The following is a 55873-nucleotide window of genomic DNA, read 5'->3' on the forward strand; positions in this document are numbered from 1 at the left end:
GCGAGCGTGGCGGTGGCCCGCACAGGTGCCGATGACGGTGCTGGGTAATGCGGCGCTCGTCTGCGTCGCCTGGTTCGTCATCCCGCGCAGCTGGCTGTTCGACTTCACCGGCGCGTGGGGCCTCCCGATCGCCCTGGCCGGATGGATGTACGCGGACGTGTCCGCGACCAATGTGCTGGGACAGGACCCGGCCGACGCGCTGACCGTGCTGTCCGACGGTGCCGCGCTCGAACGGCTGCTGCGGGCCAAGACCATCGTGCTGTGGCTGATGGTGGCACCGGCCTGCACGGCGGTCGCCCTCGCCCTCGGGGTCCTCGAACACGACCTGACGCTCGCCTTGCTGATGATGGTCGGGCTGTGCGTGATCCCGCTCGGTCCGCTGGCGCTGTCCGGCTGGGTCGGCGTCGTCTTCCCCTATCATCAGCGTTCCCTGCGTTGGCGGTGGGCGAACCGGCACCGGTTCCGGTCGGTCGTCGCGCGCTGGCTGATCCTGGTGGTGCTGCCGTATGGGGTGTTCCCGGCCGCGATCGTGGTGGTCCTCGCGGTGCCCCTGTTGATGTTCCACCTGCTGCCGCCGTTCGACGTCGGGGCGGTGCTGACTGCGGACGGACGGGTCGGGTTCGTGGTGTCGGCGAGCGTGGTGTCGGTGCTCGCCTGGTTCGCGGCGATCCGGGGCACGGCCTTCCTGGCGGGTCGACGGGCGGGCCGCCTGACCGACTACCTCGGCGACGCCGAGCGGGGCTGAGGTCGGCTCCACTCGGGGTTTCTCGGGGTGCGAATCTGGGTGCCTTCCTGGATGTGTCGGCACGGCGGACCGGCGAGCATCGGTGGCATGGAGAAAACACGCGTTCGGTGGCTGCGGGTGATCGGTGGCCTGTTCGCCGCCGCCGCCATCGTGATCGGTGTCGTGGCGGGCGGTGTCGTCTACGCGTGGCAGAGCGCCCGGGTTGACACCGCCGGTCAGGTGCGGTTCGACCGCCCGCTCGCGATCCCGCCGCTCGCCGCGTCCACGACCGCCGCGGACGGGACCAGGGAGTTCGATCTCGAACTGCGCAGCGGCACCACCGACCTCGGGCACGGCCGCGGCACCGAGACCTGGGGCGTGAACGGCTCCTACCTCGGCCCGACGGTGCGCGCGGAGCGTGGCGAGCCGGTCCGGATGAACGTGCGAAACGGCCTGGACGAGGCCAGCACGCTGCACTGGCACGGCATGCACCTGCCCGCGGCCATGGACGGCGGGCCGCATCAGATGGTCGAGCCCGGCACCACCTGGTCACCGCAGTGGACGGTCGATCAGCCCGCGGCCACGCTCTGGTACCACCCGCACCTGCACGGGGCGACCACCGAGCACGTCTACCGCGGCGTCGCGGGCATGTTCCTCATCGACGACCCGGCCGGGCCCGTACTGCCGGACCGATACGGCATCGACGACGTCCCGGTGATCGTGCAGGACAAGAAGTTCGACGGGGACCGACTCGACGACGGTGCGGCGATGTTCAGCGACACCGGGGTGCTCGGCGACGAGGTGCTCGTCAACGGCACCCCAGGACCCTACCTCGACGTCACCACCGAGCGGGTGCGGCTGCGGTTGCTCAACGCGTCCAACGCGCGGGTGTACCGGTTCGGGTTCGACACCGGTCTCGGGTTCTCGCTCATCGGCACCGACGGCGGTCTGTTGCCGAAACCCGTTGAGATGACCAGCCTTCAGCTCTCGCCCGGTGAACGAGCGGAGATCGTGGTCGCCGTTCCGGCGGGCACCTCGCCGGTGTTGCGCAGTACCCCGCCCGACCTCGGCGCCGACTTCTGGGGCACCCGGTTCGCAGGCGGGTCGGACACCATGGACATCCTGCAACTGCGCGCGGCCGACCGGCTCGAGTCGAATGCCGACGTCCCGAGTTCGCTTGCCGCGCAAGCCGATCTGGGGGTGCCGAGCGTGACCCGAAAGTTCGACCTGACCAGCTCGACGCAGATCAACGGGAAGTCGATGGACATGGGACGGATCGACGAGGTGGTCACCATCGGGACGACGGAGGTCTGGGAGGTGCGCAACGTGAGCGGGGGAGTGCACAACTTCCACGTCCACGACGTGCAGTTCCAGGTTCTTGACACCGACGATCCCGCGCTGACCGGGCCGAAGGACACCGTCTATCTGCCGCCAGGGCGGACCCTGCGGCTGTTGATGCGGTTCACCGACTTCTCCGATCCGTCGACCCCGTACATGTTCCATTGCCACCTGCTCCGGCACGAGGACAACGGGCTGATGGGGCAGTTCGTGGTGGTCGAACCGGGTCAGCTGCCGGTGCAACCGCCATCGCCGCCATCGGACGCCGCGCGTGGTCACCACTGAACATTTGCGAAACGCCCGGGTCGAAAACGAATGAGGACCGTTCCTGACCGCGATTCGCGCGACACTCGATGGGTCGCTCAGTCAATTCGAAACGAAGGACAGGTCATGGACATCAAGCTCGAACTGGTCGCGATCCCCGTCACCGACATCGACCGCGCCAAGGAGTTCTACGTCCGGCTCGGCTTCAACGCGGACCACGATCACACCGTCAACGAGGACCTCCGCTTCGTCCAGCTCACGCCGCCCGGGTCGGCCTGCTCGATCTGCATCGGCAAGGGCGTCACCGATGCCGAGCCCGGCTCGGTCGTCGGCATGCAGGTGGTGGTCAAGGACATCGAGGAAGCCGAGCGCGAGTTCAAGAGCCGCGGCATCGACATCAGCCCGATCGACCGCCAGCCGTGGGGCAACTTCGTGTACTTCAGCGATCCCGACGGGAACAAATGGGCGGTCCAGGAAATCGTGATCCCGTCGGCCGGGTGACCAGCGCAACAGCGATCGGTCCGCAAGAGTGACCTTCGACCCTGACAGGGCGCAGGCAAATTCAGGACAATGGTCCGGGCAGACCAATCGTGATCGTGAAGGGAGAACCATGAGCGCAGGAAAGCCCATCGTGGTGGGTGTGGACGGATCGGAATCCTCGACGGCGGCGGTGGCATGGGCTGCACGCACCGCGGCGATGAGGAAGACGCCGCTGGTCCTCGTGTCGGTGGTGCACGTCCCTGCGTACTACTACTCCGAGCCGTACCTCGCAAGGGGCTACGGAGACGACCTCATGAACGCGGGCCGCGCCCACCTGGACTCCGCTGCGGTGCTCGCCGCGCAGGCCGTGGACGGTCTCGCGTCCGTCGACATCAGCACAAAGCTGCACGAGGGGCAGATCGCGGACACGCTGCTGCAGTACTCGGACGGCGCGACCATGATCGTGCTCGGGTCGCGTGGTCTCGGGGAGTTCACCGGAGCGCTGATGGGGTCGGTCACCGTCGCGGTGTCCTCGCACTCGACGGCCCCGGTCGCGGTCGTCCGCGGCCGCACCCTCGACGGCAGGCCGCCGACCGAGGGCCCCGTCGTCGTCGGGGTCGACGGCTCGGCGGTGAGTGAGGCGGCCGTCGCGGTCGCGTTCGAGGAGGCCGCGGCCCGGCACGCCACGCTGGTCGCGGTGCACGTCTGGAGCGATGTGTCGGTCCAGCCCTCGCTGGGCGCGACCGCCGACGACCCGCACTGGAGCGGGATCCAGTCGTTCGAGGAGGCGGTGTTGTCCGAGCGGCTCGCCGGCTGGACCGAGCGCTACCCCGACGTCTCCGTGCAGCGGGTCGTGGCGAGGGATCGCCCGGTGCGGGTGCTCAGCGAGTACGCCGAGCGCGCGCAGTTGCTGGTGGTCGGCAGCCACGGCCGCGGCGGTTTCAAGGGCATGCTGCTCGGCTCGACCAGCAACGCGCTGATGCGCACCGCGGACTGCCCGGTGCTCATCGTCCGCCCGACGGACAAGGCCTAGCCGCCGGCCGCGGGCGGTCGGGGCTTCAGCCGAAGTCCGCCAGACCGCCCGCGCGCAGCTGGGCCCACGCGTCGGCGGGGTGCACCCCGCGACGGACGGCGTCGTTCTCGATGAGCACGCCGAGCAGCACCGAGTTCATGAACGCGAGACCCTCCGACTGGTGCTGGGTGGTCTTCGCCTCCGTCCACCGCATGATGTTGCCGCGCTTGGCGGCCGCGGCCATCTCCAGCACCGCATCGAACATCGCCGACGTCTCGCTCATCGCACGGACTCCTTCCCCTCGTCGCGGGCGGCCGCGCGCGCGAGCGCACGATCGCGGGCATCCTCGAATCGCTCCGCGTCGGCCTGCAGACCGACGAGGAACCGCTCCAGCTGTTCGCGCTGTTCCTCGCCCTCCGCGGTGAAGTCGTTGCGCTCGAAGATCTTCCAGGTGCGGAGCACGGGCATGACCACGTCGTCGAGGTGCTGGCGGAGGTCGTAGATGCCGCCCTTCGCGATCAGCACCGCATTGCGGCGGAAGCCGGGCATGCCGGATCCGGGCATCTGGAAGTTGGTCAGCACCTTGGTGATCGCGCGGATGGTCTGATCGGGGGACACATCGAGCGCGGCCCCGCAGATGTTGCGATAGAACATCATGTGCAGGTTCTCGTCGGCCGCGACGCGGGCGAGCATGCGGTCCGCGATCGGGTCACCGCAGGCCTTGCCGGTGTTGCGGTGCGAGACCCGGGTCGCCAGCTCCTGGAATGTCACGTACGAAACCGAATCGAGCAGTCCTGCGTTCCCGCCTGGCGCGAATCCGTTGGTCATGTGGGCCATCCGGGCGTTCTCCAGCGCCACCGGGTCGACGCCCCTTGTGACCACCAGGTAGTCCCGCATGACGATCGAGTGCTTGTTCTCCTCCGCCGTCCACCGGCCCACCCAGGTGCCCCAGGCCCCGTCGAGGGAGAAGTGCTCGGCGATCTCGCGGTGGTACGAGGGCAGGTTGTCCTCGGTGAGCAGGTTCGTGATCATCGCCGCCTTGGCGGTGTCGCTGAGGGTGGACTGGCCGGGGTCCCAGTCGATCCCACCCAGCGCGGCGAAGTTCCGCCCGTCGTCCCACGGCACGTAGTCGTGCGGGTGCCAGTCCTTGGTCATCGACAGGTGTCGATGCATGTTCTCCTCGGCCACGGCCTCCAATTCGTGCAGCAATTCGAGCTCGGTCAGTTCGCGGGTCACGGTCGATCCCCATTCGCAGTGCCGGTGGTCCGCGTCAAGGATTCCCGGGGCCGGGCGGACCGGGCTAGGGCCGAAGGTCCCCGATGTGCTGGGATCGGTGCCATGAGCATGCGGATCTTCCTGGTCGACGACCACGAGATCGTCCGCCGCGGTCTGGTCGACCTGCTCGCGGGTGTCCCCGACTTCACCGTCGTCGGCGAGGCGGCCTCGGTGGGTGAGGCGCTGGTGGCGGTGCCGAAGGCGGAGGTCGACGTCGCGGTCCTCGACGTGCGGTTGCCCGACGGCAGCGGCGTCGAGCTGTGCCGGGACCTGCGCTCGGCGCAGCCGGACCTGCGCTGCCTGATGCTCACCTCCTACTCGGACGACGAGGCGCTGTTCGACGCGGTGATGGCGGGTGCCTCGGGGTACCTGCTCAAGCAGATCCTCGGCACGGATCTGGTCGCGGCCATCCGGACGGTCGGGGCGGGCGTCTCCCTGATCGACGCCGACGCCACAGCGGCGGTGCTGGGCCGGATCCGCGCCCAACGCGATCAGGGCGCCGCGGTGTCCGGGCTGTCGGAGCAGGAGCGGGCCGTGTTCGAGCTCATCGGTGAGGGGCTGACGAACCGGGAGATCGGCGGGCGCCTGTTCCTGGCCGAGAAGACGGTGAAGAACTACGTGTCCAGGATTCTCGCGAAGCTCGGTATGCAGCGCCGGACCCAGGCCGCGGTGCTGGCCACCGAGCTGCGGGGCCGGCCGGGACGGGACCGCTAGCCCGCCGCGCCCATCGGTACCCGCCAGGTCAGGACGGTTCCGCCGCCGACGGCCGCGGTCACCTCACACCGCCCGGCGCAGGTGGCCGCGCGACGGTCCAGGTTGGCAAGTCCACTGCGTGGCTCGTCGCCGGACATGCCGACCCCGTCATCGGTGATCGCGATCGTGAATTCTTCTGCGGCGGTGATGGATACGGCTATCGACGAGGCACTCGCATGCCGCCGGGCGTTGCTCAGTCCCTCCCGCAGCACCGCCTCGGCGTGTGGGTGGACCGGCGCCGGGACCAGGGTGTCGATCGGCCCCGAGAACTGGACCGTGGGGGTGATCGCGGACTGCGGGGTGACCTCGCCGATCACATCGAGCAGCCGCCTGCGCAGACTCGCAGGGGTGGCGGTGTCGCCGGTCTGTAGGTCGAAGATGGTGGTGCGGATCTCCCGCACGGTCCGGTCGAGCTGCTCGACCGACCTGGCCAGCACCTCGCCGTCGGGCGCGGGCAGGGCGATGCTCTGCAGGCTCATGCCGGTGGCGAACAGGCGCTGGATGACGTTGTCGTGCAGGTCCCTGGCGATGCGGTCGCGGTCGGCGAGTACGTCGAGCAGTCGTTGCTGACGCTGCCGGTGCGCGAACTCCAGCGCGACCGCGGCCAGGTCCGCCATCGAGGCCAGCCTGCTGAGCTCGTCGGGCTTCCAGGGGTGCGCGCCCGCTCCAAGGGCCACCACCAGCGCGCCCTCGATGTGCTGCGGCCCGGACACGGGGAGGACCGCCGCCGGGCCCGAGCCCGAGCCGGGCTCGGTGAGCTGGGCCCGGCCGGTCCGGAGCGCCTCCTCGACCGGCGAGCCCGCGAGGTCCGCCACCAGGTTGTCGCGCGGGTGGTCGGTGGTGGCCGCGACGATCGCCATGCCGGACGAGGCATCGAGCAGCGTGACCGACTCCGCCGAGGTCAGCTCCCGGACCCGCCGCACCAGCAGGTCGAGGGTCTCCGGGACGGATCCGCCGATCAGCAGGCTCGAGTTGATTGCCGCCACCGCGCGCAGCCAGCGTTCCCTGGTGCGGGACTCCTCGAACAGCCGCGCGTTGTCGACGGCGAGCGCGGCGGACTCGGCGAGCACGGTGAGGATCACCTCGTCCTCGTCGGTGAACTCCGGCGCGTCCCGTTTCTCTGTGAGGTAGATGCTGCCGAACGCCCGGCCCCTGACGATGATCGGGACGCCGAGGAAGCTGCTCATCGGCGGGTGGTTCGGCGGGAACCCGACCGAGGCCGCGTGCCGGTCGAGTTCGCGGATGCGAACGGGCCGGGGGTCGTCGATGAGCAGTCCGAGTAGCCCACGGCCCTCGGGCAGATGTCCCATCGTCGCGCGTTCGCCCGCGTCGATCCCCTCGTAGACGAACTCCGACAGCCCGCCGCCGGGTGCCCGGACCCCGAGTGCGCCGTACCGGGCGCCGAGGAGCTGAGTGGCCGCCTGCACGATCCGCTGCAGGGTGGGGTCGAGCTCGAGCCCCGCCCCCACCACGAGGGTCGCGCGGAGCAGATCGCGCAGTTTCTCGGGCGACGTGACGACCTCACTCAGTCGTTCGTGGACGTCGCTGAGCAGGGCATTCAGGCCGTCGGCTGGAAGTTCGACCATGAGCGGCAGCGTAGTCGCTGTAACGGAAACAGACCGGTTCCGATGCTTTTGATAGCTAACCCTTCGGTAAAGGAGCCTCAATGAAGCAGCGATTCACCGTCCGCCGCCGGATTGCCGTGGCCCTCACGTCCGCAGCAGCCGCGACCGCTCTGTTCACCGGGACGGCCACCGCCGCACCCACAGCCCAGCCCGCCGACCCCGGCGCGGCCGCCTCCGGGCTGCGCGCCGCCGCCGCGGGCAACGCCGACGCGGAGGCGGCGATCGAGCGGCTCATCGCCTCGCCGCAGGACGTGGCGAAGGGGCTCGGCAAGCCCGTCCTCACCCTGCCAGGGCAGATCTTCCCGGTGCCCGCCTACTCCGACACCGGACAGGGCGGCGAGGTCCTCGGCCAGCTCTACGGCTCGGGGGTGGCCACCAACACGAACAACGAGTTCCGCTTCGGCTTCTTCGGCGGACCGGGGAACATCGCCGACAACCAGACGGGCGCCGAGCTGAACGTGGTCTGGTACAGCCTGGCCAACGGAACGAGCGGTATCACCCGGCTCGATCAGAACAACAAGGTCGTCCCCACCGTCATCTCCACCGCCCCGCTGAACGTCGGCAAGGGCATGGTCGTCGGCGCGGTCTACGGTTCGCTCTGGCACAAGGTCGGCCCGAAGCCGGAGGACGTCGTCAAGAGCACCATCTGGATGCCGAGCATGGGCATGGTGATGGGCTAGCAGCAGGTCCCGGGACTCTCCCTGGTGTCCCACCAGTGGGTCCACCGGTCCGCGAGGGACTCGAACTCCTCGGCGCCCCGGCCGTAGCCGCTCAGGATGATCTGGGCGCCGCCGCCGGGGCGCTGCTCGTTCTGCGGCTGGATCGCGAGGATCAGGAGCCCAGGGCCGAGGGCGTCGACGGTCAGCCCGAGCTGCTTGGGCGAGCGGAACCACACCGTGCCGCTGAGGGCATCGCCGGTCGCGACGAGGGCGGTGTACGCGGAGCCGGGCGGTCCGGTGATCCCCGCCACGCCCAGCAGTTCCATCGCGGTGGCCCCCGAGGTCGGGCCGTCGAGGTACAGGGTGTGCCGTTCGGCGAGATCGTGCCGCTCCAGCCCGAACTTCAGTTGCTGGAGGAACGTCGTCCACCCCTCGGTGACGTCCTCGTACCAGTCGTCCCACTCCGGGTGGGAACCCTTGGCGGGGCGGGTGATCCGTACGACGGTGCCCTCGACGGCGGGCCTCAGGGCAAACCGGTCGCCGCCCTGGAACGTCAGCGTCAACGCCTCGGCATCCGCGTCGGCGCCGTCGATGTAGATCTCGCGGATCTCGTCATCGAGGCCGCCTGGACCTTCGTACTCCCAGCCGTGCCAGCGCCGGATGAGGGCGGGATCGCGCAACGCCCGCCACACGCGTTCCGGCTCGGCCGCGATGGTGGTCTCGATGACGATCTCGGGTTCGGTCATGGTGTCGATTTTGCTGCATCGAGCGCGCCGGGACCAGGCCGAACCGACAGAAGATGTTGAAGATCAAATGATTTCGTGGACCGGCTGTGCGACCCGGACGATCGGGTCCCGTGCGATAGGTGTGCGATCGGCGAAACTCTGAAATAGGGTCGTGCCAGGCCGTTGGTGAGTCGGCCGCCTGTCGGGGGTGTGGGCAGGCAGTTAGTGAGCACATGCGTACTGAAGGAAATGTGAGAACACTTCGATTCAGGGGGCGTTGCCGTGACCACCAGTTCTGTTCTGTCCGGAGCGCTCCTACGAGACCGGGATTCGAGGCTGGGCCGCTGAGGTGGCCGTCGTCGGCTTGTCGGCCGGCGCGTCGGCGCTAGCCCGGGACACCGCGGTGGATGCGGGTGATCTCGGTGCATGGCCGTTGCTCGCGAAGCTCACCGGTCCCGCTGACATCCGGGGCCTCGATCCCGATGAGGTCGCCGAGCTCTGCACGCAGATCCGGGACTTCCTGATCCAGAGGGTGTGCGCCACCGGCGGGCATCTCGGTGGGAACCTCGGGGTCGTCGAGCTGACGGTCGCCCTGCACCGGGCCTTCGACTCGCCGCGCGACGTCCTGATCTTCGACACCGGACACCAGACCTACGTCCACAAGATCCTGACCGGCCGCGGTGCCGACTTCGGCGGGCTGCGCCAGGCGGGCGGACTGTCCGGCTACCCGAGCCGGGGTGAGTCCCCGCACGACACGGTGGAGAACTCCCACGCGTCGACCGCGCTCTCCTACGCCGACGGACTGGCCAAGGCGTTCTAGCTGCGGGGCGAGGAGGGGCGCCGGGTCGTCGCGGTGATCGGGGACGGCGGGATGACCGGCGGACTCGCCTGGGAAGGACTCAACAACCTGTCCGTCCCGGGATCGGGAAGGCCCGTGGTGGTGGTGCTCAACGACAACGGCCGCTCCTATGACGCCACGATCGGGGGCCTGGCGGCGCACCTGGCCGCATTGCGGAGAACCCGCCCCGAGGACGCCTCCGCCGCCGGGCCGTCGCCTGCTCCCCGGTGGGTCGCGAACACCGTGTTCGAGCACCTCGGTCTCGCCTACATCGGGCCCGTCGACGGCCACGACGTCGCGGCCCTCGAGTCCGCGTTCGACCACGCCTGCTCGCTGGGTCGACCGGTCCTCGTGCACGTTGTCACGGCCAAGGGCAAAGGCTATGGTCCCGCGGAAACCGACGCCGCCGATCGGATGCACGGCATCGGGGTGCTCGACCCCGCGACGGGTGCCGCGGCGCCGGGGAAGCCGACGTGGACAGATGTTTCGGCGACGAGATCGTGCGGATCGGCGAGCGCCGTCCCGACGTGGTCTGCGTGACCGCTGCGATGACGAACCCGGTCGGCCTCGGCCCCTTCGCCCGGACGTTCCCCGATCGGGTCTTCGACGTGGGAATCGCCGAACAGCATGCCGTGTGCTCGGCCGCGGGCCTGGCGATTGGAGGACTGCACCCCGTGGTGTGCCTCTACGCCACCTTCCTCAACCGGGCCTTCGACCAGGTGCTGATGGACGTCGCGCTGCAGCGGCAGCCGGTCACCTTCGTGCTGGACCGGGCAGGCATCACCGGTCCCGACGGCGCCTCCCACCACGGCATGTGGGACACCGGGATCCTGAGCGTGGTGCCGGGGCTGCGCGTCGCGGCGCCGCGTGATCCCGCCTCCCTGCGCGAGCTCCTCGACGAGGCCGTCGCCGACGATGGTGGGCCGACGGTGATCCGCTATCCGAAAGCGACTGCGGGGAGCGATATCCCGGCGATCGCCCGGGTGGACGGTCTGGACATCGTGTACTCGTCCGGGACCACATCGCCGGAGGTGCTGCTGGTCGCCGCCGGAGCTATGGCCGGACCGTGCCTCGCCGCCGCGGCACTCCTGCACGGCTCCGGGATCGAAACCACGGTGGTGGATCCGCGCTGGATCACCCCGATCAGCCAGGCCCTGATCGAGCTGGCCGCGCGTCACCGCGTCGTCGTCACGGTCGAGGATGCCGCCCGCTCCGGGGGGGATGGGGGCACTTCTCGTGGAGGCCTGCGCCGACGTAGACGTGCCGACGCCCGTTCTGTCACTCGGCCTCCCGCGCGCCTTCATCGATCACGGCGGGCGCGGGGACCTGCTGGCCCAGCACGGGCTCACGGCGGAGCGGATCGCGGCCGCCGCGGCGCGACTGCTCGCCCGGCCCTCGGCCGAGGCGGGTGATCCCGCGCATGAGTGAGCGCACCGAACTGCGGTCCAGGGACGAGGAGCTGGCGATCTTCGACGACGCGGGCCGCGAGATCGGTACCGCGCCCAGGTCAAAGGTGTTCGCGGAAGGACTGTGGCTGGCCAGCGCGGGGTCCTGCTGAGGTCCCTCGACGGCAGGTGGATCTACGTGCACCGCCGCTCGCACAGCAAGGAGGTGTTCGCGGGATTGCACGACTGCATCGCGGGCGGTGGGGTCGACCCGGGGGAGAGTCCCGAGCAGACCGCCCGCCGCGAGCTGGGGGAGGAGCTTGGGGTCACCGGCGTCAGGCCATCGCCGATGGCGCGCATCTCCTGGGACGGGAGCTGGGCGGGGCGACCGCTGCGGTGCCACCTCCACGCGTTCGAGGGGCAGTACGACGGGCCGATTCGGCAACAGGACAAGGAGATTGCCGACGGCGGGTGGTGGACCGAGGCGAGCCTGCGGCGACGCCTCGCGGACCCGGCGTGGCCGTTCGCGCCGCACAGCCGGGCCCTGCTCGGTGCCTCGCTCGGGTGGGCGATGGGTCGCTAGGTCAGCTCAGAAGCAGAACAGGTCGGCGGCGGCCTCGACCGCAAGCGGAGCAGCCGCGCTCTTGTCAGGGGCGAGGTCGTGGCCGGTGCCCTCGACCAGCACCAGTCGCGTCGGCGTCGGCACCAGCTCGAGGGCGGCGCGCATCTCCTCCGGGGTCCCGAACGGGTCCCGGGTGCCGTGCACGAAAACGCACGGAACGCGCAGGTCCGGCAGGTGGGCGGTCCTCGCCTTCTCCGGCTTTCCCGGCGGGTGCAGCGGATACGAGAACAGCATCAGTCCGTCGCAGGATTCGGGATGCTCCGCCGCCAACATCGTGGACTGCCGGCCACCGTAGGAGTGTCCGCCGAGAATGATTGGGCCCGAGCAGAGTTCGCGCACCGCGGCCGCGGCTGCCGCGATGCCCTCGCGATCGCCGCCCGCGGTGGACGGGCTCGGCGGTCCTTTCGGCCTGCGCTGGCGGAACGGCAGGTCGTAGCGGAGCACGAGCAGTCCGTGCCCCGCGAATTCCGTTGCCGCCCGCTGCAGCATCTTGGCGTCGCGGTTACCACCTGCGCCGTGTGCGAGCAGAAGGGCACCGACCGGATCCCCGGCGGGCCGATGGAGAACGCCGCTCACGCCCTCGCGTTCGAACAGATCGGTCATGACCTCGACGCTATCGCGTACCGGACCAGAGTGTTTAGGAGCCCGAACCAACGCTGACATCCGTACCCCATCGGAGGACGATGAAACGGACCGGTCTCGCTTCTGACCTCCCGGAGACCTGTCACGACAGCTCCCGCGGGTTTCCGACGGAAGGTGGGGTGGCCGAGATGGTCGAAGCTGCGGCAGGCGCGGTGGACGCCGAGAGTTCTGTCGAGAGTGGTGGCTACCACCAGGAACTGAAGCGGACGCTCGGTTCCTTTCAGGTGTTCGCTATCTCGTTCGCCTTCATCTCGGTGGCGGTCGGCATCTTCGGGACCTACGACGACGTGCTGCAGAATTCGGGGCCGGTCGGGATCTGGCTCTGGGTGCTGGCGGTGGTCGGGCAGATCCTGGTGGCCTTGGTGTATGCGCAGTTCGCGGCCCGAATCCCGCTCAGTGGCTCCACCTATCAATGGGCCTCCCGCCTGGCCAACCCGAAGATCGGCTGGGGGTTCGGGTGGCTGACCGTCTGCTATCTGTCGTTCGGTGTCGTGGCCACCGACAATGCCCTTGCCAGCCAGGCCTTCATGCCGCTCTTCGGCATGGCGCCGGACGAAGACACCGCGCGCGTGATCACGCTGGTGATGATGCTCATCCAGGCATTGCTCGTCGTGTTCTCGACGCGAATCGTCGCCATGATCAACGCGAGCGCGGTGGGGCTCGAGCTGGTGATCGTCGTGGTGCTGGCGATTGCGCTCATCGTCGCCGTCCTGATCACGGGCGACGGCGGGGCGAGCAACCTCACCTCGCGCGGAGTCACCGAGAACGCACCCGACTATTTCGCTGTCGGCGGCGGGTTGATGGCCGCGATGATCATGGGCCTGGCCACGCTCGTCGGCTTCGATGCCGCGGCGAACCTGGCCGAGGAGGCCAAGGACCCGTTTCGTAGCGTCCCGCGCGCGATCGTGGGATCGGTCGTGGCAGCGGGGGCGCTGGGATTGGTGTTCGTGATCGCACTCACCGTCGCGATCGACGACATCCCCCGGATCAGCAGGAGCGAGTCGCCGGTCGCCGCGATCATGCGCGATCAGCTCGGTCCCGTGGTGGAGCGAACACTCCTGGTCGCGATCATGTTCGCCTTCTTCGCCGCCGGGATGGTGACGATGGCCGCGTGTTCGCGGATCGTCTTCGCGATGGCGCGCGACTCCCGGTTCCCCGCGTACCGGCAGATGCGGCGAATCAACCCGCGGACGAAGACTCCGGTCCAGGCGACGATCCTGATCCTCGTCATCGGGGTCGTCCTGATGGTCGCGCTGCCGGGCGATGCGCTGCTGAAGCTGATCGTGGCGGGGACGCTCCTCACGGCCATCGTCTACACGGCGACGGTTGTCCTCTACCTTGCGGTGCGCAGGCGGTTGGACCGCAAGGAGGGCGGATTCAACCTCGGGCGGTTCGAACTACCCGTCGCGGTCGGGGCGCTGGTGTGGATGGCTGTCGTGCTGTTCGTGCTGATATCCCCGGGGGAGGCGTTCGTCCCCGTCCTGATCGTGGGGGGCCTGCTCGTCCTGGGCGGGCTGTTCTTCCTCGCCATGTGGTTCTTCGACCGCGAGGTGCTCGAGACCGAGCCGGGGGACATCAGCGTCTACGAGCATTGACCGGAGGTGACCGAGTGGGTGCTATCGCCAGGCTGACGGGTGAGGTGGTGCGTCCGGGCGATCCGGGCTACGAGGCGGCGCGGATCGGCTGGAACCGCCTGTACTCCCGCTATCCCGAGGCGATCGTGTTCTGCTGCGACGCGCACGAGGTGGCCAATGCGGTCGAGTGGGCCAGGGAGGAGGGTATCGCCCTGCGCGCCCGCAGCGGGCGCCACAGCCTCGAGGGATGGTCCTCGCTCGACGGCGGCCTGGTCGTCGACGTCAGCCGGATGAAGGACGTCGAGATCGACGAGGCCGCGCGCACGGCGACCGTCGGGACGGGGCTCACCCAGGCGGAGGCGGTCGCGGCGCTCGGGCAGCGAGGGTATGTCATCCCGACCGGCTCCGAGGGCGGTGTCGGCCTCGGCGGCGTGATCCTCGGCGGCGGCTTCGGATTGCTCACCCGCAGAATGGGAATGGCCAGCGACAGCCTGCTCGCCGCCGAGATCGTGGTGGCCGACGGCGCGCGCTCGGCGAAGATTGTCGAGGCCACCGCGAGCACCAATTCCGACCTGCTCTGGGCGTGCCGCGGCGGGGGTGGCGGCAACTTCGGGATCGCCACGTCCTACACGTTGAGGCTGCGCGAGCTGTCCGATGTCACCTTCCTGATCGCCAGGTGGACCGGGCACGGCGAGCTGGGCGCGCTGCTGCGCACGTGGCAGCGGGACGCGCCGGTCGCCGACGAGCGGCTGACCAGCGCGCTCGAGGTGGATTCCACCGCGATCGAGCTCTCCGCGTTGCTCTACGACGGCTCGCGCCGGGAGCTGACCGACCAGCTGAGCTCGCTGCTGACGATCGGCGACCCCGAGGTGACCGTCATGGAGGACGCGTGGCCCGCGGTGTACGGCAGCGTCGACCGGGGTCCGGACGACGTGCCCAACTGGAAGTTCTACTCCCACTTCGTCACCCGTCCGTTCCCCGACGAGGCGATCGATCTGGTCATCCGTTACATGGCCGACACCCCCAGCGCGCCGAGCAATTTCTTCTGCTCGAGCTTCGGTGGTGCCGTGCGGCACGCCCCGGCGGGCGGGTCGGCGTTCCCGCACCGCGACGCATTGTTCTACTGCGAGCCGGGCGCGGCCTGGCACGATCCCGAGCTGAACTCGAAGGCACTGGGCTGGGCGGCCGGCTTCTGGCGCGCGCTGCGCCCGTACAGCGACGGCGCATACGTCAACGTGCCCAACGCCGCCGCATCGGACTGGGAGCGCGACTACTACGGGCCCAACCGCGACCGCCTGCGGCAGATCAAGGCCGCCTATGACCCGGAGAACGTGTTCCGCTTCGAGCAGAGCGTGCCCCCCGCGCCCTGCTGAGGACGGACCTCCACGACCTCGACCGGCTCGAGCGGGAACGGGGGAGCACCGACTCCGGTGATCCGGTAGTTGCCCCATGGGTCCTGTTCGTCCAGCGTCGCGGCCGTCTCGGGTCCGCCGGGGATGGTGAGGTGCATCGCGGATCGGCCCCGCTGCTTGAGCTCGGTCAGTCCGTCGCCCGCGATCCGGCCGTACCAGTGGTAGTTCCCGTCAAGGGGTTCGAAATGCCCGCTCAGATGCACCTGCACCGACAGGGTCACCTCGTCGGTCGTCAGCGCCGCAGACCCGGCGTAGGCGTTGTCCTCCTCGCGTTCGTCGATATTGCTGAGTTCGAAGGCGCTCCGCTGGGGTCCGCGCGCGGCCGCCGGTCTCGGCCTCCACAGCGACCGGGCGGGCGTGCGGTGGAGGATCCGGTTGAACTCGCGCTGGGCCCCCGCGCGCACCTCGATCCGGGTCGCCTCCTCGGCCGTCATCATCGTCAGGCAGGTGCGGATGTGACCGCCCTCGTCCGCGGCGTGCGTGCCGGTGACGAGGAAGAGGTTGGGGAAGCCGGTGTGCGCAATGCCGAGATAGGCCGCCTGCTCACCGCGCAGGGCGTCCTCGAGGCTCGCCCCGCCCCGGCCGGCGATCGGGGCTGTGGTCCCTGGACCGGCCACCAGGATCCGCGGGCGATGGACCTCGCCCGACTCGGTCCGCACCCGCCACCGGTCGGTCGCCTCGTCGAAGTCGCAGGAGACCGGCTCCGGCAGGCCGGACAGGTCGAGGACGACGTGGCCGTGTCGCCCGGAGTCCTCGAGCGTGCGTGCGATGCCCCGTCCCGCGGATCCGGCGCCGACGATCAGGACCCCGGTCTCGGGCATCACAGGAAACCGCCGCGCCGCCACATCGCCCGGGAACTCGCCCGCATCAGGCCGTTCTCCTCCAGGAACGCGGCCAGCGATTCGAAGCCGCGGCGCTGGTTCTCCCGGAAGTAGGGGTTCACCAGCGCCTGCCTGCGGGCCTCCTTGGGGTCGAGCCCAGCCCGCGAGTACATCACCGGGTTGGTGAACAACCGCTGGAACAGCGGACCGCCGATGCCCTGCACCGTGCCGACCCACAGCTGCTCGATCCGATGACTCTGCGCCACCCGGCGGCGCACGCCCTCGCGGGCGAAGCGGATGTGCCGCGATTCCTCGGTGACGTGAATCTTCATCAGTCGCGAGATCATCGGCTGCAGTTGCGGGTCATCGAGTACGCGGCGCTGGGTTGCGTCGAAGATCTCCTCGCCGATCAGGGCGGCCACCCACAGCATGGTGCCGCGGAACGTCTTGGGCAGGAGGTTCACCACCAGGGCCTGGTGTCGTCGGAGCTGATACGGCTTGGCGCCCATCCGCTCGATCGCCCGGCCGAACATGGTCATGTGCCTGCACTCGTCGCCCATCTCGGTGAGCACGTACCGGGTGTGCAGCGAGGCCGGGTCGTTGTGCAGCAACGCCCGCAGCAGGGCCTGGTTGAGGATGTTCTCGAACCAGATTCCGACGCTGAGGATGTTCGCGGATTCTTGCCGGGAGAGCTCGATCCGCTGCGCCTCGGTCATCGATTCCCACAGTGGCGTCCCGTACAGGGACAGCACGTGCGGGGGCAGGAAGTACTTGTCCTCCTCGAGCGGTGCGTCCCAGTCGATGTCCACGACGGGTGCGTAGGAGCGCTTGACCGAGCCCTTGAGCAGTCGATCCGCGACCGTCTCCCGGTCGAGCGGTGTGGCGGCCTGCGACATGGCTGTCCTCCGTGACTGATCACTGTGTGGTGCCGGGGATTTCGCGTGCATGTTTCCGTTCTCTGTAAAAACGTAAACCGCTCGACGGGTGAGGTCAATAGATACCTGTGAACCGAATTAACATTCTTTTGGGGTTCCGGGCGTCGGCGTCGACCGGGGCGGCCGCGCCATAGAATCGGCCGGTGAGGCCTTCAGTGAGACCAGTGGATCCGGACGCTATCCGGGAGCAGATCCTGGACGCGGCCAAGGAGTGCGTCATCGAACTGGGGTTCACCTCCCGGCTGCACGCGGCCATCGCGCAACGCGCGGGGCTGTCGCGGCCCACCGTCTACAAGTACGTCGGCGACCAGGACGCGATCTTCGGCGCCTTGTTCCAGCGGGAGATCACCCAATTCTTCGTCGTGCTCGATCCCGTGTTGCGTGGGCAAGAGCGGGACCTGCGGGTCGGGTTCGTCGACGCGATCGTGTTCGCCGTGCAGTACGCGCGTGCGCACCCGCTACTGCAGAAGGGCCTGCGCGACGATCCGCAGGTGGTGCTGCCGTGGTTCACGGTGCAGGCCAAGCCGTTCGTCGAGCTCGGTGCGAACCTGCTCACCCCGCACTTTCAGCGCCTGTTCACCCCCGAGCAGCTCGCGGAGGTCAGCCCGAAGGCGATCTCCGAGTGGGCCTTTCGGATCATCGGGTCGCTGATCGTCACCGAGGGCATCGTGGACACCGCGAAGGAGCAGTCGCTGCGCGAGTTCGTCAGCTCGCTGCTGTCGATCGCGTTCATCCCCGCGCCGGATCCGGAGTTGGTGCGCGGCGCGGGGTGATTCCCGCTCGGCCTTGCCGCTACTTGGGCACGGCCACCGTCAGCAGGAACGCGACGTCCTCGAGTGCCTCGACGCTGTGCCGGGCCGCCGGGATGACCAGCATGTCGCCGGTCGAGCCCTTCCAGGAGTCCTCGCCGCTGATCAGGGCGAGCTTGCCGCTGAGTACCAGCAGGGTGGCCTCGCCGGGGCTGTCGTGCTCGGCCATCACTTCGCCCGCGCTCAGTCCGACGACCGTCTGCCGGAGACTGCGCTGATGGCCCCCGTAGATGGTCTGCGAGCTGCGCCCGCTGGTGGCCGCGGCGGCGAGCTTGAGCTGCTGCCGGGCGACGGCTGTCAATGACTTCTTGTCCATGAAGCGCCTCTCCTCGGGCTTGGAGAATGACCTGCCCTTGGATTATGACGCACCACCGCACCCATAGGGCGTTAGTGACGGAACCGATCAGCCACGGATGTAGGTGCGGAACCGGAACCGCAGTCCGTCCCGCTCCGAGGCCAGCCAGTCGCCGGTCGTCGCGGGCGTCCATTCCTCGCCGATCCTCGGCGCGTAGGCGTCGCCCTCGGTGTCCAGGTCTACCTCGGTCACGAACAGTCGGTCGGCGAACGGCATTGCCGCGGTGTAGATCTCACCGCCGCCCATCACCCAGGTCTCGCCGGGTCCGGCCAGGGCGATGGCGGACTCGACCGAGTGCGCGGCCTCGGCGCCCTCGGCCCGCCAGTCCGGGTCGCGTGTCACCACGATGTTGCGCCTGTCCGTGAGCGGCCGGAACCTGGGTGGCAACGAGTCCCAGGTCTTTCGGCCCATCACCACGGGGTGTCCCGAGGTGACGTCCTTGAAGTAGGCCATGTCCTCGGGAATCCGCCACGGGATCGCGCCGTCGCGGCCGATGACGCCTGCCGGGTTCTGCGCCCAGATCAGTCCGAGCACTAGATCGCCACCGGTGCCTTGATGGCGGGGTGATGGCGGTAGCCGACGATCTCGACGTCCTCGAACTCGTAGTCGAAGATGGAATCGCGGGGCGCGAGCACGAGCTTGGGGTACTCGTACGGCTCGCGGCCGAGCTGCTCGGTCACCTGGTCCACGTGGTTGTCGTAGATGTGGCAGTCGCCGCCGGTCCAGATGAACTCGCCCACCTCGAGCCCGGTCTGCGCGGCGACCATGTGGGTGAGCAACGCATAGCTGGCGATGTTGAACGGCACGCCGAGGAACAGGTCCGCGCTGCGCTGGTACAGCTGGCAGCTGAGCCTGCCGTCGGCGACGTAGAACTGGAAGAAGGCGTGGCACGGCGCGAGCGCCATCTGCGGGATCTCGCCCACGTTCCACGCCGAGACGATCATCCGCCGTGAGTCGGGATCGGTCGTGAGGGTCTCGATGACCTGGGCGATCTGGTCGATGTGCTCGCCGCTGGGCGTGGGCCAGTTCCGCCACTGCACGCCGTACACCGGGCCGAGCTCGCCCTCGGGGGAGGCCCACTCGTCCCAGATCGTGACGCCGCGGTCCTGCAGCCACTTCACGTTCGACTCGCCGCGCAGGAACCAGAGCAGCTCGTAGACGATGGACTTGAGGTGCACCTTCTTGGTGGTGATCAGCGGGAAGCCCTCGGACAGGTCGAACCGCATCTGGTGCCCGAACACGCTGCGGGTGCCGGTGCCGGTGCGGTCCGCCTTCGGGGTACCGGTCTCCATGACGAGTCGCAGCAGGTCTTCGTAGGGCGTGTGCACGGCCGCCAGTTTAGGCGGCTCCGCCACCCGTGAGTCCTTTCGGCCCGCGGGGGGACCGGAAAGACTCACGGGCGATAGCCTGCCGTCATGCGTGAACTCCTCGTGATCGGCATCGGCGCCGGCGACCCCGACCAGGTGACCGTGCAGGCGATCAAGGCGATGAACCGCGCCGAGGTGTTCTTCGTCATCGGCAAGGGTGCCGAGAAGCAGGACCTCGTCGACCTGCGCACCGGGATCCTGGACGAGCACATGCGCGGCGAATACCGGATCGTCGACATCGTGGACCCGCCCCGGGACCGGACCCCCGCGGACTACGGCACCGTGGTCGACGACTGGCACGACCGGCGGGCCGCGATCTTCGAGGAGCAGTTCGGCGCCGTCGAGGGCGTCGGCGCGATCCTGGTGTGGGGCGATCCGTCGCTCTACGACAGCACCCTGCGGATTGTCGAGCGGGTGCTCGCGCGGGGCATCGAGACGTTCGAGTACTCGGTGATCCCCGGCGTCACGAGCGTGCAGTCGCTGGCGGCGCAGCACCGCATCGTGCTGAACCGGATCGGCGAGCCCGTCCACATCACGACCGGCCGACGCCTGCGCGACGGCCTGCCCGAGGGCGTGCGGGACGCGGTGGTGATGCTCGACGCCGACTGCAGCTTCACCGAGGTGCCCGGCGACGACGTGCAGATCTGGTGGGGCGCGTACCTGGGCACCGAGGACGAGGTGCTGATCTCCGGGAATCTGCGCGAGGTCGAGGCCGAGATCGTCCGGGTGCGGGCCGAGCTGCGCGAGCGCAAGGGCTGGATCATGGACACCTACCTGCTGCGACTGTGAGCGATTTTCACCCCCGCCGGGGTTAATCGCGCGCACGGGCGGCGTACCCGCCTACCCTGGTCTCATGCCCGAACTGCCCGAGGTAGAGGCCCTGGCACAGTTCCTGCGCACGCATGCCGTCGGCTCCGTGGTGGGCCGGATCGACATCGCGGCGCTGAGCGTGCTCAAGACGTTCGACCCGCCGATCACCGACCTGCAGGGCAAGGACGTGGTCGGAGCCGCCCGGTTCGGCAAGCACCTGGGGATCCGGTGCGGCGACGAGGACGGGCTGTGGCTGATCACCCACCTGTCCCGAGCAGGCTGGCTGCGCTGGGCCGACAACCCGAGCGCGACGCCGCCGAAGCCAGGCGGCAAGAGCCCGCTGGCGTTGCGGGTGCACCTGTTCACCCCCGACGGCGGGACGCCCGCCTTCGACCTCACCGAGGCGGGCACCAAGAAGCGGCTCGCGGTCTGGGTGGTGCGCACCCCCGCCGAGGTGCCGGGGATCGCGAAGCTCGGACCCGACGCGCTCGACATCACCGAGCCGGCCTTCGTCGAGCTGCTGGGCAAGAGCTCGCAGCGGATCAAGACCGTGCTCACCGACCAGTCCGTGCTGGCCGGGATCGGCAACGCGTATTCCGACGAGATCCTGCACCTGGCCAAGCTGTCGCCGTTCGCCACCGCGAACAAGCTGACCGCGGAGGAGGTGGCCACCCTGCACGCGGCGATGCGGGCGGAGCTGACCGACGCCGTTGACCGCTCGGTGGGCCAGGACGCCGCGCGGCTCAAGGGTGAGAAGCGCTCCGGGTTGCGGGTGCACGCCAGGACCGGGATGCCCTGCCCGGTGTGCGGCGACACCGTCCGGGAGGTGTCCTTCGCGGAGCGGTCATTTCAGTACTGCGCGACCTGCCAGACCGGCGGCAAGATCCTCGCCGACCGGCGACTGTCGAGGTTGCTGAAATAGGTTCGCGGCCCCCTCAGCGCCGGTGCCGGTACCCGATCCAGGCCCGGCGCAGGTCGCCCTGCGGGTCGTTCTCGATCCGCGCGGTGGTGTCGACGATCAGCGTCTCGCGCCGCGCCAGGGTGTAGGCGGGCCAGGTGGACCGGGGCGCCCCGTACCGCGCGAAATGCAACCAGTGCGACTGCATGATGGCCGTGGCCTCCCGCAGCCCACGGCGCCCGCCCAGCGCGGTGGCCGCCCGGCCGAGCATCGCCTCGCCTGCCCCGAACACCGCGAGCAGTTCGGTCGCGTGGGTGGCGCCGAAGCCGGCGACGTTCAGCAGCCGCGGGGCGAAGTCGTAGCGATAGCCGAAGGTCGGTGCGGTGGCCGTGTGGGCCTGCGCGACCAGGATCGACGGCTCCCAGAAGGTGGCGTCACCGCCGATCCGCACGGCGGCCCGGCGATCCGGGTAGCCCGGGTAGGCAGCCAGGATGCGGGCCTTGAGCTCGGGGTCCGTCTCGGAGAACATCTTCTCGATCCGGACCGGGTCGGTGGGGATGATGTCGAGGAACCGCGGGAACATCGTGCCCTCACGGGCATTGGTGCCGATGATCAGCGGGACGGCATGCGCGAGGCCCTCGGCGAATGCATCGAGTGGGTGTCGCGGCAGGAGGTCGCCGTCGACGAGCGGGGCGAACGCCCTGGTGCCGGGCGCCTCGTCGGCGCCGCGCGCTGTGAGGGCGTCGCCCGCGCGGACCAGGGCGTCGGGGTCGGCGGTGGCGAGCGCGAGGGCCGGGTCGTCGGCGGCGCCCAGGATCTCGAGAAACTCGGCCGCCCAGGCCTTGGCGCGGCCGGGTCCGTACGCGGAGGCGGCGGGCGGGCTCTGCGCGATGGCGCGGGCGAACAGGCCCTCGGCCGCGGGCACGCACATCAGGGTGGTCACCGCGTTGGCTCCGGAGGATTCCCCGAACAGCGTGACGTTGTCCGGATCGCCGCCGAACGCGGCGATGTTGCTGCGCACCCACCGCAGCGCCGCGAGTTGATCGCGCAGACCGAGGTTGGAATCGAAAGTTCGCTCGGGGGTGGAGTATTCGCTGAAGTCGAGATAGCCGAGCGTGCCGAGCCGGTAGTTCAGCGACACGTACACGATGTCGCCACGCCGGACCAGCGTGTCGCCCCGGTAGAGCCCGGTGGCCGTGGATCCGCCGCTGTACGCGCCGCCGTGGATGAACACCATCACGGGCCGCGGGGCGGAACTCCGCGCGGCGGGCGCGAGCACGTTCATGGTCAGGCAGTCCTCGTCGGTGCGGGTCCCGAGCCGCTCGGCTCGCCCGGACTGGGGAGCGGCCGGGCCGAAGTCCAGCGCGTCGCGCACCCCTGGCCACGGCGCGACAGGCCGCGGGGCCCGCAGCCGGAGGTCGCCCACCGGTGGTGCGGCGTAGGGGATCGCGCGCCAGGACCTGAGCCCGTCGTGTTCCCGGCCGCGGACCGGACCCGCGTCGGTGGAGACGGTCAACGGGTCAGCCACGCCGGGCCTCGAGCAGCCGCAGCCATACCTCGCTGACCGTCGGGTACGACGGCACTGCGTGCCACAGTGACTCCATCGGCACCGCGCCGACCACCGCGACGGTGGCCGCGTGGACCAACTCCGCCACCTCTGTTCCCACGAACGTCGCGCCAACAAGGATGTCGGTGCCGCGATCGATCACCAGCTTCGCCCGACCGGCGAAATCGTCTCGCGCCAGCGATGATCCGGCCACCGCGATGTCGACCTCGACGGTCTCGACATCGATGCCGTCCGCGCGGGCTGCGCGTTCGGTGCGGCCGACGGACGCGACCTCGGGGGAGGTGAACACCACCTGTGGCACCTGGGCGTGGTCCGCGCTCGCGGTGAACCTCGCCCCGTCCAGCGCCCGGCCCTCCGCCCGCGCGGAGATCACGTCGCCGCACACCCGGCCCTGGTACTTGCCCATGTGCGTGAGCGCAGCGCGGCCGTTGACGTCGCCGACCGCGTAGAGCCATCCGCCGGGCACGCCCACGACGGCGAGATGGTCGTCGGTGGGCGTGCGCCCGTCCGTCAGCCCCACCGAGGCGAGGCCGAGACCGGAGGTGGCGGGGTGCCGTCCGGCCGCGACGATCACCTCGTCGACGGTGATCTCGCCCCGTTCCCGGCCGTCGAGGGTGATGGTCACCTGTCCGCCGTGGATCCGGCCGACGCCGGTGTCGCGCGGCTGCTCGCGGCGCACGGCGCCGGGGCTGGTGCCGAACAGCACGCTGGCACCCGACGCCCGCAGGGACTCGGCGACGAGGTCGCCCGCGAACGGCTCGGCGGACGCGAGCAGCGCCGATCCGCGGACGATCACGGTCAGCTCGCGTACCCCGAGGGCCAGCAGCCACGTCGCGCATTCGGTGGCGACCACCCCGCCACCGATGATGGCGACCCGCTCGGGCACCTCCCGAAGGTTGGTGGCGTCCCGGGAGATCCACGGCAGCGCCTCGCGCAGCCCGGGCACGGGCGGTATCGAGGCGAGGGTGCCGGTGGCGAGCACCACCGCGTGCCGCGCCCGCAACGTCCGGGTCGGGGGATCGCCGTGGCCGCCGGTCGAGAGTTCGACGGTGCGTTCGCCGGTGAGGGCGGCGGACCCGTGGATCACGTCGACGCCCACCGACGCGGCCCACTTCCGCTGGCCGGAATCGTCGTGGTGACTGGTGAATTCGTCGCGACGGGCGAACACAGCGCGGCGGTCCAGCGTCGCCTCGCCGATGGTCTCGCGGACGCCGGGCATGGCGCGGGCCGCCCCCAGCACCTCGGCCGGCCGCAGCAGGGCCTTGCTGGGCATGCAGGCCCAGTAGGAGCATTCGCCGCCCAGCAGTTCGTGTTCGATGATCGCGGCGCTCCGATCCGAACCTGCGATGGCATAGGCGGCGGCGTTCTCGCCCGCCGGCCCACCGCCGATCACGATGACGTCGTATTCGTCCGTCGATGTGGCCATGGTTCCCACCGTAGAGCGGTCAGCGGCGGCGGGCGAGACATTCGCGGGGCGGCGCATCACGGTTCCGCAATGCTTGCGCTGCGCATTTCGACCGGCCGATACTCCAAGGTGGGATTTTTCGTTCGAGAGACACCCTCGGGCAGGAGGGGCGCTATGAGCACCGAACCCGGCGCCGCCGCCGCTGACCATGCGGCGACGGTCGGCGCCCTCTACGCCGCGTTCGCGCGTGGCGACATCCGTGCGGTCCTCGGCATGCTCGCCGAGGACGTGCGCTGGGAGGACTGGGCCGACAACTTCGCGCAACGCGCCGACGTGCCGTGGCTGCGTCGGCGGGGCGGCCGCGAGGGCGCGGCCGAGTTCTTCGGGATCGTGGGCGGATTCGACATCGGCGAGTTCGCGGTCCTGTCGATCATGGCGGGCGAGAGCCAGGTGGCCGCGGAGATCAGCATCGACGCCGTGGTTCCTGGTGGGGGCCACTACCGCGACGAGGAGTTGCATCTGTGGTCCTTCGACGGGACGGGGAAGATCTCGCGGATGCGGCACTACGTGGACACCGCGAAGCACATCGCGGCCGCGGGCGGCGTCGACACCACGTCGCGTGTGGTGAACGGATCGTCAACCGAGGGTTGACGACCGAAGGTTGTCAACCTAGGGTTGACGCATGGCGAATCCGACGAAGATGACGAACCCCGTCCGCCTCGACGACCTGATCGAGGGAATCAAGAAGGCGCACACCGATGCGCTCGACCAGCTGTCCGACGCGGTCATCGCGGCCGACCACCTCGGGGAGGTGGCCGACCACCTGATCGGTCACTTCGTCGACCAGGCTCGCCGGTCCGGGGCGTCCTGGAAGGACATCGGCGCCAGCATGGGCGTCAGCAAGCAGGCCGCGCAGAAGCGCTTCGTGCCGAAGGGCGAATCGCCGGACCTGGATCCGAGTCAGGGCTTCAGCCGGTTCACCCCCCGGGCCAAGAACGTGGTGATGGCGGCGCAGAACGAGGCCCGCGCCGCGGGAAACGGCCAGATCTGTCCCGCGCACCTGGTGCTCGGTCTGCTCACCGAGCCCGAGGGCATCGGTGCGGCGCAGATCGTCGCGCAGGGCGTCACGCTCGATGCGGCCCGTGCCGCCGCGACGGCGTCCCTGCCCGCGCCTGCCGGGGAGTTGCCTGAACTCATCCCGTTCGACGCGCAGGCCAAGAAGGCGCTCGAGCTCACCTTTCGGGCGGCACTCCGATTGGGGCACAACTACATCGGCACCGAGCACATCCTGCTCGCCCTACTCGAACTCGAGGACGGCTCGGGTGTGCTCACCGGCCTCGGCCTCGACAGGGCGACCATCGAGGCCGAGGTCGGTGCAGCGGTGGCCGCGATGGCCGCCGCAGCTGAGCGGGAGTGACCGCCGGATAGTGGCCCGGTGGGCGACGGGTCAGGGGCGCCTGCGGGCGCGCAGGACCGCGTCGTGGATGGTGACCTCGCGGCCGTCGGGATCCGTCGTCGTGCGTGCCCTGGCCTCGGCCGCGACGATGTCCCACTTGTCGGGGTCGAGCGAGCCAGCGAGCTCCTCCGCGGTGAAGAACAGCTCCGGCACCGGCGGCCGCGGCACGGTGGTCTGCAGGTCGGACGGGTGGTGCCCGACGATGAGCAGGCTCCCGCCCGGCGCGACGGCCGCCGCCAGCCGGGCGTACAGGACCGTGCGCTGCGGCTCCGGCAGGTGCATGAAGTGTGCGGTGACGAGGTCGAAGCGGCCCTCGACCGGCTCGGCGGTCAGATCGGCGTGCACCCAGTTCAGCCGGTGCACCACGTCCGCGCCGAGGGCCTCGGCGCGTGCGGCCGCCCGCTCCAGCGCCGTGGTCGAGAAGTCCACCGCGGTCACCCGCCAGCCGCGTTCGGCCAGCCAATGTGCGTCGGCCCCCTCGCCCGCGCCGACGTCGAGTGCGGTACCCGGCGTCAGCTCGGCGGCCTCGGTGACGAGGTGGGGGTTCGGGCTACCGCTCCAGACCCCGGACCTCGAGCGGTATCGCTCCTCCCAGGCCCGCTCGTCGAATCCGTTCATCGGGCCACCCGGCGCCGGGTCCTCCGAGTGCGCGTGGGCGGTCACCGCGAGACGGGTGTCCTCCGCGATGAGATCGGCATTGATGGCCGCGCCCGCGTTCAGCCCCGCAGCGGCCGCCACGATCACCTGGGCCTTGAGGTCGGAGACGTTGCCCGCCGCCCAGACCCCCTTGACCGCGGTGGCGCCCATCGGATCGGCGGCGATGTAGCTGCCGATCACGTGCCCGGCCATCTCCTGCTCGGTGGGCTCGAGGCCGAGTTCGCCCAGGAATCCGGCACGGGCCTCGAAGCGCGGGGCGACCACGATCGCGTCGCGCGACACGAGCTCGCCGGTGCGCATGCGGACCCCGGTGAACCGGTCGTCGTCGACCTCCAGGCAGGCGACCTCGCCGCGGACGACCACGATGCCGCGGGCGTCGAACTGCTCGAGCTCCTCGGCGCCGGGCTCGGCCGCGGTGTGCAGGAACACGGTGATGTCCGCGCTCCACTGCCGCCACATCAGCGCCTGGTGCGCGGCCATCGGGCCGGTGGCCAGGATCCCGATCGCCCGGTCGCGGACCTCCCAGCCGTGGCAGTACGGGCAGTGCAGCACCTCGCGACCCCAGCGCTCGGCGACGCCAGGCACGTCCGGCAGTTCGTCCACCAGGCCCGTGGCCACCAGCAGCCTGCGGGCCGACACGCCCGCGCCGTCGGCGAGTTCCACGCGGAAGCCCTCTCCGTCCGCCGCCCGGGCCGAGGACACGGTGCCGCTGACGAAATCGGCGCCGTACCCCTGGGCCTCGGCCCGGCCGGCCGCCAGCAGCTCGGCGGGCGGAGTGCCCTCGCGGGTCAGGTAGTTGTGCGCGTGTGCCGCGGGAGCGTTGCGGGGCTCGCCCGCATCGATCACCAGTACCGAGCGCCGCGCGCGGGCCAGCGCCACCGCCCCGCTGAGCCCGGCCGCACCGCCGCCGACGATCACCACGTCGTACTTCTTCTCCACCGTCGTCTCCTCCGTTTCGTTCGCCTCGTCCTCGCACTCTCCGTCCCGAGGGACGAATCCCGCAAGCTGTGTTGCGAAAGTGGCAAAATGGGTGCATGGCCGACGACCCGCACGCCCTCGACGACGTCCTCGACGCGGTCGGACCGCGGCTGCGGTCGATTCGCAAGCAGCGGGGCGCGACGCTGGCGCAGCTCGCCGAGAGCACCGGGATCTCGGTGAGCACCCTCTCGCGGCTCGAATCCGGGCAGCGCAGGCCGACCCTCGAATTGCTGCTCCCGCTGGCCCGCGCGCACCAGTTGCCCCTCGACGAACTCGTCGACGCGCCCGCGACCGGCGACCCGCGGATCCACCCCCGCCCGATCAGCCGCAACGGCGTCACGATCATCCCGCTGACCCGCAGGCCGGGCGGGATCCAGGCCTTCAAACACGTCTTCCCGCCGGGCACTCCGTCCGTGGAGCCCCGGCTGCTGACGCACGAGGGCTACGAGTGGCTCTACGTCCTGTCCGGTCGGGTGCGGATGGTGCTCGGCGAGCACGACGTGACCCTGATGCCGGGCGAGGTGGCGGAGTTCGACACCCGCGTCCCGCACTGGTTCGGCAACCCCGGTCCCGAGCCCGCTGAGATCCTGAGCCTGTTCGGGCCGCAGGGGGAGCGGGCGCACGTGCGCACCCGGCGATGACCCCGACGCGGCGCTAGGCTCGTCCGCTGTGACCTCCACGGCGAAGACGCGAACCACGATCCTGATCACCGGCGCCAGTTCCGGGCTGGGCGCGGAGATGGCGCGCCAGTTCGCTTCCAAGGGGCGCGTTCTCGCGCTGTGTGCCCGCCGCCTCGATCGGCTCGAGGAACTGCGCGCGGAACTGCTCGCCGCGCACCCGTCGATCAGGGTCGCGGCCCGGACCCTCGACGTCAACGATCACCGCGCGGTGTCCCGCGTGTTCGGCGAACTCGACGAGGAGCTCGGCGGGCTCGATCGGATCGTCGTCAACGCCGGGCTCGGCAAGGGTGCGCCGATCGGCACCGGCAAGCCCGAGGCGAATCTGGAGACCGCGCAGACGAACTTCCTCGGTGCGCTCGCCCAGGCGGAGGCCGCGATGGAGTTGTTCCGCGCCCGCGGCGCAGGCCATCTGGTGCTGGTGTCCTCGATGAGCGCGGTGCGCGGCCTGCCGAAGGCGCAGACCGCCTACTCGGCGAGCAAGGCGGCGGTGTCCGCGATCGGGGAGGGGCTCGCCGCGGAACTCTCGCGCAGCCCGATCGCCGTCACCACCATCCTGCCCGGCTACATCCGGACCCCGATCAACGAGAAGGTGGCCAAGACACCGCTGATGGCGGACACCGTCACCGGCGTGCGTTCGATGGTGAAGGCGATCGAGCGGGAGCCGCGGCGGGCCGTCGTCCCCGGCTGGCCGTGGCGTCCGATCGACCTGGCGTTGCGCGTCCTGCCGCAGCGGCTGACCGGCCGGTTCCTGTGATCGCTGCGGGGCCGGTGGCTACTGCAGGTAGCCCTCGACCTGGCCTGCGGGGCTGACCGGCACCTCGTCCGGCGGGAGGCCGGCGTCTATGCGGGCCCGGCGCTGGCGCAACAGGTCCCAGCACTGGTCGAGGGTCTCCTCGATGGCGGCGAGCTGCTTCTGCTCCTGCTCGGGATCGAGGTCGCCCGCCTCGGTCTTCGCGCGCAGTTGGTGCTCGGTGTCGACGAGTCGGCGGATGCTCGCGAGGATGTCCTGTTCGCTCATCAGTGAACTCCACTCCTAGGGGACTGCGGGTTCCGCGATCCACCATAGGCCGGTTCCGTGTCCACTGTCCGGGCCCGGAGACTAGCGGCGCCGACGGAGCCGCCCGAGCACGGACGTCTCGGTGCCCCGTCCCGCCGCCCCTGCGATGAGCGCGAGCTCGGCCTGGTCGGTGATCTTCTCGCGGATGCGGCCCCGTTCGGTGCCGCGGCTGCGTTCGGCTTCGTCGATCAGCTTCCAGCCCTCGCGGTCGATCACCGCAGACTGCCGCTCCCGCACCAGTCGGTTCAGCGCGGTCGCGTTCGACCTGGGCTCGCGCAGCCGACCCGAGTTGAAATCGTCGACGAGCCGGGTCACGGTCTCCTGTGCGCAGGACTTGTTCGTGCCGATGAACCCGGTCGGCCCGCGCTTGATCCAGCCGGTGGCGTACGCGCCCGCGAGCACGGATCCGCCCGGGCCGTCGAGGACACGTCCGTCGGTATTGGGGATCACTCCGGCCGAATGATCGAACGGCACCCCCGCGATCGGCACCCCGCGATAGCCGATCGAGGTGAGGAGGAGTCCGGCCTCGAGTCGTTCCGTCTCGCCGGTCGGTTCGACCCGCACGCTGCCGTCCTCCCCGACGGTCAGCGCGTTGCGGGCGAACTCGACGCCGGTGACCCGGTCGTCGCCGCTGATCGCGGTCGGGGACAACAGGTACCGCAGCGAGATCCGCCGCCGATCCTGACCCGGCTCGCCCTCGCGGCGGGCGGACCGGAGCAGCGCCAGCTTCTGCGCCACTGCGTGCGAGAGCTCGCCGTCGCTGGCGAGGCGCTCGGTGATCGGGTCGAGCACCATCTCGTCGGGGCGGACAACCACGTCGGCGGCGGGGGCGTCGAGAAGGCCGGTGAACTCGGGAACCGTGAAGGCGGACTGGGCGATTCCGCGGCGCGCGACGATCACGACCTCCTCGATCCGGCTGCCGCGCAGCGCCTCGAGGGCGGTGGGGGCGATGTCGGTGGCGGCCAGGCGGTCGGGGTCCGCGGTCAGTATCCGCGCGACATCGAGCGCGACATTGCCGTTTCCGATGATCACGGCCCGTCGGTGGGACAGGTCGAAGCGATCGTCGGCGTGGTCGGGATGGCCGTTGTACCAGGCCACCAGGTTCGTCGCGGAGGTCGAGCCGGGAAGGTCCTCGCCGGGGATCTCGAGGCCGCGGTCGGTCGAGGCGCCGACCGCGTAGATCACGGCGTGGTGATGCGCGAGCAGTTCGTCGTGGGTCAGGTGTTCGCCGATCTCCACGTTCAGGAAGTACTCGAATCCCGGCTGGGCGGCGATCTTGTCGTACAACCGGGAGACCTGCTTGGTCTTCTGGTGATCGGGTGCGACACCCGCGCGGACCAGGCCGTGCGGCACAGGAAGTCGGTCGAAGACGTTGACCTGCACCCCGGGCTGGGTGAGCAGCTCGTCGGCGGCGTACATCGCGGCCGGGCCCGCCCCGACGATCGCCACCCGCAGCGGACCCCGGTCGCGGCGGACTTCGGGCGCGGGCACCACGGGCGCCAGGACCGGCCGGGGGCGCGGCTCCTTGTAGAAGTCCGCGTTGATCGTCAGGAACGGCTGCTGGGACTCCGTGAGCTTCGAGTGCGGGACGATCGCGTCCACCGGGCACGCGGAGATGCAGGCACCGCAGTCGACGCACGAGGCCGGGTCGATGTGCAGCATCTCCGCTGTCAGGAAGTCGGGCTCGTCCGGCGTCGGGTGGATGCAGTTGACGGGGCAGGCGTACACGCAGGACGCGTCGCTGCAGCAGGATTGGGTGACGACATGGGGCATCGCGAAACGGCTTCCGATCTGGGGGTCTGGTCAGGCGGCGCTGCGGACCGGCTCGCTGCGGTAGCGCGAGCTCTTGCCGTCGATCTTCAGGCCCTTCCAGACCAGGCGCGACGCGGGATTCATCAGCCCGCTGTCGGTGGCCAGCATCCGCACGTCCGCGAAGTAGTCACGCAGGGTCTGGCGCGCCTCGGGGGTGCCCCAGAACAGGTCCTTCTTGACCTGCTTCGGGATGTCGAACTCGCGCCAGAACTGCTTCGGCGGGATGACGATGACGTCGCACAGGATGCGCATGATGATCGGCATCGCGAGCGAGGCGAAGAACCGCCCCACCTTCGACATCTTCGGGACGCGCCGACGCAGGAACTGGTGTGCGAAGGAGATGTGCCTGGCCTCCTCGGCGACATGAATCGCCATGACACCCTTCATGATCGGGTGGATGACGCCGTCCTCGCGCAGCACGGCCTTCTGGATGTGGTCGATCGGCTCCTCGCCCGCGAGGACGCCCATGAAGAAGATCACCGGCAGCGTCGAGCCGGCCAGCGGGAGGAACGGCGAGACGAAGCGCATCAGCGGCCCCATGCCGGGGGTGTCCTTGCCGATCCGGTTGACCATCTCCTGGAACATCAGGGTGTGGTTGCACTCCTCGATGGTCTCGTGGGTGCAGTAGCGGGCCTCCGGGGAGCCGTTCTCCAGCGAGAACACGTACTGCATCATCCCGCGGATCAGGATGTTCTCGAACTGCAGGCCGACCTTGGCGACATTGGCCTGCCGCCACATGCCGATCTCGATCTGCTTCTCCAGGGGCAGCGCCTGGTACCACGGATGGCTGCCGAGGGGGTCGCTCTCCTTCTGGAGGACCCACCGGGGATCGTTCGGGATCACCGCGAACTCGGGGGAATCCCAGTCGATGTCCTCGAAGGGATCGAAGTGCTTGTGCACCGAGGCTTCCGACAGCATCGTCAGGGACTCGTCGTACCGGGCCTGATCGGATCGATCGGTCGCTGTCGTCAGTGTCATGGCTACTCCCGCTGTCGCTGTCGTTGCTGAGGCGATCGCGCACGGCATCGTCTCTTCGGTGCGGCGTTCCGGCCGCGGTGTCTCGATGTTCAGGTAACTGTAACCGCGAGTCGCATGCAAATCCAGGACTTGGGCCAATTCGATCGCGGCGGCAGGAAAAATCGCTCAATCCCAGCTCAGAAACCTGGCGCATACTGGTTTCAGCAGACCCGCCACATCGGCGGCCCATCCGTGGAGCACCATCATGGTTCCGAGCATGCAGTGGCACACCTGGGGTAGTGAGGTGGAAATCCAGGTGACCGAGGGGGCCGCGCTCGGCGCTGCGGCCGACATCGCCGCGGCCACGCTCGATGAGGTCCGCGCGGCCTGCGACCTCACCCGTGGCGATGCCGAGATCCATGCCGTCAACCTCTCCCAGGGCATGCCGGTCAAGATCAGCCGACGCCTCACCGCGCTGATCCGGGCGGCGCTGTGGGCGGCCCGGATGACCGGTGGCGCCGTCGACCCGGTCTCCCGTGACGCGGCGGACCCGTGCCGGGTGCCTCCCATTCATCCCGAGAGCACGTTCGAGGACATTCGACTGGACGGTGACACGGTTTTCGCCCCGTTCGGGGTCTACCTCGACCTCACCGACACCGCGAAGGCGGGCATCGCGGATCGGGTGGCCCAAACCGCCGCGGGCACACTCGAGTGCGGAGTCCTGGTCCGGATCGGTGACACCATCTCGACCGCAGGGCACTGCCCCATCGGCGGATGGCAGGTGGAGATCGGGGCGGGCGCGCCGATCGAGGTGCTCACCGGGAAGGCGCTGTCCTCAGCACGTTCCGCGGTCCTGGCGGAGTGGGACGCCGACGGCGGACTGGACGGTGTCACCGTGATCACCGAGGACAGTCTGTGGGCCTACGCGGCGGCCGCCGCTGCCGTGAGCCGGGGAGTGGCCGCGCTGCGCTGGCTCGACGAGAACGAACTCGCCGCCCGCGTCGCGTACCGACGGGGCACGGTGCGCATCACCGACGCGTGGACGCACCTGCTGCCCCACGGTCACGTCGCCTAGGTGAGGCCGGGCGAAACTCAGACCGCGCGTCCCCTCCTGCTGCGGTACCACCGCACCAGGGTGTCGGTGGACGAATCGGCTTGCTCCGCAGGGGCTTCGGGGTTGGTGAGGATCGGGCCGAGTTCGAGTGCCTGGGTCTTGCCCAGTTCGACGCCCCACTGGTCGAAGGAATCGATGCCGAACACGACACCCTCGACGAAGACCTGGTGCTCGTACAGCGCGATCAGCTGGCCGAGCACCGAGGGGGTGATCCGGGGCGCGAGGATCGTCGTCGACGGCCGGTTGCCGGGCATCACCTTGTGCGGCACCAGTTCCGGTGCGGTGCCCTCCGCCGCGATCTCCTCCGCGGTCTTTCCGAACGCCAGGACCTTGGTCTGCGCGAACAGATTGCTCATCAGGATGTCGTGCATGCTGCCGGTGCCGTCGAGCGTCGGCAGATCATCGGTTGGCTCGGCGAATCCGATGAAGTCGGCGGGGGAGAGCCTCGTGCCCTGGTGCAGCAACTGGTAGAACGCGTGCTGGCCGTTGGTGCCCGGCTCGCCCCAGAAGATCTCCCCGGTCGGGGTGGTCACGGGGGACCCGTCGGCGCGCACCGACTTGCCGTTCGACTCCATGGTGAGCTGCTGCAGGTAGGCCGCGAACCGGCCGAGATCGTTCGAGTAGGGCAGCACCGCACGTGAATCCGAGTCGAAGAAGCTCGAGTACCAGAGTCCGATGAGGCCGAGTAGCACCGGCGCGTTGCTCTCGAGCGGGGCGGTCGCGAAATGCCGGTCGATGGTGTGGAAGCCCTCGAGGAACTCGCCGAATCCTTCCTTGCCGATCACACACATCAGCGACAGCCCGATGGCCGAGTCCACGGAATAGCGTCCGCCGACCCAGTCCCAGAAGCCGAACATGTTGTCGGTGTCGATGCCGAACTCGGACACCCGCTCGGCGTGGGTGGACACGGCGACGAAATGCTTGGCGACGGCGTCCTCGCCGAGCGCCGCGGTGAGCCAGCGCCTGGCCGCCGTTGCGTTGGTGAGGGTCTCGAGGGTGGAGAAGGTCTTCGAGGCGACGATGAACAGCGTGGTCGCCGGGTCGAGACCGGCCAGCTTGCTCACCAGATCGGCGGGATCGATGTTGGAGACGAACCGGGCCGCGATGCCGGCCTCCGCGTAGTGCCGCAGCGCCCGGTACGCCATCACCGGGCCCAGATCGGATCCGCCGATGCCGATGTTGACCACGGTGGTGATGCGCTCGCCGGTTGCCCCACGCCATTCGCCCGAGCGCAGCCGATCGGTGAAGCGCCCCATCCGTTCGAGCACCTCGTGGACGTCGGCGACCACGTCCTGGCCGTCGACCACAAGGGCCGCGTCGGCGGGCAGTCGCAGCGCCGTGTGCAGTACGGCGCGGTCCTCGGAGGTGTTGATGTGCTCGCCCCGGAACATCGCGTCCCTGCGCTCCTCGACCCCGGCCGCGCGGGCCAGTTCGATCAGCAATCGCAGGGTCTCGCGTTCGACCCGGTGCTTGCTGTAGTCGATGTAGAGATCGCCTGCCGTCACCGTGAGCTCGCTGCCGCGCTTGGGGTCCTCGGCGAAGATCTCGCGCAGGTGCCGCGTCCCGACCTCGTCGTGGTGCGCGCGAAGCTCCTGCCAGGCGGCCGTGGCGGTGATGTCGAGACTCATACGTCGAGACTAGTGGGGGAGAACCTGCGGCGCTCAGCGCTTCCCGGTGCGGGTGCTCCTTGATCGATCGTGTCCGGCGGTTCGCCGAGTGTGCACCTACGGTCGGGACCACTCGGCCGACGCAACGGGATCTGCACACTCGACGGGGCCTTCCAATAGTCGCGCGGGCGGGCAGTATGGAGCCATGGACGAGCGAACTCTGATCGAGTCGATTCCCACGAAGCTCTGGATCGGCGGCAAACAGGTGGACGCGGCCGGCGGCGCGACGTTCACGGTGGTCAACCCCGCGACCGGCGAGCCCCTCACCGAGGTTGCGGACGCCAGCCCAGCCGACGGCCTGCTTGCTCTCGACGCGGCGGCGGCCGCCCAGCGCGAGTGGGCGGCCACCCCGGCGCGCAAGCGCGGCGAGATCCTGCGGGCCGTGTTCGAGGCGATCACCGCCCGCGCCGACGACTTCGCCCTGTTGATGACGCTGGAGATGGGCAAGGTGCTGGCCGAGAGCAAGGGCGAGGTGGCCTACGGCGCCGAATTCTTCCGTTGGTTCAGCGAGGAGGCGGTGCGGATCGCCGGCCGCTACACCCACGCGCCCGCGGGCACCGGCCGGATCCTGGTAGGCAAGGCCCCGGTCGGGCCGTGCCTGGCGATCACCCCGTGGAACTTCCCGCTGGCGATGGGGACCCGCAAGATCGGGCCCGCCCTCGCCGCAGGCTGCACGATGATCGCCAAGCCCGCCGCCGAGACGCCGCTGACCATGCTGTTGCTCGGACAGCTCATCGCCGACGCCGGGCTGCCCGACGGCGTGCTGTCGGTGCTGCCGACCTCGAACGCGGGCGCGCTGACCGGGCCGCTGATCGACGATCCGCGGCTGCGCAAGCTCACCTTCACCGGGTCCACCGGAGTCGGGCGCAAGCTGATCGAGCAGTCCGCGAAGGGGCTGCTGCGCACCTCGATGGAGCTCGGCGGGAACGCGCCCTTCGTCGTGTTCGAGGACGCCGATCTGGACGCCGCGGTGGACGGGGCGATGCTGGCCAAGCTGCGCAACGGCGGCGAGGCCTGCACCGCGGCGAACCGGTTCCACGTGCAGAACTCCGTCCGCGAGGAGTTCAGTGCCAGGCTGACCGAGCGGATGCGATCGATGACCCTCGGGCCGGGCACCGACCCGGATTCGAAGCTCGGACCCCTGATCAACCCCGCCCAGCTCGACACCGTCAGCGAGCTGGTGCGGGACGCGATCGCGGTGGGGGCGCAGGTGCGACTCGGCGGTCAGGCGCCGGCCGGGCCCGGCTACTTCTACCCGGCGACGGTGCTGGCGGACGTGCCCGTCGAGGCCCGAATCCTGCGCGAAGAGGTGTTCGGTCCGGTCGCCGCGATCGCCGGGTTCGACACCGAGGAGGAGGGCATCGCCGCCGCCAACGACACCGAATACGGGCTGGCCGCCTACATCTACACGCAGAGCCTGGATCGGGCGCTGCGGGTGGCGGAGGCGCTCGAGACCGGGATGGTCGGCGTGAACAGGGGAGTGATCTCCGACGCCGCCGCGCCGTTCGGGGGCGTCAAGTCCTCCGGGTTCGGACGCGAGGGCGGCAGCGAGGGCATCGAGGAGTACCTGGAGACCAAGTACATCGCCCTGCAGTAGCGGTGGGCTCCGGTCCTACCGGCAGAGCCGGCCGGGTCCTACTGGCCGAGCCGGCCGCGGCCGAGGCGCAGCAGCAGCATCGCCAGGGTGTGACCCTCCTGGCCGAGGTCGCTGAAGCGCTCGAGGACCTTCATCTCGCGGCTGTGCACGAGGCGCGGGCCGCCGGAGGCCATCCTGGTGCGGCCGATGATCTGGGAGACCTCGCTACGGCGCTTGATCGCGGCGAGGATCTCGGCGTCCAGTCGGTCGATCTCCAGTCGGAGCTCCTCGATCTCGGCCTCGCTGGTGGGGAGGTCGGGGTCGGTGGCATCCGATGGAACTGAGCCGCCCATGTGTATTTCTCCTCGTGTCAGATCAGGAATCACAGTTTGCCACGGGCGTGAGGGGCTGACCATCGGCGGGGGCGCGGGCCGGTCCGGGGGCGCCGCTGTCGGTGCGCGGCGGTAGCGTTGACAGACGATGAACACTTTCTCAGCAGCAGCTCAAGCGGGTACCCGCACCCCTTCGGCGGCCCTCCTCGAGGGGCTCAACCCGCAGCAGCGCGAGGCAGTGGTGCACGCCGGTTCGCCGCTGCTGATCGTGGCGGGCGCGGGCTCGGGGAAGACCGCGGTGCTGACGCGTCGGATCGCGTACCTGCTCGCCGAGCGGGACGTCGCGCCCGGTCAGGTCCTTGCCATCACGTTCACCAACAAGGCCGCCGCGGAGATGCGCGAGCGCGTGGCGCACCTCGTCGGGCCCAGGGCCAACAACATGTGGGTCTCGACGTTCCATTCGAGCTGCGTGCGGATCCTGCGGATGCAGGCCGCGCTGCTGCCGGGACTGAACTCCAACTTCACCATCTACGACGCGGACGATTCGCGCCGGCTGCTGACGATGATCTCGAAGGACCTGGAGATCGACGCGAAGCGGTACTCCGCGCGGCTGCTGGCCACGCACATCTCGAACCTCAAGAACGAGCTGATCGACCCGGAGCGGGCCGCGGCGGACGCCGACAAGGATCCGAACGAGCTGGTCCGGCTGGTCGCGAAGGTGTACGGCCACTACCAGGCTCGACTGCGCGCGGCCAACGCGATGGACTTCGACGACCTGATCGGCGAGACCGTCGCGCTGTTGCAGAACTTCCCGCAGGTGGCCGAGTACTACCGGCGCCGGTTCCGGCACGTGCTGGTCGACGAGTACCAGGACACCAACCATGCGCAGTACGTGCTGGTGCGCGAGCTGGTCGGAGGGATCGCGGACAACGGGTCCCTGGTCCCGCCAGCCGAGCTGTGCGTGGTCGGCGACGCGGACCAGTCGATCTATGCGTTCCGCGGCGCCACCATCCGCAACATCGAGGAGTTCGAGCGCGACTACCCCGACGCCAGGACCATCCTGCTCGAACAGAACTACCGATCCACCCAGAACATCCTGTCGGCAGCGAACGCGGTGATCTCCCGCAACACGGGCAGGCGCGAGAAGCGGCTGTGGACCGAGTCCGGCGAGGGCGAGCTGATCACCGGCTACGTTGCCGACAACGAGCATGACGAGGCCTACTTCGTCGCCTCCGAGATCGACAAGCTGGTGGACGCGGGCGACGCGAAGTTCGGTGAGGTCGCGGTGTTCTACCGCACCAACAACTCGTCCCGGGCGCTGGAGGAGATCTTCATCCGCCTCGGCCTGCCGTACAAGGTGGTCGGCGGCGTCCGGTTCTACGAGCGCAAGGAGGTTCGCGACGTGGTCGCGTACCTGCGGGTGCTGCAGAACCCCGACGACACGGTCAGCCTGCGCCGGATCCTCAACACCCCGCGCCGCGGCATCGGCGACCGGGCCGAGGCCTGCGTGGCCGTGCACTCGGAGCAGCGCGGCGTCGGCTTCGCGCAGGCACTGCGGGACGCGGCGGACGGCGTGGTGCCGCTGCTGAACACCCGCTCGCAGAAGGCGATCTCGGCGTTCCTCGAGATGATGGACGACATCCGCGAGACGTTGCAGCCCGACGACACCGGGCTGATCGACATCGGCGAGGTGGTCGAGGCCGTGCTCGACCGGACCCGCTACCGGGCGGAGCTCGAGGCGAGCAGCGATCCGCAGGACGGCGCGCGACTGGACAACCTCAACGAGTTGGTCAGCGTGGCGCAGGAATTCAGCTCCGACGCGCGCAACGCCGCGGGCGTGGAGACGGAGATCGACGAGAGCCTCGAGGGCGCGCTTGCGGCCGCGGCCGACGGGGATCTCGATCCCACCGAGGGCGAGCCGGACCCGGGCTCGCTCGCCGCGTTCCTCGAACGGGTGTCGCTGGTGGCCGATTCCGACCAGCTGCCCGACAACGGCGACGGCGTGGTGACCCTGATGACCCTGCATACCGCGAAGGGCCTCGAATTCCCGGTGGTCTTCGTGACCGGCTGGGAGGACGGCCAGTTTCCGCACATGCGCGCGCTCGGCGACCCCGCGGAGCTGTCCGAGGAACGCAGGCTGGCCTACGTCGGCATCACCAGGGCCCGCCATCGGCTGTACCTCACCCGCGCGATCATGCGCTCGGCGTGGGGGCAGCCGATCACCAACCCGGAATCACGATTCCTGCAGGAGATCCCGTCCGACCTGCTGCACTGGCGGCGGGAGGATCCGGGTACCGGCGCAGGCGGCGCGATCGGGGGCGGGCGTCCCCGCGGCGGTCAGGGCTACGGCGGTGGCGGCGGCTTCGGTGGCGGTCAGGGTTACGGCGGGTCGGGCAACGCCACACCGAGCTTCGGTGCCGCCCGGTCGCGCAACAACCATCTGGTGCTCGCCGTCGGCGATCGCGTCAGCCACGACAAGTACGGTCTCGGAACGGTTTTGGAGACCAAGGGCAGCGGGCCGACGGCGACGGTCACCGTCGACTTCGGCTCCGCGGGCAAGGTGCGCCTGATGCTCATCGGAGGCGTCCCGATGGTCAAGCTCTAGTCCCAAGGGGCAAGCCCCGAGCGGACAGCGGCGCTAGGAGGAACTCCCCAACGGCGACGGGATGGCGTCGAACTGCAGTGTGGTCGTGGCCAGGTCGCCGCCGGGCGCGTCGAAGGTGAAGACCGCGACGTACCGTCCGGGTTCGTTGACCCGGGTGGCCACGGTCGCCCCGCCGAGGGTCAGGGGGACGGTGAGGGTCCGGTCGTCGCCGTCCGGTTCGGTGATGTAGACCAGGACCGGGGTTGTCGCGTCCGCGCCTGCCGGGACGGGGCTGACGGCCATGGCGAGCGTCACCAGGTTGTCCGAGTACACGGTTCCGATCGGTGGCATGGCGGTGATCTGATAGGTGGCGGCCGCTGCGGTGGGCGCCAGTGCGAGCGAGACTGCGCCGGTGAGAGCGGCGGCGGCGACGGATCCTCGGATGTAGTTCACGCGAACCCCTTGCTACGTAGACGTCAACGGAGTCTGGCGCACCGAAGGCTAATGCAGGCAGCGCCGTTCCGCCGGACGAATGCCGGGGTGAGGGTCGTTCCTAGTCGCGCTCGACGCCGAGGCTGATGCCGCGGGTCGCGAGCCAGGGGAGCGGATCGATCTTGTTCTCGCCGCCCAGGTGCACCTCGAAGTGCAGGTGCGGTCCGGTGGAGAAGCCGCGGTTGCCCATCCGTGCGATCTGATCGCCCGCCATGACCTTCTGGCCGACCGAGACGTTGGACGAGTCGATGTGGCCGTAGACGGTGACGGTGCCGTCGGCGTGCCGCAGTCGCACCCACATGCCGAAGCCCTGCGCGGGCCCGGAGTCGATGACCTCGCCGTCGGCGACCGCGTAGATCGGGGTGCCGATGGCGTTCGCGATGTCGACGCCTGCGTGCAGCGTGCCCCACCGGGCGCCGTAGCCGGAGGTGTAGGAGCCGACGGCGGGCAGTACGAAGAGGGGGCGACGGGCGGCGGCCTCGCGGGCGGCACGCTCCTCGCTGAACCGCTGGCCCTTGGCGAGCAGGTTCGAGAACTGGCTGAGGTCCGTCGGGGCTGCGATGTTGAGGACCTGCGGAGCCTGGGAGCCCGTGTTCGCGGCCGTGTCGGCGGCGAACTGGGCGGCCTGCGGCTCGGCGGTGGCGGCGGTGCCCGTGGAGCTCTCGTCCGCGGCCAGATTGAGCTCGGCGGTATCGGTGCTGCTGGGGCCGCTCAGGCCGGCCTGGCCCGCGGCGACGACGGCGCCTGCTGCGACCGCGATGACTGCGGCGCGGCCTTTGAGGGCGGTGGGGGGAGCGGGGATCCGGTGTGCTCCACCGCGGCGAGCGGGAGCTGCGAGGTCCGAATCGAAAGAGGTGTCGAGCTGGTCCAGCGGGGCGGAGCGGTAGTTCGTGGAGCGCGGTGTTCCGAGATTCGCGGAGCCGATGTAACGATCCGGCACGCGATGCGAATAAGTCTGCGTGGTCTCGTTGTCGCCTGCGTATTCGAAGCTCGATCTACTGGGTTCAACCGGGGCCTCGTAGCGAGGCTCTACGGCGTGACCTGCGGAAATCGAATAAACCGTCGTTGCGGCCTCGGTGGCCTGCTCCTGCGGGGCGAAGCGGCTGGATTGGAAGGGTGCGCGATGCCTGGACACTTGCCGCCTTCCTGTTCGTGATCTGTCTGTGACTTTGACCCAAGCGACGGTAACGAAACGGTTGCGAGCGCCGCAACTCCTAGCGCCAACTCGTTGGGATATGTGAGATGCATCACAGGGTGATTACGGCCGGGCCTGGGAATACGCCGGAAGGCGGCTGTAACGGGGCGAGCTGGATTCTTGTGAAGTTCGGTCGAGACCGACGCCGATGACCAACTAGCGTCTGACCGCGTGGCGCCCTCACCCGATCTCAGAACCAGTTCTCGGGCCAAGCCCGAACGCATCGACGCCCAGGACGGGTTCGGCTCGCCCGAGCCGTCCCGCGGCCCGGGTCCGGTCGCGATCGCGGCGGTCGTGCTCGCCCTGCTCGGTGTCGCCGCGACGGCGGTCGCCCCGGTGCTCGGCGTCATCCGCCAGGAGACCGGGCCCGCCGTCGCCGCTGCCGCCGTCACCGCCCTCGTCTGCGCGGCCCTGGCGCCTGCCTTGGCCGTGCTGGCACTGGTGGGCCGCAGGCCTGCCGTCGCGGGGACGGTGCTGGCCGGCGCAGGCGGCGTTTCGGTCGGGCTGGTGGTGCTCGACCTCCAGCTCCTCGACGACCCGATCAACGCGAACCGGCTCGAGCTGTTCCGTCCGCTGACCGCCGCGTCGCTCAGCGCGGGTCCCGGTGCCTACGCGATCCTGGCGGGGCACGTCCTCGTGGTGCTGGCCGGGTTGCTCGGACTCGTCGCGGCGGCGAGGGCCTCGAACGCCGACGGCTACGGACACTCCGACTACCCGGATCACGACGGGGCGGGCGTCGGCCGCCGGATCGGCGCCGGACTCTCGGTACTCGCGGTGGCGGCCGCGGTGGTCCTCGCCGCGGCGCTCTTCGCGCCGCCGCTGAGATCCACCGACCCGGTGCTGCTGGTGCCTGCCGTCATCGAGTCCGCGGCCCCGATGTCGTTGGGCGCGGGGCTGGTCGGGGTGGCGGTGCTGATCGTGGTCGCCGCGGCACTGGCCGCGATCTCGCCACTCGGTGCGGCGGGCGCCATCGTCGGGGCCGCGGTGGCGGCGCTCGGTCTGGTCGGCGTGCGACTGGTCGCGGGCCTGCCGGCGGGTGACGGTGTCTCGGTCGGTCCCGGCTCGGTGGTGGCGATCGCGGCGTGCGCGGTGCTCATCGCGGTCGGCTGCGTGATCCCGGCCGCGGCGGCCGCCCGGGCGCGCCGCGGGCTGGCGCAACTCCTGGCGCAGTCCACCGCCGCGGCCACGGCGGCGCCCGCGGCAGCGGGCACCACCAAGTCCGCCGCCCGCGCGAGGGCGGCCGCGGCCGAACGGGCCCGGGTCGGGCGCTGGCACGTCGCCACCGCGGTTGCCGGGATCGTGGCCGGGCTGCTCGGCGCGGTCGGTGCGCTCCTTCCCGTGCTGTCGGTTCCGGACGGGGTGCCGGAGCCGCGGATCCTGGCGACCAGGGTGGTGCTGCTGGCGGGGGTGGTGCTGGTGGTCGCCTGCGTCTGGCTGCTGCTCTCGGAGTTCGCGGGCCTGGTGCGCCCCGCGGTCGGGGTGCTGTGGGCCGCTCAGGTGATGGCGGTCGCCGCGGCGCTGCAGGCGGTGGTGGTCGCGGGCGACCTGCCGGGGTTCGGGCCCGGCCCCGGCGCGGCGTTGCTCGCCCTGTCCGCGGTCGCGGCGGCCGCGACCGGACTCCTCGCGCTCTGCGCGGGGTCGGCGGAGCGCGACGGCATCGACACCTCGGTCGAGTTGCCTGTCCAGCTGCCGGTGCTGATCGTCGGCTCGGTCGCGGCGCTCGTATCGGTGGCCGCCCTCGGTTTGCCGCTGTATCGCGGTCGCGACTTCGGCCCGGACTCGTTCGCACAGTGGCCGTGGGGCTGGGACCTGTGGGGTCGCGCACTCCTCGCGGTCGTGATCGCGGCGGCGGTGCTCGTCGCGGCGCGGTCAAGAGCGGCAAGGGGCGCGTCCCTGATGATCGGCGCGGTGACCGGAATGTCCGTATACCTGATGGGGTGGCCGTTGACACGCGCCCGGGTGGCGGAGCCCGCGATGGGCGCGGGGGCGGTCTGCGGGCTCGTCGCGGTGGCGTTGCTGGCGGTGACCGCTTTCATGGTGGTTCGTCGAAATCGCCGGTGAGCTGACGCTCACGCCCCCTTGTGCCGTGAGATATGCCACATAGCATCAATGCGGTCGATAGACGATTGATTCAACTAGATAAAGTCCGGGACGGACCCGCTCTTACCCCTCGAGCGGGCGTCAACACTGACGAGACGGTGAGCAGATGGATCTCTTCGAATACCAGGCGAAGGAACTCTTCGCCAAGCACGGCGTGCCCACGTCGGCAGGACGTGTTACCGACACTGTCGCCGGCGCACGTGAGATTGCCGAGGAAATCGGCAAGCCCGTGATGATCAAGGCGCAGGTCAAGGTCGGAGGACGTGGCAAGGCCGGCGGCGTGAAGTACTCCGCCGACGTCGACGCGGCTGTCGCGAACGCCGAGTCCATCCTCGGGCTCGACATCAAGGGACACGTCGTCAAGAAGCTGCTGGTCGCAGAGGCGAGTGACATCGCCGAGGAGTACTACATCTCCTTCCTGCTCGACCGCACGAACCGCACCTACCTGGCCATGTGCTCGGTCGAGGGTGGCGTCGAGATCGAGGTCACCGCCGAGGAGAACCCCGACGCCCTCGCGAAGATCCCGGTGGACGCCGTCAAGGGTGTCGACCTCGCGTTCGCGCGCAGCATCGCAGAGGCGGGCAAGCTCCCGGCCGAGGTGCTCGACGCCGCGGCCGTGACCATCCAGAAGCTCTGGGAGGTCTTCATCAAGGAGGACGCGCTCCTCGTCGAGGTCAACCCCCTCGTGCGCACCCCCGATGACCAGATCCTGGCCCTCGACGGCAAGGTCACCCTTGACGAGAACGCCGGCTTCCGTCAGCCCGGCCACGAGGCCTTCGAGGACCGGGACGCCACCGATCCCCTCGAGCTCAAGGCCAAGGAGAACGACCTCAACTACGTCAAGCTCGACGGCTCCGTCGGCATCATCGGCAACGGCGCGGGTCTGGTCATGTCCACCCTCGACGTGGTCGCGTACGCGGGCGAGAAGCACGGCAACGTCAAGCCGGCCAACTTCCTCGACATCGGTGGCGGCGCCTCGGCGGCCGTCATGGCCGCCGGCCTCGACGTCATCCTGAACGACGCCCAGGTCAAGAGCGTCTTCGTCAACGTCTTCGGCGGCATCACCGCCTGTGACGCGGTCGCCAACGGCATCGTCGGCGCCCTGCAGACCCTGGGCGACGAGGCCAACAAGCCGCTCGTCGTGCGCCTGGACGGCAACAACGTCGAAGAGGGTCGTCGCATCCTCGCCGAGGCCAACCACCCGCTGGTGACCGTCGTCGCCACCATGGACGAGGCCGCCGACAAGGCCGCCGAACTCGCCTTCGCAGCGAAGTAAAGGGACTAGAACAATGGCAATCTTCCTGACCAAGGACTCCAAGGTCATCGTCCAGGGCATCACCGGCGGCGAGGGCACCAAGCACACCGCCCTGATGCTCAAGGCGGGCACCCAGGTCGTCGGCGGCGTCAACGCCCGCAAGGCCGGCACCACCGTCTCGCACACCGCCGCCGACGGTTCCGCCGTCGAGCTGCCGGTCTACGCGACCGTCGCCGAGGCCATGGAGAAGACCGGTGCGGACGTCTCCATCGCGTTCGTCCCCCCTGCCTTCTCCAAGGACGCCATCGTCGAGGCCATCGATGCGGAGATCCCGCTCCTCGTGGTCATCACCGAGGGCATCCCGGTGCAGGACTCCGCGTTCGCGTGGGCCTACAACGTCGAGAAGGGCAACAAGACCCGGATCATCGGCCCCAACTGCCCCGGCATCATCACTCCGGGGGAGGCGCTGGTCGGCATCACCCCGGCCAACATCTCCGGCAAGGGCCCGGTCGGCCTGGTGTCCAAGTCCGGCACCCTGACCTACCAGATGATGTTCGAGCTCCGTGAGTACGGCTTCTCGACCGCCATCGGCATCGGCGGCGACCCGGTCATCGGCACCACTCACATCGACGCCATCGAGGCGTTCGAGAAGGACCCCGAGACCAAGATCATCGTGATGATCGGCGAGATCGGCGGCGACGCCGAGGAGCGTGCGGCCGACTACATCAAGGCCAACGTCACCAAGCCGGTCGTCGGCTACGTCGCGGGCTTCACCGCCCCCGAGGGCAAGACCATGGGCCACGCAGGCGCCATCGTCTCCGGCTCCTCGGGCACCGCGCAGGCCAAGAAGGACGCCCTCGAGGCGGCAGGCGTCAAGGTCGGCAAGACGCCGTCCGAGACCGCCGCTCTCGCGCGCGAGATCCTGCAGAGCCTGGTCGTCGAGGCCTGAGTGAACTGAGCGGCTGACGCCGCTCCGGTCTCACCGAACGAGGGGCACCTGCCCGCGCTCACCGCGCGGGAAGGTGCCCCTCGTTCTTTCGTCCGACGGGCGGGCGCCGCGGGCTCAGGGTTCACACAGAGAAATGCGCTAGCGTTCATTGAGGAATTGACCAGTCGCACAATGCAGACCCTCCCTAGGAGATGTCATGACTTTCACGCCTGCGGGGTCCGGTTACGGTCCGGGCGAGCCGCCGTCCGGGGGACTCGGGTCGAAGGGCCTGCCCTATCTGCTCACCCTCGGCGTCCTTGGGCTCGCCATCATCAACTTCCTGCTGGGGTTCGCCCCGTTCGCGAAGGTGACCACCTTCGGTGACGAGACCCTGACGCAGAGCTCCTTCGAGGCCGGCTACCCGATCCTGGCGCTGGCCTTCCTGCTCTTCGGTGGGCTGCTGGCCGGCCTGTCGCTGCTGCCCGAGCAGCCGTACAAGGGCGCGGCGGCGGCCGCGTCGGTGGTGGGATTCCTCATCGCGTTGTTCTTCATGTTCAGCCTGTCCGAGGGCGTCTCGCTGGCCGTCGGCGGCATCACCGGCCTGATCCTGGCGTTCGTCCAGGCCGCGGTCGCGGTGGCGGTGCTGCTGTTCTCGCTCGGCATGCTCAAGGTGCCCGCCCCGAAGCCGGCCGGCTACGCGCCCCAGGGTTACCCGCAGGGCTACGGCCAGCCGCCGCAGGGGTACGGCCAGCAGCAGGCGCCCGGCCAGCCATACGGCCAGGCGCCCCAGGGCTACGGACAGCCGCAGGCACCCGGTCAGCCGCAGCCGCAGGGCCAGCCGCAGGCGCAGCCCGGCTACGGACAGCCGCAGCCCGGTTACGGCCAGCCGCAGCCGTATCCCGGTGGCTACGGTCAGCAGGGCTACGCGCAGCCGACGAACCCGTACGCACCGCCCGCGCCGCAGCAGGGCTACGGCCAGGCGCCGCAGGGCTACGGCCAGCCGCAGCAGTCCGGTCCGCAGGATGCCGCCACCGGCCCGGCACCGCAGTCGCCCGAGACCGCGGCTACGGACGAAGGCACCGCCGCCCCAACCCAGGCCTTCGGATCGGCCCCGAAACGGGACGCGGACTAGCGACACCCGCGCTCGACGCCCCCCGGTGAGCCGGGGGGCGTCGTCGTGTCCGGACCTGTCGGCGCGCCTGGCAGACCGTCCCCAAGACAGATGTCACCCTCGAGGAGATGAGTTCCTTGCGCAGCAGCGACACCCTCCGCCGTCCGAGCAGACGGCGGACACCGGCGGCACCGAGGCCCACGCCGAACCCCGAGCAGATCCGCACCCTGCTCGCGGTGGCATTGCGGCCCGCGCTGGTCGCGCTGGCGCTGATCGCCGCGTGCATCCTCGTGACGCTGGTCGCGGCGAACAGCGATCTCACCGGGACAAGCGGCGCCATCGCGGCGAGCTGGCTGGCCGTGCACCAGGTGCAGCTCACCATCGGCGGCGCCTCGCTCGGCGTGCTGCCGTTGGTCCCGACCATCCTGATGATCTGGTCGGTCGCGCGCGGCTGCGCGCACGCCGTCACAGAGCAGACTCCGCGACACGAACAACTCTGGGTACTCGGCGCCGCGCTCGCCGGTCCGTTGCTGGTCACCGCGCTGGCGCTGGCCGTGATCAAGGACGCGTCGTCGGTGATCGCGCTGGCCCCGCCCAACGCGCTGGCCGCCTTCGGCTGGGTGCTGGGCGTGCACCTGATCGGCGCGGGCATCGGGATGGGCAGCAAGCTGTGGCGCCCGATCTGTGCCCGGCTCGGCGTACCGGAGTGGGTGCGCGCGTCCGCCAGGCCCGCGCTGCGGGTCGGGTTGGCGCTGCTGGCGTCCGGTGCGGCCCTGACCGCGGTGGCGCTGATCTCGTCGTGGGCCGAGGTGGGCGAGCTGCTCGAGGCCGGTGACGGCTTCGGCGGCGCGCTCGGCCTCACCCTGCTCTCGATCCTGTATCTGCCGAACCTCGCGGTCGGCAGCGCGGCGATGCTGGTCGGGTCGACCGCGCACCTCGGCGACGCGTCGCTGAGCGTGTTCACCGTCGTCGGCGGGCCGCTGCCTGCGCTGCCCCTGCTCGGGGCGGTGCCCGCGGGGCCGAGCGGTGGCGGCTGGCCGGCCCTGTTGCTGATCCCCGCGGTCCTCGGCATCCAGCTCGGACGGGACTGCGCGCACCGCGCGGGCGGTCCGGCGGTGGCGGTGCGCAAGGTGCTGGTCGCGGCCGCCGCGGCGGCCCTGGCGCTGGGTCTGCTCGGGTTCGCCGCGGGCGGGGAGCTCGGTTCCTTCGGGACGGTCGGGGTGGACCTCGTGACGTTCACCGGGCTGTCCTTCGCCTGGTTCGCGGTGTTCGGTTCGCTGACCGCGCTGGTCGTGGCCAAGCGCGGGGGTGCAGTCCGGGAGCCGTCGAAGCCCGCCGAACAGCCCGATCCGCCGCGGACCTACACGCTGGCCGCTCGAATGCTCGACCGCCCGGTGCCGGAACCGGTGAAGGAGCTGCCGGGTGCCTCGTACATCGAGGGCGAGGTGGTGGTCGAGGCCGAGGTGGTCGACCCCGGTGGCGACCCGGTCGCGGCCGCGAGCGATCCGGTGGTCGCGTCCACCGACGCGGTCGATGCCGAGATCGACGAGGCGGTGGTGGACGCCGAGGTGGCGGACGTCACGTCCGATGCGGCCGAAGCGGACCTGCCCGACAGCACCCGGACCAGCAGCGACTAGGATTCTTCCCGGCCGGGGCACACTCCGGTCGCCGGCCCGCACACAGGAGTAGAGCGCTGACTGCCTCGCGTGAGTACTTCCGCCCCGGCTCGACCGAGCCGGTCCGAGTCGTGGTCCTCGCTTCCGGTACCGGGAGCCTGCTGCAGTCGCTGATCGCGGCCGCCGTCGACGACTACCCCGCCCGCATCGTCGCGGTCGGGGTCGACCGCGACTGCGACGCTGCCGGGCACGCGGAGGCCGCTGGCATCCCCGCCTTCCGGGTGGGACTGCGCGACCACGCCGACAGGGCCGCATGGGACCGGGCGCTGACCAAGGCGACGGATGCGCACCAGCCGGACCTCATCGTCTCGGCCGGGTTCATGAAGATCCTCGGCCCCGAGTTCCTCGACCGCTTCGGCGGCCGCATCATCAATACCCATCCCGCCCTGCTGCCCTCGTTCCCCGGCGCGCACGCGGTGCCCGATGCCCTGGCCTACGGCGTGAAGATCACCGGTTCGACCGTGCACCTGGTCGATGCCGGGGTCGACACCGGACCGATCCTGGCCCAGGAGCCCGTGCCCGTGCTCGAGTCCGACGACGAGTCGAGCCTGCACGAGCGGATCAAAACGGTGGAACGGCGACTGCTGGCGGAGGTTCTCGCCGCCGTCGCCACCCGAGGTGTTATTTCCGATGGACGAAAGGCCGTGATCCCGAAGTGACCGAACGTAAGGCTGTGCGCCGCGCATTGGTGAGCGTCTACGACAAGACCGGCCTCGTGGAACTGGCCACCGGGCTGCACCAGGCCGGGGTCGAGCTGGTCTCCACCGGCTCAACGGCCTCGAAGATCGCCGATGCCGGCATCCCGGTCACCAAGGTCGAGGACCTGACCGGCTTCCCGGAGACGCTCGACGGTCGCGTCAAGACCCTGCACCCGCGCGTGCACGCCGGCATCCTCGCCGACACCCGCAAGGACGAGCACCTCGATCAGCTGGTCGAGCTGGGCGTCGAGGCGTTCCAGCTGGTGGTCGTGAACCTGTACCCGTTCACCGCCACCGTCGCATCCGGCGCCACCCCGGACGAGTGCGTCGAGCAGATCGACATCGGCGGTCCGTCGATGGTGCGCGCCGCGGCCAAGAACCACCCTTCGGTCGCGGTCGTCGTGGACCCGGGCAAGTACGAGGACGTGCTCGCCGCGATCTCGGCGGGCGGGTTCACCATGGCCGAGCGCACTTCCCTTGCCGCGCAGGCGTTCCAGCACACCGCGTCCTACGACGTCGCGGTCGCCGGCTGGATGACCTCGACCCTCGTCGAGTCCGATTCGCAGTTCCCCGAGTGGGCAGGCGCGAGCTGGAACCGCACCGCGGTCCTGCGTTACGGCGAGAACCCGCACCAGGCCGCGGCGCTGTACGAGGACCCGGCTGCCCCCGCCGGACTCGCACAGGCGAAGCAGTTGCACGGCAAGGAGATGTCGTACAACAACTACACCGACGGTGACGCCGCGTGGCGCGCCGCCTTCGACCACGCCGAGCCCGCGGTCGCGATCATCAAGCACGCCAACCCCTGCGGCATCGCCGTGGGTGCGGACATCGCCGAGGCGCACCGCAAGGCGCACGCCTGCGATCCGGTCAGCGCGTTCGGTGGCGTCATCGCCGCGAACCGCGAGGTGACCGTCGAGATGGCCGAGCAGGTCGCCGAGATCTTCACCGAGGTCGTGATCGCGCCCTCCTACGCCCCCGGTGCAGTCGAGGTGCTGGCCCGCAAGAAGAACGTGCGGGTGCTCGAGGCCGCGGTTCCGAACGCGACCGGCGTGGAGCTGCGTCCGATCTCCGGCGGCGCGCTGCTGCAGGAGCGGGACGTGCTCGACGCCGAGGGCGACGACTCGGCCAACTGGACCCTGGTCACCGGTGACGCGGCCGACGCCGCGACCATGAAGGATCTCGAATTCGCTTGGCGCGCATGCCGCGCCGTCAAGTCGAACGCGATCCTGCTCGCCCACGACGGCGCTTCGGTCGGCGTCGGCATGGGTCAGGTCAACCGCGTCGACTCGGCGCACCTGGCCGTGCAGCGCGCGGGGGACCGGGTCGCCGGTTCGGTGGGCGCCTCTGACGCATTCTTCCCGTTCCCGGACGGCTTCCAGGTGCTCGCGACCGCTGGCGTCAAGGCGGTCGTGCAGCCGGGCGGTTCGGTTCGCGACAACGAGGTGATCGAGGCCGCCCGCGAGGCAGGCGTCACGATGTACCTGACCGGGGCGCGCCACTTCGCGCACTGAGGTTCTTCTCGCGCACTGAGGTTCTGACGAAAGGTGCACGCTCGCTTCCCGCCGAGTGTGCACCTTTCGTCGTTCCTACCCGGGCGATGCCCCGGTAGCTGCACACTCGACGCGGTCGTCAGGCGGCCGACCCGGAGATCACGATCCGGGCGGCGCCGCGGTCGAGCAGCTCGCGGGCCAGGTCGGTCGCGGCCGCGCGCTGGGCGGCGTCGGTGTGGGACAGGTCGAGGGTGACCGCGTGGCCGGTGAGGTCGGCGGGAAGGGAGGTCAGCGGCGGTGCCGTGGACAGTTGGCTGATACGAAGCTTCATGGGATTTCCTTGCTGTTGAAATGCTGGGGGTAGTAAAAGAAACGGCACCCGGGCGTGTGCCCTGGGTGCCGAGAACGGATCCGCTACGTCAGGATCGTTCTCGGGATACGCGCTTGGCCGACATGTGGCACTGCCACGCGGGTACGGCGCTGAGGTGCGCGTAATGCGTCATTGTGGCCGTCCCTTCGGTCTAGGCGTCGTTGGTTAGGCGAGAACGCTACAGCACGCCGGCGGCCAGCGCATCTCGGATTCCCGCGCCTGGGCCGCCGAGAGTGCATCTGCCGGTGCATCGGCCGAGATGGGACGACGGAATCTGCACACTCGACGGGGTGGTCAGACCGGGGCGCCCGCCTCCCACAGCGCGGCACGGGCGCGCTTGGCGACCGTGTGCGGACGCAGTCGCAGCTGCGCGGAACCGACGCGGACCACCCGCCACCCGAGGTTCGCCAGCAGTTCGAGCCGCTCGACATCCCACGCGCGTTGGCTCTCGTCGGTCCAGTGCTGCTCGCCGTCGTATTCCACGAGAACCTTCCAGCGTTCCCATCCCATGTCCGACCGCGCGACGACGCGGCCTCGCCCGTCCCGGACGGCGATCTGCGTCGACGGGCGCGGCAACCCGCCGTCGATCAGCAGCAGCCGGGTTCGGGTCTCCTGCGGCGACTCCGCGCCGCCGTCGACGAGTTCGAGGACATGACGGAGCTGGATGATTCCCCTTGCCCCGCTGTGATTCTCGGCGACCGCACGGATCTCCTCGGGCTTCGTGTCGGTGGCGTTGCAGAGTGCGTCGAGCATCTCGACCGCGCGGTCGAACGGCAGCCGACGGCCGAGGTCGTAGCCGGTGCGGGCCGGGGTCGACGCGAGCCACCCACCGGCGAGGCAGATCTCGTCCGGACCCAGTGCGTCACCGTGGATCAGCACTCCCGACGTGCTGCGCCTGCTGCCCGTCCGGAACAGCTCCGCGCGGGTGCCCGGGTCGATCCATTTGGTGCCGTGCACCGCCGCGGCGGACATCCCGGCGAGGATCCCGTCCTCGCCGGCCCAGAGCGCCGCGGCCCGCGCGCGGAGGATCGCGTCGATCCTGATTCCCTTGGCGATGTACACATCTCGGTGGATCCGGTGGAAGTTCAGGCGTAGTTGCCGGTCGGTCACAGTGCCGACCGCGACGGCCGCGCTGCCCGAGAACGGTTCGTCGAATTCCCCCATCCGTCGAGACTGGCCGATGGGTCACGGCTCCGACAGGGTCCGCGGCGATCTGTGGAGAACCGATTCGGTTGTCCACAGATCGGCCGAGAGTGCAGTTGTCGGGACATCGCTCGGGTAGGCGCGACGGCAGCTGCACGCTCGGCGACGGCCGCGGGCCCGAGACGGCCGCGGGCCCGAGACGGCCGCGGGCCCGGGACGACCGCTGCCAGGGACGACTAGGGCATGCTTGCGGGATGCAGGTGACAATTCACTCGGAGCTGGTGGGTCCGCTGTCGTTGGACACAGATTCCGGATTTGCCGACGAGGTCACCATTCGAACTCCGAACGGTGCTGTGCCCGTGTGGTTGAGCATCTTCGAGAGTGTCTCTCGGAACGGCGAGCTCCTGGGTGAGACGGGTGTCCTCATCGACGCGTTCCCCGAGTTGGTCGGCAAGGCGCGCAAGCTCCTCGTGGAGGATCTCGGCACGGGGACGCAGGTCGCCCAGTTCGTGGAGTTCCACACGGACGAGCTCGACCTTCCCGAGGTTCGGAAAGCGCACGAGGCGTATCGAGGTCAACGCGCGACGGCGGAGGAGTTGGTGGCTCTCCTGGACCCGAAGGCGTTCGTCTTGTCTGTGGGCGAGGGTGGCGGACTGGTGAGCTGGATCGACTTCACGCTGTCGCCGGATGATTCCGATCAGCTCCTGGTCGTTCGCTTCGATTCGGACCGGCATGCCACGAGCACCTCGTGGGAGAGCTGACGAGATCGACCTCGCGTCCAACCAGTCGAACAGGTCGGGAGACGTGGCCTAGAGCCCGGCGAGCCAGTTCCGGAACCCGGCGGTGAACTCCGCTGAGTAGGGCAGGTCCTCGATGTAGTCGGCGCCGGTCGAGTCCCGCTCGCCGATCTCCTTGAGCACGTGATTGGCCGTGGTCATCCGCACCGATGTCAACGCTGCGGCGGCCAGCGCCACGTCCAGCGCGTCCACGTCGGCGTCCGCGACCTGGGTGTCCCGCGCCGAGCAACTGGTCAGCACCGGCAGTCCCGCGGGCAGCGCGCCCGCCAGCACGCGCGGGTCGAGCGCATCCTCCTCGGCGAGCGCCTTGGCGTTGACCGGCACGAACCCGGCCATCCGCAGCGGCTCGGGCAGATCGTCGGGGAGGGTGCCGTCGGCGCGCAACGACTCGACGGCCTCGGTCAGCGCGGTGCGCAGCTCGTCGGCCAGCTCGAGCGGGAGCGCCCCGGCGCCGAGGGCGCCGTCCACCTGCGCGTTGATCTGCCGGGTCAGCAGGTCCAGCAGCCGGACCGCGAGCGGCTCGAGCAGGCCGAGCCCGGCGAGGGCAGGGGCGTCATCGGCGACCGCAAGCGCGAGCCCGACCAGAGCGCCCTCGCTGTGCCCGACCACCAGCAGCCGGTCCGCATCGACATCTGGTTGCGCCGCAAGGTAATCCAGCCCGTCGGCGGCCGCGTCCACGAAGGTGGAGAAGCCGAGCCCCGCGACGTCCTCGACCTCGTACGGCCCCAGTCCGGTCTCCCCGCTGCCGAGCTTGTCGTAGCGCAGGCTCGCGAAGCCGGCGTCCGCCATCGTGTCGGCCAGGAAGCGGAGGGTGCCGATGGACCCGGGCATCAGGGCGCTGTCCCCGTTGCGGTCGGTCGGCCCGCTGCCGGCGAGGAGCAGCGCCGCGGGCACCGGGCCCGACACGCCGTCGGGGAGCCGCAGGCTGCCGTGCAGGGTGACGTCGCCGCTGGCAAAGGTGATCTCGGTGTCGGCCATGGCCCACTGTCTACCAGAGCGGGGGGCCGGGGAACGAGCCCGTCGGCGCCGCCCCGCGGGCTACCATCCTGCTCATCGCGCACCGTGCCTGCGGCCGCGGGATGGTCTCGCGGAGAAGGGCGGCGGCTGGGTGCGCGACGGGGACAACGCCTCACACATCCTGACCGCGGTGGCGCGGCCGCTCTCGGGGCGACTGCCCGCGATCGCCGCGGGGCTGGCCGAGCAGATCCTCGCCGAGGACGGCGCCTACGCCGCGCTGGTCGCCCCCGCGGAGCTGCGGGACACGATCCTGCACAACCTCGGCCAGGCCATGACCTCGATGCTCGACCGCTCCGAGGATCGTCCCGTCGACCTCTCCGACGCCGCCTGGACCGGCCGGACCCGGGCCGAGCAGGGCCTGCCGCTGTCCTCGCTGCAGGACGCGTACCGACGCGGCTGCCGGCTGCTCTGGCAGGCCATGATCGAGACGGTGGCCGAGGAGTACCCGGCCTCGCTGCCCGACCTCCTGCCGTGCGTGGGCGATCTGTGGGACATCGTCGACCTCCTCGTCGGCGCGGTCGCCGATGCCTACCATGAGGCGGAATCCGAGCGCCTGGCGCGGGACGGCGAGCGGCGGAACGCCGTGCTCGACGTCCTGCTCGGCGGGCCGGGAGCCGACTTCCCCGTCGGCGGGGGAGCGGGCCTCGTCGCGGAGGCGTCGGCGTTTCTTGGGCTGGCCGAGCGCGGCCGCTACGCGGTGGCCGTGGTGCGGTCGGTCGGGCGGGGTGCCGGTCTGCCCCGGGACCGGGGCTACTCGGCGACCGGGGGCTTCCACATCCTGTGGCGGATCCGCGCGGATCACGAGGTGGGGCTGATCTCGCTCGGGTCGGACGAGGTGGCCGAGCCCGCCAGGCTGCTGGAGGAACAGGGCGTGGCCGCCGGGATCAGCCCGGTGGTGGGTTCGCTGGCCGAGCTGGCCAGGGCCCGTTGGCTCGCCGAGATCGCGTTGCAGACCTGCGGGCCCGACACCGACGAGGTGGTGGTGCTCGATCGGCGGCTGCCGATCGCACTGGTCGCCGCCCAGCCGGATCTCGCGGAGCGACTCCGAACGGTGGTGCTCGGCCGGGTGCTCCGGTTGCCGCCGGTGGAACGTGACCTGTTGCTCGACACCGTCACCGCCTGGCTGGACGCGGGCGGCTCGGCTGCGGGCGCGGCCACGACGCTGTTCTGTCACCGCAACACCGTCCTGAACCGGTTGCGGCGGATCGAGGACCTCACCGCCCGATCCATCACCGACCCGCGCGCGATGATCGAGCTGGCGCTGGCTGTCGAGGCCGCTCGCCGATAGCCCGATCTGGGCAGCCGAGCCAGTGCAGGGGCCGCCCGATTGTGCTCGGGCACAAGGCCCGCGCGGAGATCGGATTTCGGCTGCACGCGTCGAGGGCGCGGCATAGCTTTCACGCCATGAACTCCCCGTCACCGGCCCGGAGTCATGCTGTGCCGGTGCGCAACCCGCCCTCGGGCGACTATCGAAAGGGAAGGTGTTCGCGCATGCGCACTCGCACTTCCATCCTCCGCGCCTGGCTGGCCGCCGCCGTCACGGCCGCGGTCACCGCGGTGACACTGACGGCCGTCGCCGCGCCCGCGCAGGCCGAGGGCATCCCGAGCGTCGGGCGGAATTGGGCCGCGCCCGGTCCCTATACGCCGGAGGTCAGCATCGGTGCGGTGCACACGCTGTACTACCCGCAGAACATGGGGGCGCGCGGCGAGAAGCATCCCGTGGTCATCTGGGGCAACGGCACCGGGGTGCTCCCCGGCGCGTACACCCTGTTGCTGCGGCACTACGCCAGCCACGGCTTCATCGTGGTCGCCGCCAACACCCCCGCCAGCAACTTCGCGATCACCATGCGCAGCGGCATCGACCTCATCGAGAACCTCAATGCCGACCCCGCCAGCGTCTTCCACGGCAAGGTGGACCTGGACCGGGTCGGATCCGCGGGACACTCCCAGGGCGGCTCGGGCGCGATCAACGCCGCCGTCGACCCCCGGGTCGACACCGTCGTCGCGATCCAGCCGGGACCGCTCAACGACGTCGATCTGATCGACGAGCCCGTGCTGTTCCTCGCCGGGCAGTTCGACGCGATCGTGTGGCCGATCCTGGTGAAGGGCATGTACAACGACGCCGACCACGTCCCGGCGGAGTACGCGGAACTGCGCGGCGCCACCCACTTCGGCACCGGCATCTCGGGCGGTGACATGCGCGCACCGTCCACGGCCTGGCTCCGGTACTGGCTGATGGACGACGCGAACGCCCGCGCCGAGTTCTTCGGTCCGAACTGCGGCTTCTGCTCGGACAGCCGCCAGTTCTCCGACTTCAAGCGGAACGCGCTGGCCGGCCAGATCCCGGGCTGAGTGGTGCGCCGGGTGTGAAGTCTGCGGTATGCCCCTATGAACGCAGCGCCCGCACCCGGCGCGCGCCCTTCCATGCGAACCACA

At 70.1% G+C, this 55873-nt stretch carries 52 protein-coding genes and 3 pseudogenes (2 of these 55 only partly in view); 30 read left to right on the forward strand and 25 right to left on the reverse strand.

Translation table 11 applies throughout. The features are described from left to right. From C8K38_RS24275 to C8K38_RS24290, 4 genes are all read left to right on the forward strand, one after another. Nucleotides 1-745: the 3' portion of a hypothetical protein gene (locus C8K38_RS24275; protein WP_143548517.1), read on the forward strand. The gene continues 41 nt to the left of window position 1, outside the view; the window shows 745 of its 786 coding nt (coding positions 42-786); the start codon falls outside the window, past its left edge; it ends in the stop codon at nt 743-745. An 87-nt stretch (nt 746-832) separates the two neighbouring features. Next, nucleotides 833-2347 carry a multicopper oxidase family protein gene (locus tag C8K38_RS24280; protein WP_143548518.1) on the forward strand — a complete coding sequence of 505 codons (1515 nt, stop codon included), beginning with the start codon at nt 833-835 and terminating at the stop codon, nt 2345-2347. A 105-nt stretch (nt 2348-2452) separates the two neighbouring features. Next, nucleotides 2453-2827 carry a glyoxalase superfamily protein gene (locus C8K38_RS24285; protein ID WP_097213936.1) on the forward strand — a complete coding sequence of 125 codons (375 nt, stop codon included), beginning with the start codon at nt 2453-2455 and terminating at the stop codon, nt 2825-2827. A gap of 109 nt (nt 2828-2936) precedes the next feature. After that, nucleotides 2937-3839, forward strand: a complete 903-nt coding sequence (locus C8K38_RS24290; RefSeq protein WP_097213937.1) for a universal stress protein — start codon at nt 2937-2939, stop codon at nt 3837-3839. Between the two features lie 25 nt (nt 3840-3864). Here the strand turns inward: C8K38_RS24290 and C8K38_RS24295 are convergent, their stop codons facing one another. Continuing rightward, the gene (locus C8K38_RS24295) at nt 3865-4101 is read right to left on the reverse strand and encodes a hypothetical protein (protein WP_097213938.1); all 237 of its coding nucleotides are present in this window, start codon (nt 4099-4101) and stop codon (nt 3865-3867) included. Next, nucleotides 4098-5054, reverse strand: a complete 957-nt coding sequence (locus tag C8K38_RS24300) for an acyl-ACP desaturase (RefSeq protein ID WP_097213939.1) — start codon at nt 5052-5054, stop codon at nt 4098-4100. Before C8K38_RS24300 ends, C8K38_RS24295 begins: the two co-directional genes overlap by 4 nt. A gap of 102 nt (nt 5055-5156) precedes the next feature. Here C8K38_RS24300 and C8K38_RS24305 point away from each other — a divergent pair, with 102 nt between their 5' ends. Beyond that, nucleotides 5157-5807: a response regulator gene (locus C8K38_RS24305; RefSeq protein WP_097213940.1), complete on the forward strand. Its 651-nt coding sequence runs from the start codon at nt 5157-5159 to the stop codon at nt 5805-5807. Here C8K38_RS24305 and C8K38_RS24310 read toward each other — a convergent pair. Further along, nucleotides 5804-7432 carry a sensor histidine kinase gene (locus C8K38_RS24310; protein ID WP_097213941.1) on the reverse strand — a complete coding sequence of 543 codons (1629 nt, stop codon included), beginning with the start codon at nt 7430-7432 and terminating at the stop codon, nt 5804-5806. The two genes, C8K38_RS24305 and C8K38_RS24310, sit on opposite strands and share 4 nt — an antisense overlap. A gap of 80 nt (nt 7433-7512) precedes the next feature. Here C8K38_RS24310 and C8K38_RS24315 point away from each other — a divergent pair, with 80 nt between their 5' ends. After that, nucleotides 7513-8151 carry a Tat pathway signal protein gene (locus C8K38_RS24315; protein ID WP_097213942.1) on the forward strand — a complete coding sequence of 213 codons (639 nt, stop codon included), beginning with the start codon at nt 7513-7515 and terminating at the stop codon, nt 8149-8151. Here C8K38_RS24315 and C8K38_RS24320 read toward each other — a convergent pair. After that, the gene (locus C8K38_RS24320; RefSeq protein ID WP_097213943.1) at nt 8148-8876 is read right to left on the reverse strand and encodes an SRPBCC family protein; all 729 of its coding nucleotides are present in this window, start codon (nt 8874-8876) and stop codon (nt 8148-8150) included. The genes C8K38_RS24315 and C8K38_RS24320 overlap by 4 nt on opposite strands. A gap of 412 nt (nt 8877-9288) precedes the next feature. Here C8K38_RS24320 and C8K38_RS24325 point away from each other — a divergent pair. Continuing rightward, nucleotides 9289-11121 (forward strand): annotated as a pseudogene (locus C8K38_RS24325) (1-deoxy-D-xylulose-5-phosphate synthase). Next, nucleotides 11114-11661: pseudogene (locus tag C8K38_RS24330) on the forward strand (NUDIX hydrolase). Before C8K38_RS24325 ends, C8K38_RS24330 begins: the two co-directional pseudogenes overlap by 8 nt. 6 nt (nt 11662-11667) lie before the next feature. Here the strand turns inward: C8K38_RS24330 and C8K38_RS24335 are convergent. After that, a complete protein-coding gene (locus tag C8K38_RS24335; protein WP_097213944.1) occupies nt 11668-12303 on the reverse strand; it encodes an alpha/beta hydrolase family protein in 636 nt (211 codons plus the stop codon). 167 nt (nt 12304-12470) lie between these two features. Here C8K38_RS24335 and C8K38_RS24340 point away from each other — a divergent pair, with 167 nt between their 5' ends. Then, nucleotides 12471-13937, forward strand: coding sequence for an APC family permease (locus C8K38_RS24340; protein WP_097214002.1), 1467 nt, complete (start codon nt 12471-12473; stop codon nt 13935-13937). Between the two features lie 14 nt (nt 13938-13951). Next, on the forward strand, nt 13952-15289 hold the full coding sequence (locus C8K38_RS24345; RefSeq protein WP_097213945.1) for an FAD-binding oxidoreductase: 1338 nt from the start codon (nt 13952-13954) through the stop codon (nt 15287-15289). Here C8K38_RS24345 and C8K38_RS24350 read toward each other — a convergent pair. Together C8K38_RS24350 and C8K38_RS24355 are read right to left on the reverse strand one after the other, a co-directional pair. Next, nucleotides 15232-16149 carry a DUF4873 domain-containing protein gene (locus C8K38_RS24350; RefSeq protein ID WP_143548519.1) on the reverse strand — a complete coding sequence of 306 codons (918 nt, stop codon included), beginning with the start codon at nt 16147-16149 and terminating at the stop codon, nt 15232-15234. The two genes, C8K38_RS24345 and C8K38_RS24350, sit on opposite strands and share 58 nt — an antisense overlap. After that, nucleotides 16149-17045: an AurF N-oxygenase family protein gene (locus C8K38_RS24355; protein WP_097213947.1), complete on the reverse strand. Its 897-nt coding sequence runs from the start codon at nt 17043-17045 to the stop codon at nt 16149-16151. Before C8K38_RS24355 ends, C8K38_RS24350 begins: the two co-directional genes overlap by 1 nt. Nucleotides 17046-17239: 194 nt before the next feature. On the opposite strand from C8K38_RS24355, the gene C8K38_RS24360 reads away from it, so the two are divergent. Continuing rightward, nucleotides 17240-17857: a TetR/AcrR family transcriptional regulator gene (locus C8K38_RS24360; RefSeq protein WP_373560296.1), complete on the forward strand. Its 618-nt coding sequence runs from the start codon at nt 17240-17242 to the stop codon at nt 17855-17857. Between the two features lie 19 nt (nt 17858-17876). On the opposite strand, the gene C8K38_RS24365 is transcribed toward C8K38_RS24360, so the two are convergent. The 3 genes from C8K38_RS24365 to C8K38_RS24375 form a co-directional block, all read right to left on the reverse strand. Then, entirely contained in the window at nt 17877-18209 is a 333-nt protein-coding gene (locus tag C8K38_RS24365) for a cupin domain-containing protein (protein WP_027500871.1), read from the reverse strand. Between the two features lie 87 nt (nt 18210-18296). Next, nucleotides 18297-18782: a dihydrofolate reductase gene (locus C8K38_RS24370; protein ID WP_097213949.1), complete on the reverse strand. Its 486-nt coding sequence runs from the start codon at nt 18780-18782 to the stop codon at nt 18297-18299. Next, a complete protein-coding gene (locus C8K38_RS24375) occupies nt 18782-19540 on the reverse strand; it encodes a thymidylate synthase (protein WP_245221699.1) in 759 nt (252 codons plus the stop codon). Before C8K38_RS24375 ends, C8K38_RS24370 begins: the two co-directional genes overlap by 1 nt. 123 nt (nt 19541-19663) lie before the next feature. Between C8K38_RS24375 and cobF the strand changes: the two genes are divergently transcribed. Then, nucleotides 19664-20404: a precorrin-6A synthase (deacetylating) gene (gene cobF / locus C8K38_RS24380; RefSeq protein ID WP_097213950.1), complete on the forward strand. Its 741-nt coding sequence runs from the start codon at nt 19664-19666 to the stop codon at nt 20402-20404. 64 nt (nt 20405-20468) lie between these two features. Further along, entirely contained in the window at nt 20469-21347 is an 879-nt protein-coding gene (locus C8K38_RS24385) for an Fpg/Nei family DNA glycosylase (protein ID WP_097213951.1), read from the forward strand. Nucleotides 21348-21360: 13 nt separating this feature from the next. Here the strand turns inward: C8K38_RS24385 and C8K38_RS24390 are convergent, their stop codons facing one another. Then, nucleotides 21361-22851 carry a carboxylesterase/lipase family protein gene (locus tag C8K38_RS24390; protein ID WP_097213952.1) on the reverse strand — a complete coding sequence of 497 codons (1491 nt, stop codon included), beginning with the start codon at nt 22849-22851 and terminating at the stop codon, nt 21361-21363. Further along, on the reverse strand, nt 22844-24316 hold the full coding sequence (locus tag C8K38_RS24395) for a dihydrolipoyl dehydrogenase family protein (RefSeq protein WP_097213953.1): 1473 nt from the start codon (nt 24314-24316) through the stop codon (nt 22844-22846). The genes C8K38_RS24390 and C8K38_RS24395 overlap by 8 nt, the downstream gene beginning before the upstream one ends. A 153-nt stretch (nt 24317-24469) precedes the next feature. Here C8K38_RS24395 and C8K38_RS24400 point away from each other — a divergent pair, with 153 nt between their 5' ends. After that, on the forward strand, nt 24470-24946 hold the full coding sequence (locus tag C8K38_RS24400) for a nuclear transport factor 2 family protein (protein ID WP_097213954.1): 477 nt from the start codon (nt 24470-24472) through the stop codon (nt 24944-24946). 31 nt (nt 24947-24977) lie between these two features. After that, nucleotides 24978-25712: a Clp protease N-terminal domain-containing protein gene (locus tag C8K38_RS24405; RefSeq protein WP_097213955.1), complete on the forward strand. Its 735-nt coding sequence runs from the start codon at nt 24978-24980 to the stop codon at nt 25710-25712. A gap of 30 nt (nt 25713-25742) precedes the next feature. On the opposite strand, the gene C8K38_RS27905 is transcribed toward C8K38_RS24405, so the two are convergent. Continuing rightward, nucleotides 25743-26369: a class I SAM-dependent methyltransferase gene (locus tag C8K38_RS27905; RefSeq protein ID WP_245221696.1), complete on the reverse strand. Its 627-nt coding sequence runs from the start codon at nt 26367-26369 to the stop codon at nt 25743-25745. Nucleotides 26370-26411: 42 nt separating this feature from the next. Continuing rightward, nucleotides 26412-27347: pseudogene (locus C8K38_RS27910) on the reverse strand (NAD(P)/FAD-dependent oxidoreductase); the annotation flags it as partial. A 95-nt stretch (nt 27348-27442) separates the two neighbouring features. Between C8K38_RS27910 and C8K38_RS24415 the strand changes: the two are divergent. Both C8K38_RS24415 and C8K38_RS24420 read left to right on the forward strand, forming a co-directional pair. After that, on the forward strand, nt 27443-28027 hold the full coding sequence (locus C8K38_RS24415; protein ID WP_097213957.1) for a helix-turn-helix domain-containing protein: 585 nt from the start codon (nt 27443-27445) through the stop codon (nt 28025-28027). A 28-nt stretch (nt 28028-28055) separates the two neighbouring features. Further along, nucleotides 28056-28820: an SDR family oxidoreductase gene (locus C8K38_RS24420; protein WP_097213958.1), complete on the forward strand. Its 765-nt coding sequence runs from the start codon at nt 28056-28058 to the stop codon at nt 28818-28820. Between the two features lie 18 nt (nt 28821-28838). Here the strand turns inward: C8K38_RS24420 and C8K38_RS24425 are convergent, their stop codons facing one another. The 3 genes from C8K38_RS24425 to C8K38_RS24435 all read right to left on the reverse strand — a co-directional run bounded on the left by C8K38_RS24425 (nt 28839) and on the right by C8K38_RS24435 (nt 31913). After that, nucleotides 28839-29084 carry a DUF2630 family protein gene (locus C8K38_RS24425; RefSeq protein WP_097213959.1) on the reverse strand — a complete coding sequence of 82 codons (246 nt, stop codon included), beginning with the start codon at nt 29082-29084 and terminating at the stop codon, nt 28839-28841. Nucleotides 29085-29165: 81 nt separating this feature from the next. Beyond that, a complete protein-coding gene (locus tag C8K38_RS24430; protein WP_097213960.1) occupies nt 29166-30896 on the reverse strand; it encodes an FAD-dependent oxidoreductase in 1731 nt (576 codons plus the stop codon). A gap of 30 nt (nt 30897-30926) precedes the next feature. Further along, nucleotides 30927-31913, reverse strand: coding sequence for an AurF N-oxygenase family protein (locus tag C8K38_RS24435; RefSeq protein ID WP_097213961.1), 987 nt, complete (start codon nt 31911-31913; stop codon nt 30927-30929). A 244-nt stretch (nt 31914-32157) separates the two neighbouring features. Between C8K38_RS24435 and C8K38_RS24440 the strand changes: the two genes are divergently transcribed. Next, entirely contained in the window at nt 32158-32967 is an 810-nt protein-coding gene (locus tag C8K38_RS24440; protein ID WP_097213962.1) for an FAD:protein FMN transferase, read from the forward strand. Nucleotides 32968-32984: 17 nt separating this feature from the next. Here the strand turns inward: C8K38_RS24440 and pgi are convergent, their stop codons facing one another. Further along, a complete protein-coding gene (gene pgi, locus C8K38_RS24445) occupies nt 32985-34634 on the reverse strand; it encodes a glucose-6-phosphate isomerase (protein ID WP_097213963.1) in 1650 nt (549 codons plus the stop codon). 184 nt (nt 34635-34818) lie between these two features. Here pgi and C8K38_RS24450 point away from each other — a divergent pair, with 184 nt between their 5' ends. Then, the gene (locus C8K38_RS24450) at nt 34819-36270 is read left to right on the forward strand and encodes an NAD-dependent succinate-semialdehyde dehydrogenase (RefSeq protein ID WP_097213964.1); all 1452 of its coding nucleotides are present in this window, start codon (nt 34819-34821) and stop codon (nt 36268-36270) included. Nucleotides 36271-36308: 38 nt separating this feature from the next. On the opposite strand, the gene C8K38_RS24455 is transcribed toward C8K38_RS24450, so the two are convergent. After that, nucleotides 36309-36602, reverse strand: coding sequence for a chorismate mutase (locus C8K38_RS24455; RefSeq protein ID WP_077042663.1), 294 nt, complete (start codon nt 36600-36602; stop codon nt 36309-36311). 127 nt (nt 36603-36729) lie between these two features. On the opposite strand from C8K38_RS24455, the gene pcrA reads away from it, so the two are divergent. Further along, the gene (pcrA, locus tag C8K38_RS24460; RefSeq protein ID WP_097213965.1) at nt 36730-39186 is read left to right on the forward strand and encodes a DNA helicase PcrA; all 2457 of its coding nucleotides are present in this window, start codon (nt 36730-36732) and stop codon (nt 39184-39186) included. A gap of 33 nt (nt 39187-39219) precedes the next feature. On the opposite strand, the gene C8K38_RS24465 is transcribed toward pcrA, so the two are convergent. Both C8K38_RS24465 and C8K38_RS24470 read right to left on the reverse strand, forming a co-directional pair. Further along, complete coding sequence (locus tag C8K38_RS24465; protein ID WP_097213966.1) at nt 39220-39618, reverse strand: hypothetical protein; 399 nt, start codon at nt 39616-39618, stop codon at nt 39220-39222. A gap of 100 nt (nt 39619-39718) precedes the next feature. Beyond that, the gene (locus tag C8K38_RS24470) at nt 39719-40597 is read right to left on the reverse strand and encodes a M23 family metallopeptidase (protein ID WP_097213967.1); all 879 of its coding nucleotides are present in this window, start codon (nt 40595-40597) and stop codon (nt 39719-39721) included. A gap of 426 nt (nt 40598-41023) precedes the next feature. Between C8K38_RS24470 and C8K38_RS24475 the strand changes: the two genes are divergently transcribed. From C8K38_RS24475 to purH, 7 genes are all read left to right on the forward strand, one after another. Beyond that, nucleotides 41024-42913, forward strand: a complete 1890-nt coding sequence (locus tag C8K38_RS24475; RefSeq protein ID WP_257017788.1) for a hypothetical protein — start codon at nt 41024-41026, stop codon at nt 42911-42913. Nucleotides 42914-43058: 145 nt separating this feature from the next. Continuing rightward, nucleotides 43059-44228: an ADP-forming succinate--CoA ligase subunit beta gene (gene sucC / locus C8K38_RS24480; protein ID WP_027500848.1), complete on the forward strand. Its 1170-nt coding sequence runs from the start codon at nt 43059-43061 to the stop codon at nt 44226-44228. Nucleotides 44229-44241: 13 nt separating this feature from the next. Then, on the forward strand, nt 44242-45156 hold the full coding sequence (gene sucD, locus C8K38_RS24485) for a succinate--CoA ligase subunit alpha (protein ID WP_097213968.1): 915 nt from the start codon (nt 44242-44244) through the stop codon (nt 45154-45156). Nucleotides 45157-45352: 196 nt separating this feature from the next. Continuing rightward, on the forward strand, nt 45353-46267 hold the full coding sequence (locus C8K38_RS24490) for a DUF5336 domain-containing protein (protein ID WP_097213969.1): 915 nt from the start codon (nt 45353-45355) through the stop codon (nt 46265-46267). A gap of 107 nt (nt 46268-46374) precedes the next feature. Then, entirely contained in the window at nt 46375-47883 is a 1509-nt protein-coding gene (locus tag C8K38_RS24495; RefSeq protein ID WP_219912807.1) for a cell division protein PerM, read from the forward strand. A 56-nt stretch (nt 47884-47939) separates the two neighbouring features. Then, nucleotides 47940-48581 carry a phosphoribosylglycinamide formyltransferase gene (gene purN, locus C8K38_RS24500; RefSeq protein WP_077042660.1) on the forward strand — a complete coding sequence of 214 codons (642 nt, stop codon included), beginning with the start codon at nt 47940-47942 and terminating at the stop codon, nt 48579-48581. Further along, complete coding sequence (gene purH, locus C8K38_RS24505) at nt 48578-50131, forward strand: bifunctional phosphoribosylaminoimidazolecarboxamide formyltransferase/IMP cyclohydrolase (protein ID WP_097213970.1); 1554 nt, start codon at nt 48578-48580, stop codon at nt 50129-50131. Before purN ends, purH begins: the two co-directional genes overlap by 4 nt. Before the next feature lie 118 nt (nt 50132-50249). Here the strand turns inward: purH and C8K38_RS24510 are convergent, their stop codons facing one another. Together C8K38_RS24510 and C8K38_RS24515 are read right to left on the reverse strand one after the other, a co-directional pair. After that, nucleotides 50250-50441 carry a hypothetical protein gene (locus C8K38_RS24510; protein WP_027500842.1) on the reverse strand — a complete coding sequence of 64 codons (192 nt, stop codon included), beginning with the start codon at nt 50439-50441 and terminating at the stop codon, nt 50250-50252. Between the two features lie 333 nt (nt 50442-50774). Further along, nucleotides 50775-51644 carry an endonuclease domain-containing protein gene (locus tag C8K38_RS24515; RefSeq protein ID WP_097213971.1) on the reverse strand — a complete coding sequence of 290 codons (870 nt, stop codon included), beginning with the start codon at nt 51642-51644 and terminating at the stop codon, nt 50775-50777. Nucleotides 51645-51877: 233 nt separating this feature from the next. On the opposite strand from C8K38_RS24515, the gene C8K38_RS24520 reads away from it, so the two are divergent. After that, nucleotides 51878-52384 carry a DUF2004 domain-containing protein gene (locus C8K38_RS24520; RefSeq protein WP_097213972.1) on the forward strand — a complete coding sequence of 169 codons (507 nt, stop codon included), beginning with the start codon at nt 51878-51880 and terminating at the stop codon, nt 52382-52384. A gap of 48 nt (nt 52385-52432) precedes the next feature. Here C8K38_RS24520 and C8K38_RS24525 read toward each other — a convergent pair whose 3' ends face one another. Continuing rightward, nucleotides 52433-53398 (reverse strand): alpha/beta hydrolase family protein, encoded by a 966-nt coding sequence (locus C8K38_RS24525; protein WP_097213973.1) that lies wholly within the window; start codon nt 53396-53398, stop codon nt 52433-52435. Between the two features lie 130 nt (nt 53399-53528). Between C8K38_RS24525 and C8K38_RS24530 the strand changes: the two genes are divergently transcribed. Further along, nucleotides 53529-54725: a helix-turn-helix domain-containing protein gene (locus C8K38_RS24530; protein ID WP_099459062.1), complete on the forward strand. Its 1197-nt coding sequence runs from the start codon at nt 53529-53531 to the stop codon at nt 54723-54725. Between the two features lie 203 nt (nt 54726-54928). Further along, a complete protein-coding gene (locus tag C8K38_RS24535) occupies nt 54929-55789 on the forward strand; it encodes an alpha/beta hydrolase family protein (RefSeq protein ID WP_097213975.1) in 861 nt (286 codons plus the stop codon). A 34-nt stretch (nt 55790-55823) separates the two neighbouring features. Here C8K38_RS24535 and C8K38_RS24540 read toward each other — a convergent pair whose 3' ends face one another. Then, nucleotides 55824-55873 carry the final stretch of a DUF4126 domain-containing protein gene (locus C8K38_RS24540; protein ID WP_097213976.1) on the reverse strand. The gene runs 520 nt beyond the window's last position, so only the last 50 of its 570 coding nucleotides appear in the window; the start codon falls outside the window, past its right edge; its stop codon occupies nt 55824-55826.

The sequence above is a fragment of the Rhodococcus sp. OK611 genome (assembly GCF_003050885.1).
Classification (GTDB): domain Bacteria; phylum Actinomycetota; class Actinomycetes; order Mycobacteriales; family Mycobacteriaceae; genus Rhodococcus_G; species Rhodococcus_G oryzae.

What these genes read in the sequence shown, in the direction of transcription:
- C8K38_RS24280 (WP_143548518.1), top strand. Translation starts at nt 833, where the DNA reads ATGGAGAAAACACGCGTTCGGTGGCTGCGGGTGATCGGTGGCCTGTTC.
- C8K38_RS24285 (WP_097213936.1), top strand. Translation starts at nt 2,453, where the DNA reads ATGGACATCAAGCTCGAACTGGTCGCGATCCCCGTCACCGACATCGAC.
- C8K38_RS24290 (WP_097213937.1), top strand. Translation starts at nt 2,937, where the DNA reads ATGAGCGCAGGAAAGCCCATCGTGGTGGGTGTGGACGGATCGGAATCC.
- C8K38_RS24295 (WP_097213938.1), bottom strand. Translation starts at nt 4,101, where the DNA reads ATGAGCGAGACGTCGGCGATGTTCGATGCGGTGCTGGAGATGGCCGCG.
- C8K38_RS24305 (WP_097213940.1), top strand. Translation starts at nt 5,157, where the DNA reads ATGAGCATGCGGATCTTCCTGGTCGACGACCACGAGATCGTCCGCCGC.
- C8K38_RS24310 (WP_097213941.1), bottom strand. Translation starts at nt 7,432, where the DNA reads ATGGTCGAACTTCCAGCCGACGGCCTGAATGCCCTGCTCAGCGACGTC.
- C8K38_RS24315 (WP_097213942.1), top strand. Translation starts at nt 7,513, where the DNA reads ATGAAGCAGCGATTCACCGTCCGCCGCCGGATTGCCGTGGCCCTCACG.
- C8K38_RS24320 (WP_097213943.1), bottom strand. Translation starts at nt 8,876, where the DNA reads ATGACCGAACCCGAGATCGTCATCGAGACCACCATCGCGGCCGAGCCG.
- C8K38_RS24335 (WP_097213944.1), bottom strand. Translation starts at nt 12,303, where the DNA reads ATGACCGATCTGTTCGAACGCGAGGGCGTGAGCGGCGTTCTCCATCGG.
- C8K38_RS24340 (WP_097214002.1), top strand. Translation starts at nt 12,471, where the DNA reads ATGGTCGAAGCTGCGGCAGGCGCGGTGGACGCCGAGAGTTCTGTCGAG.
- C8K38_RS24350 (WP_143548519.1), bottom strand. Translation starts at nt 16,149, where the DNA reads ATGCCCGAGACCGGGGTCCTGATCGTCGGCGCCGGATCCGCGGGACGG.
- C8K38_RS24355 (WP_097213947.1), bottom strand. Translation starts at nt 17,045, where the DNA reads ATGTCGCAGGCCGCCACACCGCTCGACCGGGAGACGGTCGCGGATCGA.
- C8K38_RS24365 (WP_027500871.1), bottom strand. Translation starts at nt 18,209, where the DNA reads ATGGACAAGAAGTCATTGACAGCCGTCGCCCGGCAGCAGCTCAAGCTC.
- C8K38_RS24375 (WP_245221699.1), bottom strand. Translation starts at nt 19,540, where the DNA reads ATGGAGACCGGTACCCCGAAGGCGGACCGCACCGGCACCGGCACCCGC.
- cobF (WP_097213950.1), top strand. Translation starts at nt 19,664, where the DNA reads ATGCGTGAACTCCTCGTGATCGGCATCGGCGCCGGCGACCCCGACCAG.
- C8K38_RS24385 (WP_097213951.1), top strand. Translation starts at nt 20,469, where the DNA reads ATGCCCGAACTGCCCGAGGTAGAGGCCCTGGCACAGTTCCTGCGCACG.
- C8K38_RS24395 (WP_097213953.1), bottom strand. Translation starts at nt 24,316, where the DNA reads ATGGCCACATCGACGGACGAATACGACGTCATCGTGATCGGCGGTGGG.
- C8K38_RS24400 (WP_097213954.1), top strand. Translation starts at nt 24,470, where the DNA reads ATGAGCACCGAACCCGGCGCCGCCGCCGCTGACCATGCGGCGACGGTC.
- C8K38_RS24405 (WP_097213955.1), top strand. Translation starts at nt 24,978, where the DNA reads ATGGCGAATCCGACGAAGATGACGAACCCCGTCCGCCTCGACGACCTG.
- C8K38_RS27905 (WP_245221696.1), bottom strand. Translation starts at nt 26,369, where the DNA reads ATGAACGGATTCGACGAGCGGGCCTGGGAGGAGCGATACCGCTCGAGG.
- C8K38_RS24415 (WP_097213957.1), top strand. Translation starts at nt 27,443, where the DNA reads ATGGCCGACGACCCGCACGCCCTCGACGACGTCCTCGACGCGGTCGGA.
- C8K38_RS24425 (WP_097213959.1), bottom strand. Translation starts at nt 29,084, where the DNA reads ATGAGCGAACAGGACATCCTCGCGAGCATCCGCCGACTCGTCGACACC.
- C8K38_RS24430 (WP_097213960.1), bottom strand. Translation starts at nt 30,896, where the DNA reads ATGCCCCATGTCGTCACCCAATCCTGCTGCAGCGACGCGTCCTGCGTG.
- C8K38_RS24435 (WP_097213961.1), bottom strand. Translation starts at nt 31,913, where the DNA reads ATGACACTGACGACAGCGACCGATCGATCCGATCAGGCCCGGTACGAC.
- C8K38_RS24440 (WP_097213962.1), top strand. Translation starts at nt 32,158, where the DNA reads ATGGTTCCGAGCATGCAGTGGCACACCTGGGGTAGTGAGGTGGAAATC.
- pgi (WP_097213963.1), bottom strand. Translation starts at nt 34,634, where the DNA reads ATGAGTCTCGACATCACCGCCACGGCCGCCTGGCAGGAGCTTCGCGCG.
- C8K38_RS24450 (WP_097213964.1), top strand. Translation starts at nt 34,819, where the DNA reads ATGGACGAGCGAACTCTGATCGAGTCGATTCCCACGAAGCTCTGGATC.
- C8K38_RS24455 (WP_077042663.1), bottom strand. Translation starts at nt 36,602, where the DNA reads ATGGGCGGCTCAGTTCCATCGGATGCCACCGACCCCGACCTCCCCACC.
- pcrA (WP_097213965.1), top strand. Translation starts at nt 36,730, where the DNA reads ATGAACACTTTCTCAGCAGCAGCTCAAGCGGGTACCCGCACCCCTTCG.
- sucC (WP_027500848.1), top strand. Translation starts at nt 43,059, where the DNA reads ATGGATCTCTTCGAATACCAGGCGAAGGAACTCTTCGCCAAGCACGGC.
- sucD (WP_097213968.1), top strand. Translation starts at nt 44,242, where the DNA reads ATGGCAATCTTCCTGACCAAGGACTCCAAGGTCATCGTCCAGGGCATC.
- C8K38_RS24490 (WP_097213969.1), top strand. Translation starts at nt 45,353, where the DNA reads ATGACTTTCACGCCTGCGGGGTCCGGTTACGGTCCGGGCGAGCCGCCG.
- C8K38_RS24495 (WP_219912807.1), top strand. Translation starts at nt 46,375, where the DNA reads ATGAGTTCCTTGCGCAGCAGCGACACCCTCCGCCGTCCGAGCAGACGG.
- C8K38_RS24510 (WP_027500842.1), bottom strand. Translation starts at nt 50,441, where the DNA reads ATGAAGCTTCGTATCAGCCAACTGTCCACGGCACCGCCGCTGACCTCC.
- C8K38_RS24515 (WP_097213971.1), bottom strand. Translation starts at nt 51,644, where the DNA reads ATGGGGGAATTCGACGAACCGTTCTCGGGCAGCGCGGCCGTCGCGGTC.
- C8K38_RS24520 (WP_097213972.1), top strand. Translation starts at nt 51,878, where the DNA reads ATGCAGGTGACAATTCACTCGGAGCTGGTGGGTCCGCTGTCGTTGGAC.
- C8K38_RS24525 (WP_097213973.1), bottom strand. Translation starts at nt 53,398, where the DNA reads ATGGCCGACACCGAGATCACCTTTGCCAGCGGCGACGTCACCCTGCAC.
- C8K38_RS24535 (WP_097213975.1), top strand. Translation starts at nt 54,929, where the DNA reads ATGCGCACTCGCACTTCCATCCTCCGCGCCTGGCTGGCCGCCGCCGTC.